A 45,502-nucleotide genomic window follows, 5' to 3' on the forward strand; every position below is an offset into this window, starting at 1 on the left:
GGAACGAAGCTGTGTTTTGGCCAGTGTGCTGGCGGCTGCTTCCTTGGCAATCACAGCCTGGTTGTATGTAGCGCGGCTCAGTTCCTTGTCTTCCGAACGAGCGCCCTGTGTGACCAGCGAGTACGCCTGCTGGGCATTTTGCAAATCTTTTTGCGCGATCGTCAGTCCGTTTTGAGCCGTCTCAAACTCGCTTTGCGAGATTGCTTTTTGCTGATAGAGCTGTTCAATCCGCTTGAAATCATCCTGCATTTTTTGCAAGGCGACCGTTGCTTTTTCCACCAGCAAGCGCGCCTGAGTCACTTCCTGCTCTCTGGCTCCGTTGTTCACTTTGCTCAAAGTGGCCGCGCTCTGTTGTACCGCTGCGTTGGAGGAAGCGACCTGGAGCGAATAATCCTGGGCATTTACGCGGGCCAACACCTCTCCGGCCTTGACCTTGTCGCCTTCGTTTCTGGCCATCTCGACAAGCCGCCCGCCTACCTCAAAAGACACGACCGCTTCTTCCAAAGGCTCCAATGTTCCGGACAGCTCGGTCACGGTTACTGCTTGCTCCTTTTTGACAGCCGCCACTACGACTTGTTTGACTTCCTTTTCCGGTGCTGCCGCAGGCTGCTGCTCACTGCATGCCGTCGTTGCGAGCAATCCAATCATCATTACAGATACAAGCCATTTTCTCATCATGACTTCCCCCGCTCCTATGTACCATCACACGATTTTGTATGTTTAGACCCTTCTGATTCCTTGCAGCAAAATTTCTGACGCATGTTCATACAATTGCTCTTCGTCGTCGATGATGGGCACATCGAGACCGACCCGATATTTAGCCATGAACGCATAAAAGAACGTCGAGATGAACATCAAGGCTGCCGTGCACGGATCAGACTTGGGCAAATGTCCCTGCTCCTGAAACTCGGTGAGCTTGTTGCCAAGCACTTCCACAGCCGTCATCGGCAGGCTGCTGAACAGCTTGACGACCTCCGGGTGATTATCCGCTTCGACGATGCAAATCATCAATATTTCTTTTCGCTCCACCAGCAAATGATAGTACGTCCTGGCATAAGTAATGAGCATCTCCTTGACGTTGGCAAACTCGCCCTGCAAGCCTTGCTCCAGTTGCTCCCGCACTTCGAGAATGTCTTTAAGAAGCTCCTCCAGTATCGCCACCTTTGTTTTGAAATGGCGAAAAATCGTCACTTCGTTGACTCCGGCCAGCTCAGAAATTTTGCGGGTCGTTGCTCCTTTATAACCTTTTTGCGCCATTAACTGGCGGGCGGCAGACAAAATCCGTTCTCGTGTCTCTTGCTCCTCACCCCTCCCTCCAGAAACGTATTCGATATGGGGCTGATCCATAACGCACCTCCAAAGCCATGCAAGCAATTGCTTTCATTTTCCTATTTTTCCACGCACATTATATCCCGATCATGTATGCATGTAAATACTTGCATGCGCTATTTGAAAAACAATTTGCTGCCGCATCATCCAAACAAAAAACAAGCTCTGCGCAAGCTTGTTTTTTTGAGAAAAAACATCCCGACGCATTCCGGGAAAGTGGGAGTGGCCGCTTCCGGCATTACCGTTTTACATGCTGTTTCACCAGAGAGCCTGGATCGAGACGAAAGTCTTCGGAGCTCTCGACCAGATCGATTTCGCAGCCCGGCCCGATCTCCACATTTTTTCCGCGAACGACCTTGGCACGCGTGTATTCCAAATAAATCTCGTCGCCCTCCACGCTATCTACAGACAAGGCCAGCGCACTGTTAAAAATGTGTTTCAACAGCTTGTTGAGCGTACTGCTTCCTGCCTTGCGAACCTCGATGTACTCCCCGCCCATTTCTTTGGCCTCACAACCGCCGTGCAAGTGAACTTCAATTCGTCCGGCATTCAGCAAGCCTCCGACTGTAAAAGCGCCTTTTGCGGAAAATACCTCCGCTTCGCAGTCACCTGTCGTCTTCAGCATCCCGCGCACTTTCACTTCTTCTCCCGTCATGCTGCCGTGGATTTTCGTGTTTCCATCGACCTTGAGTCTGGTAAAAGCCAAGTCTCCATTCACGTCGAGCTGACCGTATACTTCGATCGTGTCCAGCTCAGCTTTGCCGCTGATCGACGCGTTTCCCTCCACCTTTGCCGAAGCTCCCCGGACATTCCCTGTAATGCTGAGATGCCCTGCACAATGCAGTGTCTCGCACTCCACATCCCCTTTGATTTTGCCAAAGCCTTGGACATCCACTTTGTTATATACGCCACCCGATGCATTCACGGAACCGTGAATGACGAGATCCGGTTTGTTTTCGTTCATCGCCTTCATCCCCTATTCTGCTACATTTTTGCTTTCAACTCTTCGATACATGCAGCCAAATTCAGTCGGGACACGATTTTCACGCCGCTGTCAAAGTGTACCTCTGTAGCACCAGGCACCAGCACAAACGTCGAAATCCCCATTTTTCGCACAAAAATCAATTCGCAAGGCTTGCCCTCAAAGCTCGGATAGTGATCGCACAGCACTTGCAAAAGCCCGCCGCTCTCATCCAGACTCATTTCGCCTGTAATCAGCAGCCGATTCAGCACGTAGACGTATAACACTTGTTCAAAAGAGAACACTTCCGGCTTGCCCTGATACTTCGTATACAACTCCAATGTGTTAGCAGAAACAATGTTTCGCTCCACTAGCTCGTCATAAGTGAGCTTCGTCCCCGCCAAATGAGGGGAGAACATGTCTGCCAGCTCATCCAGAGACAGATCGTCTTTCATGTGAATGATTTTGGCGATCCTGGACATGATCTGCTCACGCGGGAAAAAAGTTTCCTGCCCCGTAAAAGTGGCGCGCCGGATGAACCAGTCCTCTGGAATCAGGTTTTTCCGTTTCCAGCGGTACAGTTGCCCGTACGATATTCCTGTCAGCTCCAGCAGCTCCTTTTTCGAGATGAGATTAGGGTCCATGTGAAGCACCTCCAAAATCAATGTAACATAACACTGTTACGTTGTTCAACTGCCTATTCTTCTGTACGACAAAAAAACCGGCAGAGCGAGTCCTGCCAGCTTCGTTTTCACCCATGTTCCAACTTGCTTTTGCGCTTTGCCGTTTGAATGCCATCGACAACTGCCAGGAGATACAGCAGCTCGCTAGACAAATTCCGCCTGAATCAGCCGCTTCATATCTGCTGGCACTGGCGCTTCCACAACCAGCTCTTTTTCGAGCAAGGGATGGAAAAAGCGCAGGCTTGCCGCGTGCAGAGCCTGTCTTCGCAACAGCCCTCTCGCTCCGCCGTACATCGTGTCGCCTGCCAGCGGGTGACCGAGGTGGGCAAAATGAACCCGGATCTGATGCGTTCGCCCTGTCTCCAGCCAGACCCGGACAAGCGTCATCCCCTCAGACGCCTGCTTGACTTCGTAATGGGTAACCGCATGATCTCCGTCATTCGTCACGCGCCGTTTGCTCGGGTGGCGCGGATCGCGGCCAATGGGCGCGTCAATCGTCCCAGTTTTCTGCGGCAGTTGCCCGCTAACCACCGCCAAGTATTCGCGGTGCAAGCCCCCTTCGCGCAGCACCCGATCAGCCAGCTGGTGACCGTAGCTGCTTTTTGCCACCAGAATCGCTCCAGATGTGTCTTTATCCAAACGGTGCACCGGATGAATGCTCGCACTCTCCCCGTTTTTCGCAAACCGCTCAGCCAGCGAATGTAACAATGTTTCGGTATGCTCCGGCTTGGTTGGGTGCACCAGCAAACCCGCGGGTTTGTTGGCAATCAACAAATGATCGTCTTCATACAAAATTTCGACCGGAACTACGTGGCTGGCAGGTGGCAACGGCGGTGCAGAAAGCTGCGAGGACTGCTCTGCCTGCTCCTGCCGATCGACTACGCGAACAGCGACCACATCCCCGACCTTCACCTGACGCTGCAAAAAGGGCTGTTTACGGTTGAGCAAAATCCCCTTGCTTCTCGTCAGCCGTTGCATCATTCGTCCCGATACGCTCAGTTTTTGCCGGACAATTTGTTCGACGTTCATTCCGCTGTCTTCTTCTTTGACGATGTATTCCATCCAGTCTTTGCGACTCACGGCTAATCCCTCTGTTCCATGCTTTTTTTCCTATTGTAACAAAAGGACGCCCGCCGCGCCCCATTCCCCTCCTCCCTGCTGACGGCGACTCCAAATCCGCGCATAAAAAAACCACCATGCGATTGCACGATGGTTTTCCCGCTCGCTGTTAGCCTTTCAAATTTTCCGGGTTGAGCCCTTGCAGCTCTGGCAGGACAAACAGGCCGTCTTTGCGGATCAGAACGTCATCAAACCAGATTTCGCCGCCGCCGTACTCAGGACGCTGGATGTTCACCATATCCCAGTGGATTTGGCTGCGGTTGCCGTTATCCGCATTTTCGTAGGCACGGCCAGGCGTGAAGTGGAAGCTGCCCGCAATCTTCTCGTCGAACAAAATGTCGTTCATCGGATTCAAAATGTACGGATGCACCCCGATCGCGAACTCGCCGATATACCGCGCGCCTTCATCGGTGTCAAAAATTTGGTTGAGCTTCTCCGTGTTGTTGGAGATCGCCTCGACGATTTTCCCGTTCTCGAATGTCAGGCTCACATTTTCAAACTTCGTGCCCATATAGCTTGTGGCAGTGTTGAATGTGATTTTGCCGTTTACAGAATCGCGCACAGGCGCCGTGAAGATTTCACCGTCCGGGATGTTGCGCAGTCCGGAGCAAATGACGTTCGGGATATCCTTGATGGAGAAGCGCAAGTCCGTTCCCGGTCCGACCAGGCGTACCTTGTCCGTGCGATCCATCAATTCCTTCAGTGGGAGAAACGCTTCGTGCATCTTTTTATAGTCAAGGGAGCACACATCGAAATAAAAATCCTCGAAAGCTTCCGTCGACATATTGGCGCTTTGGGCCATCGCTGTCGTCGGGTAGTTGAGCAGCGTCCAGCGAACGTTCGTTACGAGGTAATCGTTCAACTCTTGCATGACGCTTTGGTGGGCACGGCGGCGCTCAACCGGAACATCTGCCATTTCGCTGTCATTGGACGGGCCATTGATCACGATGTACGTATCGAGATCTTTGAACATCGGCTCTTCCCATTTTGCCAAATGAGCGGCACGGTCCGCACTTGCTCCCATCATCAACTCGCGCTGGATTTGCGGGTCCAATACCCGAACAAACGGATAGGCTCCCTTGGCGTACGCTTGCTTGACCAGTTCTTTGGCCAAAGCGTGCCCCTCGCCGCGCACTTCAATCAACAGCGTCTCCTTCTCCTCCAATCGCACGGAATGGCTGAGCAAGTTCTCCGCCAGCTTGACAATTCGAGTATCCAACATGCAATCTCCCCCTTATCGCGATTCCTATAAAAAATATTTTACCGAATGGGCGAAACTTTTTCAATTACGCGCCGACTTCGTTTTCAGCTTCGTGCTTATCATATCATCGGAACAGCTCAAGCGGGTCAAAAAACGACCCGTTTGGTACAATTCCAAAAAAAGCGAAAATTTCTCTTGCCTAAAATCATTTTCGTAGAGTATCCTAGTCAACAAGAGTTTACCTGTTCAAATATTTTGAAAGACGGGAGTTGAGTTCATGGTGTCTTATGTAGTTTTTCTCGCTTAGGTGGGGCCTTTTGATAAGAGGCCGCTGCCTCTTACCGACCCTACCTATCGTTAGAAACTGCAGGATGCCTGAACCGCTTCCGTCTTTTTCCCGATCAGATTGGCGGGTGCCGATATATGGTGCGAGCCTTTGGTTTTTTGTACCCTTCTTTACAGGTGCAAAGCCTATTTGGTTCCCCGGTTTTTCGGCTTACCTACCACCCTTGTATCGTTCGATCAAGCGCAAGCGGAAAAGAGCACTGGCTCTGGCTCCGTTTGCGCTTTTTGTTGTGGAAAACATCCTATCCCTCGCTGTTCGTACGTGTGTGCCAAGTCGTGAAAAAGCCGTGCATCGGGAGGTTTAGCCAAAAAGAGCAGCCGCTTTTCTTTTTCGGAAAAAAGCGCGGTCACGGCACCTGCCTGCAATTTGAACGGAACAATGAATGGAGGAATTTGTGTCATGCAATGGCGTGCGTGGGATTTGAACTTGAAAGTCCGCCTGTTTGGCGAACTGATCACTCATACTTTTTTCTGGATGTACTTTCCGTTTATGGCTTTGTACTTCAGTGACACATTCGGCAAAGACGTCGCCGGGCTGCTGTTGATGGTGCCCCCGCTGCTCGGGATGCTGTCCAATCTGTTCGGCGGCTATTTGGCTGACCGCGTCGGGCGGCGATTTACCATGCTGCTCTCCATCTTTGCCTCGACGTCGATGTTTGCCCTGTTTGCCTTCTCGCCTTCGCCTTGGGTGGACTACATCGCTTTTATCGGCATCGGGATTGCAGGCGCGCTTTACTGGCCCGCCAGCTCTGCCATGGTTGCCGACCTGACGACAGAAGAAAACAGGCGAATTGTCTTCGCCACCTTTTACACAGCCATGAACATCGGGGTAGTAGCCGGCCCTGTCCTCGGCTCCTTCTTTTTCGTGCATTACCGTCATGAGCTGCTGCTCGCCTGTACGGTCATCGAGCTGCTGTTCGGGCTCGCGATCTTTTTCCTGATCAAAGAGACGCTGCCTGATCACATTCGCCAGGAAAAAGCCAAGGAACGCTTCTCGCTGGCCCAGCAATTCAAAAGCTACGCGATCATTTTCCGGGATAAAGTCTTTGCCCTGTACATCGGTGCCGGGATTTTGGTCGCCATCTCCTTTATGCAGCTCGACATGTACATGGCGCTGTACATCAAAGAACACGTCTTTGACCAAACGCTGTTTGCCTGGAAAGACTGGAAGCTGACTGTCGGCGGCACGAGCGCTTTTGGCTGGCTGATGGGGTTAAACGGTCTGCTCGTCGTCCTGTTCACACTGCCAGTCACACGCTGGTTCGCCCACTGGAGCGACCGCAACAGTCTCGTTGTCTCCTCGATCCTGTACGGCTTCGGCATGTTTTTCATGGCGTTTACAACAAACATCTGGCTCTTGTTCGTCTGTATGGGCGTGCTCACCTTGGGAGAGCTGATCCGCACCCCGGTGGCACAAAGCTTCATCAGCAAATATTCGCCGGAGGACGCGCGCGGACAGTACATGGGCGCTTCTTCGCTCCAATTTTCGATCGGGCGCTTTATTGCCCCGATTACAATCGGACTGTCACAATGGCTCTCGCCACTCAGCGTGTTCAGCGTGATCTTGGCGTTTACGTTGGTCAGTGCCTACTTGTACGTCGTCCTGTTCCGCATGATCCCGTCCAAAGAGACGAACTAGCCGTAATAGAAGCCCCTCTCTCGCATATAGTGATTAGTAGAAACGCTTTGCGAGGAGGGAGCAAGCATGAATCAGCCTAAGCCTAAAGCATTCGCCACTTTCCGGGAAGAGCGCGGCCGAAACTACCGCACTTCGACTTATATTCAATGGGGGCCCGCCTCCGTCACCCGCTCGCTGGGCAGTGCTCTGTTGCTCAATCCGGGGTCGGCGGCTCTTTTCCAGGCAAGGCCCGCCGCTGGCCGAAGCATCATGGGCCAGGTCACTCTCGACCCGACCATGCAGCAGTTGGTTCGCTTTACGGAAGCGATTTACCAGAACCGCCCGCTGGAAGGGAGATTTTATATATTCAACTTGTTTTCCTTGCAAAACCCGTCCGCTTCTGACGCTATCGCCTGCTTCGAGCAGCTCGTGGAGAATGGCGAAACTACATTGGAAGCACAGCTCGCTTCCAGAGAAGAACTGCGAAAGCAGCCGTGGATCATGCTCGGATGGGGTTGCTTGCAAAGAAAATCGCGGCCTCATTTTTCCGCACTAAAAGCCATGTGGCAAAAGCAAATCGCCTCGGCCAGCGTGCCTGCTTTTGGAAAACGCTGTTCCAACGGCCAGGACTACTATCATCCGTGTCCGAGGCTGTATGCCATGAGAGAGCCGCTATTGCGCGACCTGGTTGCGCTCTACCAGCAAAATGTACACACTTTGCCTTCCTCTTTCGTGTAGCAAGCTTTGCCTTATGGAAAAAGAGTCTGTCTCCCGTTCTCGCAGGGAAACAGACTCTTTTTTTCTGGACGGCTATGGCAACTCGTTGGCTTCAAAATACTCTTCCCGGTCAAAACGTCCGCGCATCCACTTGTACGTGTCATCATAGATGGCGCGCTTGACTGGGTCTGTGCTTTTTACGGAATCAAGCAATGTTTTGGAGCCGTAGTAATAGGCGTGGATGTTGTTTTTGTCCATCCCCAGCTTGTGGGCAGCGACGAGCTGGTTGTAGTAGGTCTGATAAAATTTCGGATCGTTGTACATTTTCCGATCCCCTTCGATCTCTACGCCCATGCCATACTTGTTGACCACATCCAGCACGCTTTCGATCCGGTCGAGCGGCACTGGTTTGTCACTGTAGAAATTCGGCTGCAAAAATGCGTAGTCGAAAGCCAGCGACTTCCACTCTGCCACGCCTGGCGCCCCGAAGTAAGGAATCCAGTAGAAGCGCAGAGCTTCGTTGTGAACCATGCTCGCCATGTCGCGAATAAGCGCGCGCTCTTTTGGAGCACTATCCTCGATCAATTCGTGGAACCAGTAGATGCCCTCCAGCTTCAAGTAAGCGTAGCCTTCCTTATTCCAGCGCTTTTGCAGCTCCTGGAAGTACCACTCCAACGCCGCTTTGCGGTTCAAATACGCCTGTTCTTCCCCGATGCCCGCAGGATTGAACGAAAGCGACGGCTTGTTGTCGGCGATTTTGCCAAAGTCCTTTTGATTCGCGTTCGGATACGGCAGGGCGAGCACGACGTTTTCCTGGGTCGGCGTCGTGTACAGCGTGCCGCGCAGGCGATTGTACTCCCGCATCGCCTGGTTCAATGCGTCGAGCTGCTTGCCTGTGCCGAACAGGTCGTTCATATAGCCGCGCCATCCGTCTTTCGTGACAGGCATGTCCTGATACGGCAGGAAAAGGATCGTGTCGAACATCTGGTCACGCATGTAGCCGTCAGCCGTACGATAACCTACCATTGGCAGAAAATCTTCCTTCGTCCACGTTCCAAGCTCTCCGTATCCCCCGGAATAAGCGAGCAGCATGTTTTCTACACGGCGTCTTGTGTTTTGTTCGCCTGTTCCTTTTGCCGGGCTTGGCGGTGGCAACAGGACCGCTCCCCCTTGCCAATCGCTTGCGCCACTCGCCCATACTTCCAGTTGGCGGGCAAAAACGAACACGGATACCGGGAACGATACCCGGACATAACGCGCGTTCACATCAGGCAAGCTCACGGACAGCGTGCGCAAGACAAGCTGAGTTTCCGCAGCAGGCACATCGTGGACAGCCCTTCCGGCGTACGACCACGCTTTGCCGTCACGGGATACTTCTACTTCCATGTATTCCGGCATCAAGATGCCAGATGTTTTTTGCTGTTTGAATGTCAAAGATACGCGTTCCAACGGCGTTGCTTCCTTGAGCGCGACCGTCACCTTGCGGCCGAACTGGCGATTGTACCCTGTCCACTCTTCGGAAGGGGCGACCAATCCGCCTACAGGCCCCGGATATTGCTTTTCCACCTGCTGAAAATACGAGTCTGGCGTTCCGAAAGTAGCCACAGATGTGAAGCTGCCCGGAGCGACATTGACGAGGTCGTCCTGCTCAGCCGGCTTGTCGGCTGCCTCCTCTTCTCCCGTTGACTGTGCTGCATCGGCACCAGTCGCTGGCGAAGTCGTCTCTGTAGATGCAGATGTTTTCGGATCGGTTGTTGCATCCTTGCCCTCTTCTGTTTTCGCGCTGTTGCTGTCTGCCGCAGAAGTCGCAGGCTCCGTTCCTTTTGGCTGCTCTTCTGTTGTGACAGGCGGCTTGCCTGCGTCCTTGATCTCTATCGGAACGGTTACGGTCTTATAGCCGACTGTTACCGTCAGATTCCCTTTTCCGGGAGTCGGCCCGGCAACGAATGTTCCATCTGCCAGTACCGTGCCCAGCTCAGGGCGGTCAAAAGCAAAGATCGGGGTAAAAGGCAGCTTGTCTCCTTTTGCCTGCTTGACCTCCAACTGCTCGCTCGTCCCCGCCAGCAAGCTCAGTTGGCTCTTGCCCAGCGTGAAATCAACCTGCTCAGCCTGCTGATAGCGCGCATCGAGCACGCGCTCCGCAATGACTGCCGCCTCCGCACGCGTAACAGTGCCAGCAGGATTGAACTTGCCTTGTGCCCCTTGCATCCAGCGTTGATTGCTTACTTCCTCGACTGCCGCCTTGGCGTAGTCGGCGATCTGGGCGGCGTCGCTGTACACGATATTTTGCGACGCGGCTTTGGGGAGACCGCTGACCTTCATCAGTCTCGCCAAAATTACGGCCAGGTCTTGCCGGGTCAGCGGGTCAGCTCCGCCAAGCGTCTGATCGCTTCTGCCGTTGATCACGCCGAGGTCAGCGAGCCCGTAAACAAATGAGGCATACGGACTTTCTTTTGGCACATCGGCAAAAACAGCCTGCTCAATATCCGCTGGCTGAAGGCCCACCACTTTTGTCAGCAATACGGCGATATCTTGGCGCGACATCGTATTTTGCGGATAAAAGCGCCCGTCTCCCTGCCCGTTGATCAGCTGCAGCCCTGCCAGTCGCGTGACGGCTTTTTTCGCATAGCTGTTGCCCAAATCGGTAAATTCCACAGTTTCTTGCGCTGTTTTCCCGGGCTGTGCCGCCTGCTCCGGCTCGCTTTTCGCATACAGCGGCGGAACAGCCTGCACGAGCAAGGTCGACAGCAACAAACAGGCGGAGAGCACTTTGCTCCCGAATTTTCTCTTTCTCATTACAACGTTCTCCTCCAATATGCCCCTTTTACACGGCTTGCTCTGTCTACTCTGTCGGGGAAATCATCGGCTGGCGCGGCGGCTTGGGGCCAAAGAACTGATAGTAGTCCACCTTGATGTTTCCGTTGTAGAGCTTGCGCTTTTTGCTCGCCTTGCGCCCGAAGTGCTCCTCAAACAGCTCATCGGAAGTGATGACGTAAAAAGACCATGTATCCATGGCGGCAAAAGTTTTCCCCATTTCCCCGTACATCTTGCTGACCTGTTTCCACTCTCCCAAGCGCTCCCCGTACGGCGGATTGCAAATCAGATAGCCGTATTTCCGCTTCGTCCGTACATCGCGAACATCCATGCGCTGAAAATGGATCGATTCATCCACGCCCGCCTCTGCTGCATTGCGGCGTGCCACCTTCAAGATCTCATCGTCCATGTCGGTGCCGATAATCTCCAGCTTCTGATCGTATCTGGCCAAATCATGCGTCTCAGCGCGCGCCTCTCTCCAGGCTGTTTTCGGAATGATCGGCCACGCTTCCGAGACAAATTCCCGGTTCATTCCCGGCGCGATGTTTTGTCCGATGAGCGCTGCTTCGATCGGAATCGTCCCTGAGCCGCAAAACGGGTCCATGAAGACGCGATCCGGCTTCCAGCGAGACAGCATGATCATCGCCGCCGCCATCGTTTCCTTCAACGGGGCTGTACCGATCAATTCGCGATAGCCACGCTTGTGCAAACCCGGGCCTGATGTGTCGATAGTCAGCGTCGCCACGTCTTTGAGCAGAGCCACTTCGATTTTGTACAGCGGCCCTTTTTCCTCAAACCACTCGCACTTGTACGTCTTTTTCAGACTTTCCACGACCGCTTTTTTCACGATAGCCTGGCAGTCGGGAACACTGAACAAAGTCGATTTGACTGACTTTCCTTCTACGGGAAACGTTGCATCCTCCGTGATCCAATCCGCCCATGGCAAAGCTTTTGTTTGTTCAAACAGCTCGTCAAATGTAGTCGCCTTGAACTCCCCGATTTTTAGACGCACCCGGTCGGCAGTTCGTAACCACAAATTTGTGCGGGGAATCGCAGAAATGTCTGCGGAAAACGTCACCTTCCCGTTTTCTACCTGAACCGGGCCATAGCCGAGCGCTTTTACTTCCTCTGCTACTACCGATTCCAATCCAAAAGTCGCCGTAGCGATCAATTCTACTTTTTGCATATGTAATCTCCTGTCCGTCCATATTGCTTTGGGGCTTACCCTTATACTATATTACCCGATTTGGCAATATCGTTGGTAATCTTGTGCAAAAACAATACGAAAAGACCCGTCGCCATAAAAACAACGGGCTGGGCATGCCAGCTATCCGATCTGGAAATCATAATAGAATGCAGCTTTATAGAGAAAGGAGAAATCGTCATGCCGGAATTGCCTGAAATGGAAACGTACCGCAGGCTGCTCCATGAGCAAATCTGCGGTGCGGTCATCACCTCAACAGCCGTCCAGCGGGAAAAAACCATCAATCTGCCCCCGGCACAGTTCGGACAGCTTTTGCAAAACAATCGCCTGACGCTTATCGAGCGGCGCGGCAAGCACCTCTTGTTTCACTTGCAAAGCGGCCACGTCCTGCTGCTTCACCTGATGCTGGGCGGTTTTCTCTACTTGGGTACAGCCGAGGACAAGCTCGCTCGGACTGCCCAGGTAACTGTCTTTTTGGGAGAACGAGTGCTGTATTTTCACGGATTGCGGCTCGGTTACTTGCACCTGCTCACTCCCGATCAGATCGACGAAAAGCTGGCCCCGCTCGGCCCAGAACCGCTCAACCCGGAGTTCACGCTGACCCACTTTGAAAAGCTGCTGGAAGAAAAGCGCGGAGTTTTAAAAACAGCCATGGTCGACCAACACTGGATCGCAGGCATCGGCAACTGCTATTCCGACGAAATTTGCTTTCACGCGCGCATACTGCCTACGCGCCGCATCCCCGAACTGACTGCGCCAGAGCGAGCCACTCTCTATCATTCCATGCAGGAAGTGCTTGCAGAAGCGATTCGTTTTGGCGGTTACATGAAACAGCCGTTGTATCGCACCGACGAGTTGACAGGCGGGTTCGACGAGCGTTGCCAAGTGTACGATCGCGGCGGAGAGCCATGCCTGCGTTGCGGACAGCCTATCGTAAAAGACGAGCTATCCTCGCGAAAAGTTTTTTTCTGCACTCATTGCCAGCAATAAGCCAATCAGCGATTGCGGAATCCGATCAAGCTGTTATTCTTGCGCCGTCTCCATCTGCTTGACCATGTACACCTGCTCGGTTTCCGATGGCCCGAAGCCTGCTGACTCCAAAATTTCCAGCAGCAAGCCTTCAGAGGCGCGCAAGTTGAAGGTCGACCACTTGCAGTCCGATGCGTATGGCGCGTACACGCGGGCGAGAGCGGCGCTCAAAATGTTGCGGGCATCGCTGTGGCCCGGCTGAGCCACACATTGGCGCAAAACGACGTTGCTCACTTGTCCCGCTTCATTTACCATGCTTTTGTACAAGGCGTACCCGACCGCCTGCCCCGCTCCGTCTTCGACCATTACTGCCTGTGCGTCCCGCAAGCTTTGCCATTGATTTTGCCAGGCGACATCTCCGTCGTAGAACGGCAGCGCAGTCACTTCCTGAGTGACAATCGGCCTGATCCGATACTCTGGCTTGGTCGACCCACCAAATGCATGCTCAGGCAGCGGGCCGATTCGTTGCCAGAACAAGAGGCGGTCAACCACCTCGTACCCTTTTTGCTCATACAGGGCTATCGCCTTGCTGTTTTGGCTCATCGCCTCCAAGGTAGCCACCTGCACGCCAGCTTCCTTGTACAGCTCAAGCGTCGCATCAATCAACTGCCGCCCCACTCCTTGACGGCGATATTCGGTAGCGACGCCTGTCCCGCCGTTCCAGGCGACTTTTTTCCCGCCGATCGTTCTCAGTCCGCTTGCCACCAGGCCAATCGGCTCTTCTCCATCAAACGCGACGACAGACAAGCCCATGACATACCCTTCGTTCCCCAAACGCTGCACCAGCATCTCTTCCGTCATCACAATCGAAACGAAATAACCTTCAAAACCTCTGTTCCAAGCTTTTGTCACCTCGGCAAACGTACAGTCGCTCATTCGCTTGATGGTAATCATGCCATCACCTTCCATGATTTTTTCGATAAAATTATTTTAATCGAAAATGCCTAAAAATTCAATCTTTTACACGCGACACAACATCTCTTTTTGTCACTCCCGCTTCGCACATGGTAAGATGGAAAAAATCACTTACCGGGGAGGTTCCTATGCGCAAACAGCTTACTGTCGGTTCTTTGATCGCCGGACGCTCTCCCGTACAGCAACCTGTCTACACTCCTGTTCACACCAACTTGCCTGAGTTGGGCAAACAAGCAGACAGCCGGGTTTTTGCCAAGCCAAACAAGCAAAACAGACCAATCCCGACGGCAAAAGCACGACACAAGCAGGTGCAGATCAAGCAAAACTCTCGAACATTCACAATCGGGCAAGCTCCCTGTCAGACGCTGCTGCAAGCCGCACAGACGCAGGGACAATCGCTCTCTTACAAATGCCAGCAAGGGTATTGCGGAAAATGCAGCGTCCTGGTCGTATCAGGCAACGACTTGCTCACCGCTCCGACCCGGCAGGAACACGAGAAGCTGGACAAAAAGCTCGCGGCAGGCTATCGGCTCGCTTGTCAAAGTGCATTTCGCTCTCCTATTTCAGAGTAAAAGGTGGCCACTGACTGCATGAACACTACACGCATCCTACTTTTCGCAGGCGGAAATCTGGGTGACTGGGCCATCCGTTACATACGCGAAGGCGACTGGCTCGTAGGCGTGGATCGCGGCGCGCTGTTTCTCGTTCGCAACGGCCTGTCGCCACGCTTGTCAATCGGCGACTTCGATTCGGTCACCGCAGAAGAGATGGCGGAAATCGAACGCCACAGTCTGGATGTCTCCGCTTGCGATCCCGTCATGAAAGATTTGACGGACACCGAAATGGCGCTGACCTGGGCCATCGGGCAAAAGCCCCGGGAAATTGTCTTGCTCGGAGTGCTCGGCTCCCGCTTCGACCACACTCTCGCCAATGTCCATCTGCTTGGCAAAAGCTTGCAGGCAGGGGTTTCCTGCCGCATTGTCGATGAACGCAATGAAATCCGCCTGGTCAACAGCCACTGCCAGCTTTCGCAGGACCAATTTACCCACGTTTCCCTGCTGCCTTTGACGATGGAAGTCACCGGAATTACGCTGCGCGGATTCATGTACCCGCTGGAAGATGCCACGCTGCGAATCGGCGACACGCTCGGCATCAGCAACATACTGGTAGAACAAACCGGGACGATTGATGTACGCACAGGCCAACTGCTCGTGATCAAAAGCAAAGACTGAGCCATAGCAAAAAGGATCTGCGCCGTTCGTTGCAAGCGAGCGGCACAGATCCTTTTCCCATTTATTCTTCTTCCTCTACATGCATCGGCAATTGCCAATCGATCTCTTCCATTCCCTGCGAACGCAGAAACGCATTGGCCCGGGAAAACGGTCGGCTTCCGAAAAATCCGCGATTGGCCGAAAACGGACTTGGATGCGGCGAAGCGATGATGCAATGTTTCTTTTTGTCGATGAAGGCCGCCTTCTCTTGCGCGTGTTTTCCCCACAGGATGAACACAAGCGGCTTTTCGCGCTCATTCAGCAAATGAATGATTTGATCGGTAAACGTCTCCCAGCCGATGCCTTTGTGCGAATTTGGATTGCTCGCCCGCACCGTCAGCACCGTGTTCAACATCATGACTCCCTGCTTGGCCCAATGGCTCAAGTAGCCATGCTCAGGAATGGCGCAATTCAAATCGCTTTGCAACTCTTTGTAAATATTCACGAGAGATGGCGGCGGTTTGATTCCCGGCTTGACCGAGAAGCTCAAGCCATGGGCTTGTCCCGGCCCGTGATAAGGGTCTTGTCCCAAAATTACTACTTTTGCCTGTTCGTAGCTGGTCAGATGAAGCGCTGTAAAAATGTGATACATATCCGGGTAAATGGTCTGTGTCTGATATTCTTCCTTCAAAGTCTGACGGAGCTTCAAGTAATACGGTTTCTCGAACTCCCCAGCCAATACGGGAGCCCAGTCATTTTGCAAAATAGCCATTTTCCTCACCTTATCCGCTAATCTTTCTATTACCTTACCACAAAGTGACCTTTCACTGAATCATCGTTTCAACCTGTTTGTCCGTCTGGGACCAGGCGCGGCTAGTCCTACCTTTTCTCCCATTCGTAGTCTATGTTTCCTATTACCCTCGTTTGATAGCTTTTCTCCCATGATCTTTGACATAATGTTTTCTGGGAAGATTTAGACAAAGGGAGAGGTTTTTCGACATGAAATGGGACTTGAAATCATTTTTTGGGGGAATTATCGTCGGCTCGGCACTCTTTTCCGGAATCGCAATCGCGGCTCCAGCTTATCCGGATGTGGCTGAAGGCACAAATACGCCTTTTACTTACTACTTCGAAGGCGTGCCAAAGTCTCCGAGCAGCGACGTCCAAGGTATCATGTACAAAAACTCTGTGTACGTACCGATTCGTTTCGTGGCAGAAAACTTGAACAAGCCAGTCATTTACGATGCCAAAACGAAATCGATTTTTATCGGTAAACTGCCAGTTGCCAAAATGTACTCGAAAATGGAAGCGGTTGAACTGGTCAAAAAGAAATATGCAGGCAGCCTTACACCTACACACGTAGTCGAATATGACCACGATGACGAAAAAGGGCACTATGTCATTCAAGTGTACCAAACTGTAGTAAACAATTTCCAGTCCGGAGACAGCTACACCAGCACGTACGGATGGTTCGTCGTGAACCCGAATACCGGAGAAGTGAAGTCGTTGCTGTAAGCATGCACTTATTCTTTTATATAAACAACGAAGGACAGCGGCCTGTAGGGGAGCCGCTGTCTTTTTGCTTTCCAGTAACTGGACAACTTTCGATTGACTTTGAAAATCACTCTCCATACGATGAGTAAAGACAGCAATCAATCAGTGGAAGGGTGTTTGGCTCATGATGGTCGAAATCAAAACATACGTGGTACAGGAAGGCTTCTCCGATGAAATCGTCAAAAGCTTCAGCGAACCAGGCGTGGTAGAAAAAGCTCCGGGCTTTGTGGACTTGAGCATTTTCGTGCAAAAGCCGCGCAAAGACGAAGAAGAAGTCGTAGTCATGATTCGCTGGGAGTCGAAAGAAGCTTGGAAACAGTGGGAATTGAGCGAGCCGCATCTCGAAGGACACCGCAAAGCGCGCGAGCAAAAGCGTCCCGAGTTCATCATCAGCTCCAAAAGCGGCCATTACGAACTGAAAGCGATCAAACACCCGGAGCAGCAGCAAGTCTAACTGCCTGCCCGACATAAACAAGCCTCGTTTCGCAGAAAACATCTCGAAACAGAGGCTTGTTTTATATATCAAGGTTGTACTTTTCCATCTTCCGGTACAAGGTAGAAAGACTGATTTGCAGCTCGCTGGCAATCGCCGCTTTGTCCTGACGGTACGCGCTGCTCGCCAAATATTTTTTCAGAACAGAGCGCTCATAATCAGCCAAAAGCTGTTCCAGCCCCGCCCCCGCCTCATCTGCTCGCCCCGGCTCTTCCTCCGCAAGCAAATATTCCGGCAAACTCTCATGGTCAATCAGCGATCCATCCGCCATGTTGACCATATATTCCACGGCGTTTTCCAATTGCCGGATGTTTCCCGGCCAATCGTATGCGGCAAGCCTGTGAACGAGCGAAGCGTCAAGCTCCAGCCTGCCCTTTTGCAAAAGTGTCCCGTACCGATGCAAAAAATGCTGCAAGTACAGCGGGATATCTTCCCGGCGCTCGCGCAACGGCTTCAGGCGAAGCGGGATAACATTCAGCCGATAGTATAAATCTTCGCGGAACGTCCCTTCCTTGACCATGCTCTCCAAATCTTTGTGAGTCGCCGCGATGACCCTGACGTCGATCTCCAGCGTCTTTACGCCTCCGACTCGCTCTACCGTTTTTTCCTGGAGAACACGCAAAAGCTTGGGCTGCAAAGACAGCGGGATATCCCCGACCTCGTCGAGGAAGATCGTGCCTTTGTGCGCCAGCTCGAATTTTCCCGGCTTTCCTTCGCGGCGAGAGCCTGTAAACGCTCCGCCCTCATAGCCGAACAGCTCGCTCTCCAGCAGCGTTTCGGGAATCGCCGCGCAATTGATTGCGACGAACGGCTGTCTGCTGCGCGGCCCCTCGCTGTGAATCGCTTTTGCCAGCAATTCTTTGCCCGTACCGCTCTCTCCGCGCAACAAAACAGTAGAGATGCTGCCCGCCACCTTCTTCGCCTTGGCGATCACGTCCCGCAAGCCTGTATCTGCCCCGATCAGTTGGGCGAAGTACACAGGCTTGACGACTGCCTGCGGCATTTCCTCCTGGATGTTGCAGCCTTTTTCCCGTTCGGCATCCAGTTCCAGCAGCTTGTGTTCGATCAGCGAACTCGTGTGCTGCAAAAACGGCATCCACTTTTCCGAGTGGTGCAGCATCTTTTCCTTTTGCTCAGGCGAAAAGCCGATGATGCCGATGACCCCGACCGTCTTTTCCCGCTTGTGTACCGGGAAGCCGATTGTTGCAAGCTCCCTGCATTGCTGCAAAAATTTGCAGTTCATGCACTGGGAGTCGTTCTTTTTCATGTCAAAAATCATGCCTGGCTGTCCAGTCTGCAAAATCATCCGGAAAAACGATCCTTCCGGCGCAGGCAGCCCGATCAAATCCGAATAGTAGCCTGTGCCGCTCACCCGAATCCCTTGTTCATCCAGAATGGTGACATCCAGCCCCAGTACCTTGGAAATATTGTCTGCGTATGATTGGATGAATTTCTCTATCCGGGAAAATTCGGTCATGGTCGATCCTCCTGCCTGTCACGTTCCTTACCCTCTCGCAGCAGCCTCCGCCACAGGGACGCAGCGTAGCGCCTGCTCCAGATCAGCAATGATGTCCGTCGCATCCTCCAGCCCGGTTGAAAGGCGAATCAAACCGTCTGTAATGTTGAACTTCAGACGATCCTCCACCGGAATGGAAGCATGAGTCATCGACGCGGGATGCTGCACGAGTGTTTCCGGGTCTCCTAAGCTAAACGATATCATAGCGAGACGCAGCGCGTTAATGAAAGATTTGGCGGCGTCATACCCTCCCTTGACCTCGAAGGAAACGATTCCGCCCATCCCCGCCATTTGCCGCTTCGCCAGCTCATGCTGCGGATGGGATTCCAGTCCAGGGTAGTAGACGTGCGCGATCGCCGGGTGCTTTTCCAAGTATTCCGCTACAGCTTGCGCATTTTGACAATGTTGGCGGACGCGCAAACCGAGCGTCTTCAATCCGCGCAAAATCAGGAAGGCGTCCCATGCGTTCAAGTTTTGCCCCAGATCGCCCATGATGTTTTTGCGCATGAACTGTATTTGCTCTTTTTTCGCGACAATAAACCCGGCGATAACATCCCCATGCCCGTTCAAATATTTGGTGGCGCTATGGACAACCACATCGGCTCCCAGCTCCAACGGCCGCTGGAGATAAGGCGTCATGAACGTATTGTCGACAATCACGACGATACCCCGTGCGTGCGCCAAACGGGACAATGCCGCGATATCGAGGACTGTCAGGCACGGGTTGGAAGGCGTCTCGATGTAAAGCACGCGTGTGTTGGCCCGGAAAGCCCGCTCCACTGCCTGCAAATCGGTACAATCGACGAAATCGGTCGCAATGCCGTAACGCGGCGCCATTGTAGTAAGAAACTTGTAGCTGCCTCCGTATACATCCCGCGTACACACCACATGGTCGCCTTGCTGCAAAAAGGCAAGCAGCGCCCCGGAGATCGCTGCCATTCCGCTGGATACGCCCAAAGCGGCCTCCCCGTTTTCCAACGCTGCAATTTTTTGCTCCAACGTCTCGATCGTCGGATTGCCGTACCTGCCGTAATACGTTCCGCCCCGCTCCCCGGCCACGCAGGCAGCAGCGGAATCCGCATCGGGAAACGCATATGCGACCGCAGGCACGACAGCTGCCGTGACCGCCCCTGTATTCGGGCAAGGCTCTTGAGCCGTATGAATAATAGCAGTGTCCAGCTTCCAGTTGTTCGTTTTCATCATTGTCTCTCCTTTTGGCGATCCTCTCGCTCATCACTGGCAAATCGTAATAGCAAGGAGCGTGCCAACGAAAAAACCGCATGAAACCGCGATATTCTCGCTTTTACGGCTCACGCATTTTCTCATTTTCGCGAAAAGCTTTTGCTTCTATACGAAAAAAAGCCGTCATATAAACCGACGGCTTTTCGCAAATTCGCTAAATCCATTTTGCAATCGTAACAAAATACAGCTACACCAGCATGCCGCCACCGCTCTGCCGATACTTCAAAATGCCCTCGGCCGCCCGGTACGACAGCGCCCCCATCGTGCCCGTCGGATTGTAGCCGCTGTTGTGAGCAAAAGACGATGCGCCGACGACAAACACATTTTCCGCGTCCCACATTTGCAAGTAGTTGTTGACCGCCGAAGTTTCCGGCGATGCCCCCATGATCACTCCGCCTGTATTATGCGTGGATTGGTACGGGGTAATGTCGTAAGGGCCAAGCTTGCCGCGCACCTCGATTTTGTTGGCGCCCATTTCCTTGAGAATGTCCCCGCATTTGTCGGACAAAAAGGCAGCCAACTGCCTGTCCTGCTCCTCGAAGTCGAACGTAATGCGGATCAGCGGATCTCCGAACGCGTCTTTGTACGTCGGATCGAGATCGAGAAAATGGTAACGGAACGGCATGGAGGCCCCTTGCGCCCCGACATTGATCGTGCGGTTGGCGTATTTGAGCGAGGCTGCCTTAAATTCCTTGCCCCAGCTTGGCGTGCCTTCCGGAACCGTATTGTTGGCGATCGGACGTTGCCCGTACTGGGAGACGCTGATGTTGGCGCCATGAATGAAATTCAGGCTGGAGTGGTCAAAGTTGTCGCCGTTGTAGTCATCGAGCACCATGCCGAGCGAGCCGGCACCAGCGTAATTGTTGAACTCCTTTTCCTCGAAAAAGCCCGTGGCTCCGCCTTTCATAACCTGGTAGCAGTAGTTTTTTCCAATCACACCTTTGCCCGTAGTCGGATCGTACGGTCGCCCCAGCTTGGACATCAGCAGCAACCGCGAATTGTTGAACACGTAGCTCGTCAACACGACGATGTCAGCAGGCTGTTCAATTTCTTCTCCAGTCGTCACGTCCGTGTACAGCACACCTGTAGCTTTGTTGCCCGTATGTAAAATGCGGCGCACGTGGGAATGGGTGCGGATTTCGAACTTCCCTGTCTTCTTCGCCACAGGGATAACCGTGACAACCGGATCTGCTTTTGCCCCGTACTCACACCCAAAACGCTCGCAGTAGCCGCAATATTGACAGGCAGCCCGGGAAATTCCGTCCGGATTCGTGTACGCCTCCGACAAATTCGCAGATGGGAGCGGATAAGGATGCAGGTTCAGCTTTTTCGCCGCTTCCTCGAACATCTTCATGCTGGGCGTGCTTTTCATCGGCGGCGTCGGATAAGGCTGGGAACGTTTGCCGCCAAGCGGATTTTCCGAACCCGATATGCCCGCCATCCGCTCGAACTTGTCAAAGTAAGGCTCCAGCTGGTCGTAAGTGATTCCCCAATCCTGAATCGTCATGCCCTCGGGAATTTTCTTTTGCCCGTAGCGCTCGACTGTCTTGCTGTGAATCTCGAAATCATACGGCAAAAACCGGAACGTGTGGCCATTCCAGTGAACGCCCGAGCCGCCAAGCCCCGTTCCCAGCAAAAAAGAACCGTATGAGCGCATCGGCAGCGCCCGCACGTTCGGATTGCTGCGGAAGGTGATCGTTTCCTTGGACAAATCCTGCATCATTTCATAGCGAAGCGCGTAGCGCAGTTCATCGTGCACCATGAAATAGTCTTCTGTTTTCCGCTCTTTGCCGCGCTCCAGTCCGACGACCGTCAGCCCTTGCCTCGTCAGCTCCGAAGCGATCACGCCCCCGCCCCAGCCCACACCGACGATTACCACATCCACTTTGGGCAGTTTTCTGGCCATATGCTTCACCCCGTCTGTCAGTGTTGATGATCCCGCAAGCTGAGCGGCTCCATCTTCACGAATTTGTCTTGTTCGATGATTTGTGTGTAGGCCATTTGATTGCCTGGGTAATTTTTCAATCGCCAGCCATCCATATTTTTATTGCCGCCGTACAGCGGGTCTGAGTAAATTCCTTCGATGGTGCTGGCTCGCAGCATTTTGAAGAAGGCGCTGGCCGAAATCGTCGTCAGTTTGACATCGTCCTTTTCAAAAGCCTTCAACACGGCATCCTGCTGCTCAGCCGTAATCTCGTAAAAGCGCTTGCCATGCGCAGCTTGGCTGTAGTTGTTCAGCTCCTGAATGCCGATGTCGAAAATCTCCCGCCGCTTCAACCTTCCCTGGTAGCCTTGGGTCACCTCTCCCGAATAAAACGGACCTTGCATGTACTCACGAGAGTTGAAGCCCCAATCGCCCGCAAGCTGGTGATCGATGAAGTAGGCTGCACCAAGCGCCTTTGCGCCCGGTCCAAGCTCGTCTTCCGGGAAAATCCGCTCACAGGCGGCATCCACCACTTTGAACTGTTCCGGGCTGAAATACATCAACGCCTGATTGTAATCGGCAGCAGGAGCCGGTGTCGCTCCCGGTTGTGGCGGTGCTTCCGGCTTGCGTAGCAGACTGCCTGCCACTCCGCCCACGACCAGACCACCGAGCACAAGCCCTGTGTTTTTCAGAAAATGTCTCCGTGACACTGGCTGCTCATGTTTGTTGTTGGATTCTGCCAAATCTACCACCTCCAGTTGTCTCTATCCCATGGTTTGCGCATTTTCGCGACAGGCTAAACGCATTTCGCGGAAATTTTCCCAGCATGCTCCACACATAATTTCCAAAACACATTCAAAGGATATGGTTACCAATACAGCAAGCATAATTTGGAGGGATACTGATGAAGCGCTTTGGAACATGGGCATGCAGAGCCGGAGTAGGCATTGCCCTGCTGCTCACCGCCTGTAACAACCAGGCCGCCCCGCAAGAGCCAGCCAGAACCCAAACTGTACACCCTGCTGGAATGGGCGAGACGGTCATTCCCAGCGTAGACCGGGACAAAAAGCTGACAACCAACTCTCATGGCACGACATTTAGCGGCATGGGCCACGATCTGTACAGTTCGATCGGAAGCTCGCATTTGCACAGCGGCGGCCCTTCGACCAAGCTGGAGGCGCAACTCGGCGCGGCAGGCGTCCACGGTGTACAAGCGCTAATCGTCGGCGATTGGGTTTTCCTCGCCCCAACCACTGCCAACCAAGCCTCCATCAACTCCATCGACCCGATGCAAGCCCACTTGCTCGGCAGCTATGCGGGCAGCAGCAGCCGAGGAAACGACACGCCGAGCGGGCTGGCTGGACAGCAGGCAAGAAACAACACGACAGGCGTGCTTGGCACCAGCGATCGCTCTGCCTTGTTTGCCCAGGCGCGCACCGTAGTAGAACGTTCGTATGGAACGGACGCGCAAGTCTGGACAGTCAGCTCGAAAAAAGGCATAGACGCATTGGAAAAAGTCAAAAAGCATTTGCGGGACAAAAAAGGGGACAACAAAATGGCGGACGAGCTGGACAAGCTGTTCCGCGAGGCAAAACGATAGACAAAAGTACAAAAAGAAAAGGGGCAAGCAGATGCTTGTCCCTTTTAGCGATGCAAAAACAGGTTGATTTCATTCACGGTTTCATCCGGATGCGTCACCATCAACAAATGCAAGGAATTGGCGATCGTCCTCACCTGCGCTTGCGGCACAGCGCTCCGGTATTTGGCGACCGCTTCCCGGAAGAAAGACCGCTGCGCTTCATCCGGCAAGTGATTTTCATCTGCCAGAAGCAACAGCACCGGACACGTCAGCTGCCGAAACAGCTCATCCAGATCATATGTCGCGTACTGATGAAAGTAGCTGTCAAACGCCTCCCGCGGCAAACGGTAGCCAAAGCCGCCGTCCTCCTTGCGCACAAGCTCTGTGCTCATCCAGCCTGCCGGAAGCTTCCTCCCACCATACCTTTTGGCAAATTGCCTTTCCGCTTCCTCTACCGTTTGAAACCGGGTTGATGACAAGCGCTCAACTGTAGGATCATGCTCAAAGCCCGGCATCGCTCCCAGGGAGTAGTAACCGCCATCGAGCAACACCAGCGAGGCAATCCGCTGCGGTTCGCGGACCGCGAGCATTTGCGCAGGCACGGCCGAAAACGAAGCCGCCACAATCGCCACTTGGCTCAGCCCTTCCTGCTCCAGCAGACAGGCCAAGTCATCGACGATCCGCTCAAAAGTAAACGGGCCGCGATCCGTAGAGTTGCCATGACCGCGCAAATCGACCGCCACCACCCGGTAATGCTTTGCCAGCTCGGGTAACAGCCAAGCAAACAGGTGCCGCGTATTGCGAATCGCATGCAGCAGCAAAAGCGCCGGAGCATCTGCATGGCCTGACACACTGTACTCTAGTCGCCCGGCTTCGACCTCTACATGTTTGACCTGCTCAACTTTCATGGCTTCCTCCCCTGTCAAATTCGTCCCGGAATGAGGACGCCAATATGCTCGGGATGCACCCGGGCGATGTAAAACAGCGAGGCAACCGCACAGACACCTGCCAACAGCATGACGACCTCCGCCTTTTTCCAGCGCTTGCTGCGGTAAAACCGATGCTGGCTGTTCCTGATCTGAAAGCCTTTGGCATCGAGCGCATTGGCGATCAGCTGCACGCGCTTCAGCGAACTGAAAATGAGCGGAACTAGCAAAAACCCGTATTTTTTGATGCGCTCAAAAACATTGCCTTCCACCGTCGACATCCCTCGCACCATTTGTGCTTCGCGGATTGTCGCCAGATCATTTTTCACCAGCGGAATAAAGCGGAAAATAAGCGACAGCAAGTAACTGACGGAAAACGGGACGCCAAGCCCGCGCAGGCCCATCGCAATCTCTCTCGGCGAAGTGGAGAGCAAATAGTACATCGACAAAAGCGCCACATTCGCCAGGCGCAGCCCCATTCCCAACGCCCAGAGCACGCCGATATCGGTTACTTGCAGCGGGTAATTGATCAATGGAACGCTGCCGCTCCAGTACGCTACGCCTACGTTCGTGAACGGCAGCCATGTAATCGCCGCGAAAACCGCGCCTACTCCGCCCACCAGCGCGTACGCTTTGACCATCGAGCGTTTCCACCCCAGCCTGGCGATCAGCACCAGATTGCACAGCCAGACCACAGCCAGCGCTCTCGGGTCTTGAAACAGAAACGGCAGCAGGCCAAGCAGAAGAAACATCAGCAAAACGAAGCTCGGATGGGCATGCTTCATCGCCATTGCCCACCTCCCGCGATTTTTTGAGTCATTTGCTGCAAAGTGAGCGGAAGCGGTCCTTTCATCCCCGCCGCTTCGCCAAACCGATAAACAGCGGGTGCCTCCACCTGCGCGGATGCCAAAATGTCAGGCGCAGCAAACACGCTTTGCGGATCGCCGTCACACACCAGACTTCCCCGATGCATGACCAGCACACGCTCGGCGTATTCCGCCACCAGACGCATGTCGTGTGTAATGACGATGATCGTGTGACCAGCTGCATGCAAGCGGCGGACAAGCTCCATCATTTCCAGCAGCCCCCGATAATCGAGTCCCGTAGTAGGCTCGTCCAGCACGATGACCTGGGGCTTCATCGCCAAAATCGAAGCAACGGCAATCTTTTGCCGCGTGCCTTTGCTGGAAAAGTAAGGCTCTGCCTCGCCCATTCCGCCTAATCCGACGGCTTCAAGCGCCTCGTTCACCGCTTGCTCGATCTTTTCCGCAGGCCAGCCCATATTTTTCGGACCAAAAGACACCTCTGCCGCTATCGTAGAGTGGAAAATTTGATGGTCAGGGTTTTGATAGCAATAGGCTACCGTGCGGGCCAGTTCGGCGGTCGACATCGTTTTCGTGTCGCAGCCGTTCACTTTTACGCTGCCTTTGCTCGGTTTGTACAAACCGTTGCAATGCTTGGCGAGCGTAGTTTTTCCCGAGCCGTTTCCCCCGATGATCGCGACGAACTCTCCTTGCCGAATCTGCAAGGATACTCCGTTCAATACCGGCTTTTCCCGGTCGTATCCGTACCAGACATCATCCAGTTCAATTACGCTGCTCACACGCTTCCCTCCCGAACAAGCTGTGCCTCTCTGTATCGCGCAGCCAGTTCCTCAACCGTAAGCGGCAACGGGCCAGCCGTTTCGACAAGCACGCCTTCGCGGCAAAGCAGATGGTAGAGGCGGATGACATCAGGGACAAAAATGCCGTGCTGATCGAGCACATCTGTCCGGGCAAAAAAGTCTCTTACAGGCAAGTTGAGCACAATCTGCCCTTTTGCCAGCAGCACCAGACGGTCGCAAAAAGTAGCCAGCTCCTCTGTCGCATGAGAGGATACGACGATGGTCATCTGACTTTCCTGCTTCAACCGTTGCAAGAGCGCGAATACTTCTCGCGCTCCCAATGGATCAAGCTCGGATGTCGGTTCGTCCAGAAGCAATACTTGCGGGCCATTCGTCAGGGCAGACGCGATTGCTACACGTTGCTTTTCTCCCCCTGACAATTCAAAAGGAGAGCGATCGGCAAACCCGGGAAGACCGACCAGTTGCAGCACTTCTGTAATTCTTTGCTCGATTTGCTCATCGGAGCAGCCGACATTTTCCAGCGAAAACGCAAGCTCTTCTTCAATCGTCAGCCCGATAAACTGTGTCTCCGGGTCTTGGAAGACAACGCCCTGCTGCCCTTGCGCCTGGCGTTTTCCCGCAAACTGGCCTGCGTAATTGGCCGGGATCAACCCCGCAAGCGCCAGCAAAAGCGTCGTCTTTCCCGCTGCCGCCGGGCCAACCACCCCGACTACTTCGCCCGGATACAAGCAAAGACTCACATCCGTAAGCGCCGGGGTCGGAGAATCTTCGTAGTGCCAATGTACCTCTTGCAGTTGCAACAGCGGTTCCTGAATCACTGGGCGATCCTGCTTTCAGGCCCGAGATAGCTGTATTCCTGCAACGGTCGTCCGCGATACAGACCGGAGCGCTTCACAAACGGGTACAGCAGCTTCAACAGGATCGGGCCGAGAATCGCCGTCGAGATCGCCTGGTTCAAAAACACAGTAGGAATAAACAGAGAGGCAATCGCCATCGGCGTCAGACCGAGCGCCACATTGACCAAAATCGCGCACGCCACAACAGCAGAGCTGATCAGAACGACGAACACAAAATATTGCAGGAAGCTGCGTTTGGTTTTAAGCGCCGGGTGACTCACCGTGAGAAAACCGATGAAGCCTCCCAAAAAGTTGGAGAAAAACCCGACCGCAACCGCATGTGGCGGTGCTCCCCCGGTCAACAGGTCGCTGACCATATTGCCAAAAGCAAGGCCAATGCAACCTGGCAAGCCGAACAGCATGCCGAAAACAGGCTGCAAGGCATTCGCCGGACGGATCGGTACGGAAGGAATGAGCTTGATATTAGCCAGCATGATAATGGCAACTGCATATAATGCCGCTGTAACGACAATCAGCACGTAATCGACTGTCGTCCATTGGCGGCGAAACAATGAAGTCTGCATCAAAGTGTACCTCCTTTATGTCAATTGCTAACGTTTGGAATATTGCCTGATGCCAGTTTACTCCACACCTTTTTTGGCGTCTACCAAAAAACCCGCTCCCGCACTTGTTATAGAAAAGTTGAATAAACAAAAGCCTCCCCATGCGCACTCGCAGCACAGGGAGGCTTTCTTCAAGCAAGTATCGTCCTATTCCTCAAACTTCATCAGTTCCAGTTTGGCCCCTTTGATTTTGACCAAATAAAGCAAATACACAAGCCCGACAAACGTCCACAAAAGTCCCAATATCATCGATTTCGCATGAAGACTGCCCCACAAAAATGCGAGAAAGGCTGTCCCGATCAGCGGAGCCAGAAAATACCCCCACCAATCCGTCGCACGCTTTTCTTGTTTTTGTCTCAGAAAGTAGGCAATGACGCTCAGATTGACGAAGCTGAACGCGATCAACGCTCCAAAATTAATAAAGGACGTAGCCGTCAGCAAATCGAGATACAAGGCAGCCAGCATCAGCGTTCCGACCAGCAGCACGTTAAGCAGCGGCGTCTTCAGTCTCGGGTGTATGTAGCCAAACCACTTTTTCGGCAAATAACCATCCCGGCCCATCGCGTACAACAGCCGCGTTACACTCGTCACCGATACCAGACCGGAGGCGAGCGTCGAAGACAAAGCCGCCGCCAAAAAAATCAACTGAAAGACGGAGCCTCCGATAAACAGGGCGATTTCTGCGGAAGCTGCTTCCGGGTCAGACAATACGGAAACATCGGGAAACAGCGATTGCATGAAATACGAAGCGGTAATGAACAACGCTCCCCCGGCCAGTGCAACCAGCAAAATTCCCCGGGGAATCGTCTTTTTCGCATCTACCGTCTCCTCTGTCAGCGTAGTGACGGCATCAAAGCCTAAAAAGGAAAAGCAGAGGATCGATGCGCCCGACAGCAGAGCGACTACCGACAAATCAGCAGAAAGGAACGGACGGACGTTCAGCACCTGGCCCAGCCCATCTCCATTGATCAAGCCACGGATAGCCAGTCCGGCGAACAAAATAACGACGGCGATCTGAAAAAGCACCAGAAACGAGTTGACGGATGCCGTTACTGTCACGCGAAATACGTTTAATAAAGTAATCAGGACAATAAACCCGATAATCCACCACGTGGTCGGCACATCGGGAAATACGGACGAAAGATACACACCCGTCAGCAAAGCGTTGATCATCGGCAAGAACAAATAATCGAGCAGCGAGGCCCACCCTACCAAAAACCCGGCATACGGATGAATCGTTTGCTGCGTGTAGGTATACGCTGTCCCGGCCGACGGGAAGACGCGGACCATTTTCCCGTAGCTCGCCGCGGTAAACAGGATCGCCAGCAAGGTCACTGCGTAAGCGGCAGGAACATGCCCCCCTGTTTCTTCGGCAACGATGCCAAACGTATCAAAAACGGCCATTGGAGCCATATAGCCAAGGCCAATGACGACGATATGCCACAACTTCAAGCTGCGTGTAAGCTCTGCACTCCCATTCACTGTCTGTCCTCCTTCTGTTACACGACACGAATAATTATACACGCGAATGGGAAAAGTTCCACCGTTTGCGCACCAAAAAACGCTGTTGCACACGGTTCCCCATGCCGCAACAGCGTTTGGTTTTCAGGCTTGATATGCTTACGCTTTTGGCAGTTCAAACGAGCTTTTCAGCGAAACGATCCGGTTGAAGACCAGTTTGTCCGCCGCTGTATGCTTCGGATCGACATTGAAGTATCCGTGACGGAAAAATTGGTATTTGTCCTGCGGCTGCGTTTCTTTCATGTTCGGCTCGACGAATCCGTTCAGCACTTCCAGCGAATTTGGATTGATGTTGTCCAGGAAGCTTCCTTCCGAATCTTCGTCATCCATAATCAGTGGCTCGTACAGGCGAAATTCAGCCGGAACTGCCTGAGAAGCTTCTACCCAGTGGATTGTTCCTTTTACCTTGCGGCCAGTAAAGCCGCTGCCGCTCTTGGTTTCAGGATCGTAGGTGCAATGCAGCTCGATGACGTTTCCGTCGGCGTCCTTCACCACATCGTTGCACTTGATGAAGTACGCGTGCTTCAGGCGAACCTCATTTCCCGGGAACAGGCGGAAATACTTGCTCGGCGGGTTTTCCATGAAATCGTCCTGCTCGATGTAGATTTCGCGGGAGAACGGAATTTGGCGATTGCCCATCTCCGGGTTCTCCGGGTTGATCTCGGCTTCGAGCATTTCTACCTGGCCTTCCGGGTAGTTCGTAATGACGACTTTGAGCGGATTCAAGACAGCCATGGTGCGCGGCGCCTTGAGCTTCAAGTCTTCGCGAATGAAATGCTCCAGCATTTTCGCGTCTACCGTGCTGTTGCTGCGCGCTACCCCGATCTCGCGGGCAAACGTGCGAATCGCTTCAGGGGTAAAACCGCGGCGACGGAAGCCGGCAATGGTCGGCATGCGCGGATCGTCCCAGCCATCTACCACTTTCTCGTCCACGAGCTGTTTCAGCTTGCGTTTGCTCATGACGGTGTTGGTCAGGTTCAAACGGGCAAACTCGTACTGGCGCGGAGTATTTTCCATCTCGCACTCGCTGATGACCCAATCGTACAGTGGACGATGGTCTTCAAATTCAAGTGAACAGAGCGAGTGGGTAACGCCTTCAATCGCATCTTCCAGCGGATGGGCGTAGTCGTACATCGGGTAGATGCACCATTTGTCGCCTGTGTTGTGATGGGTCGCATGAGAAATACGATAAATCACCGGATCGCGCATGTTGATGTTCGGAGAGCTCATATCGATTTTCGCACGCAACACTTTTTCCCCGTCCTTGAACTCGCCATTGCGCATGCGAGCAAACAGGTCGAGGTTTTCCTCCACAGAGCGGTTGCGGAACGGGCTGTCTACCCCTGGTTCTGTCAAAGTTCCGCGCAGCTTGCGCATTTCTTCGGCAGGCAAATCATCCACGTAGGCTTTGCCCTTTTGGATCAGCAACACCGCACGCTTGTACATTTCTTCAAAGTAATCCGATGCAAAAAACAGCCCGTCCCATTCAAAGCCGAGCCACTGTACATCTGTTTTGATTGCTTCCACGTACTCTGTGTCTTCTTTCACCGGATTGGTATCGTCAAAACGGAGGTGGGCCTTTCCTTTGAACTCGCTTGCCAGCTCAAAGTTGAGGCAGATGGCTTTTGCATGTCCAATATGAAGATACCCGTTCGGTTCCGGCGGAAAGCGGGTAATGACTTCCTTGACCTTGCCTTCTTGCAAGTCGTCAATCACGATATTGCGGATAAAATTGGATGACGCTACCTTGTTTTCCAATGAAATCAACCTTTCACTTCACCTTTACATTCCATAATACTGATTCTCTTCCCAGAGTTCAACAAAATCGGGCCGTTGTCCGGCCCGCTGTCTCTACCATTCCTGCTCTTTTTGCCATTGGGATTGCGGCTGGCAGTACAACGAAATGATAGAGTCGAGGGAACGACGCTGCTCGGTTATGCCGCGAATAATTTTCAAATGCTTGGGTCGAACCAGGTGGAGCAGCGGCTGTTCAACATGATTGAACCGGGCGAAAGCTTCAGCTGCAACCTCATCCCACTGCCGATAATAGCGCAGCAAGTCATCAGGCATCACCCGCGATCGATTCGTGCCCGGCTCCGGCAAGCAATCAAACGGTTCATCCAGATTCAGCGTACCGTAATCATCGGTCAGCTCTTCCCCCGGCAAAATGTCTCTGGCAGCCAGCTCCAAGTCGTACATCGTCGCCACGCAGGTCGCATGGAAGCTGTGGTTCACAAATCGGGCCTTATCCCAGCACAAGATGTATTTTCCAAACTGATTTTTGAAGGAATACTTCTGCACATCCTGCTTTCTCAATGGGTCCAGTTTTTCCACATATGCCGGGTCCAATACCTGATCCAGGTCATCCTGTGCCCAGACAATCGTGCCTTTCGGGATCAATTTTGTCGCAAAAACACCGTACCCGATTTCATCGTTGATATAGCGAAGCTCCGTATCGGGATGCATCATGGCCTTGATTCACTCCTTGGCAAATGTGCGTTTTTACCATCATAAGCAGTTCGGCCAATAGTGGTGTGTGAATGTCGGGAAAAACGCACAACTCCCTGTTCCTCCCTTTTTTTCTAGATTAAAAAAATTTTTCTTATTTACCCCAATCGACAAATAGTCTATATTATTGACAAACGGATGATTAGGAAAATTTTCCTGTAACAATTGAATCAGTTTTCTATTATCAACTGGATGCGTTACCCATTGATATCGAAACGGCAAACCCGGGGAAATCCGGCGACGCAAAGCTAGAGGGGCTACCTCCGCACAAGCGGGCATGCCAGCCAGCTACCGAAGTATTGGTGTAGGACAAGACCAATGATCCTATATCATTGGTCTTTTTTTGCGCAACAATTGTCTATTTTTGTCCATTTATGTATTTATGTGTAAAAATATTCATTTTCAGTTAAGGAGGTGAGGCTGCGAAAAGCTGTCGGATTGTTGGAATCGTTCATCAAACATACAAGGAGGCTTCATACGATGTCATTCTGGAAGAAACTTTCTACTGTCGCATTGACTACTGCAATCGGCCTGGCAACCCTGTCTCCGGTTCAAGCAGCTAATCGGCCAACATCAATGTCGCCAAACGCAATGGTAACAACACCACACTATCTGGCTACAGCAGCAGCCCTGAAAACATTGGAAGACGGCGGCAACGCTGTAGATGCCGCCATCACCGCCGCTTCTACTCTCGCCGTCGTCTACCCGCATTACACAACGATCGGCGGAGATAACTTCTGGCTCATCTACAACGCCAAGACCAAGGAACTGAAAGCGCTGAACGGCAGCGGACGAGCTGGCGAAAAAGCAACGATCGACTACTACAAAGGCAAAGGCTACGAAAAAATCCCTTCCCGCGGCTACGAGTCTGCCAATACGGTGCCAGGCGTTGTTTCCGGCTGGTGGGAAGCGTACAACTACGCGCACAAAAGCATGGGCAACAACAAGCTTCCGTGGCACAGGCTGCTCGAACCGGCGATCGGATACGCTGAAAATGGATATCCCGTCTCACCGAACCAGGTTTATTGGACAAAATACGCCATCGATCCGAACGATAACGATTTGAAAAACCTCCAGCGCTTTGAAGGGTTCCGCAAAACCTTCCTGAAGCCGAACGGAGAGCCGTATGCGCCTGGCGAAATCCTCAAGCAAAAGGACCTGGCCAAAACTTTGCAAATCATTGCGAAAAAAGGAGCAGACGGATTTTACAAAGGCGAAGTCGCCAAAAAAATCGTAGCGGATATGCAGAAAAACGGCGGGCTGCTCACCTTGAAAGACTTTGAAAAACACACCTCCACATGGGCAGAACCGATTACAGTCGACTACCGCGGCTACAAGGCTTACAACGTACCGCCCAACTCCCAGGGCATGGCTTCGCTCTCGATCTTGAACGTGTTGAACAACTTCGACCTCAAGAGCATGGGCGAAGGGACGCCGGACTACTACCACACGATTGTAGAAGCCACCAAGCAAGCTTTTGCCGACCGTGACAAATGGCTGACAGACCCTGCTTTCGTCGACATTCCGGTGGACGAGCTGTTGTCCAAGCAACACGGCAAAGATTTGGCAGCACGCATCGATATGAAGCAAGCGGCAAAAGCAGTAGAGCCGCTCGATCCAAAAGGGGACACTACTTGGTTTGGCGTCGTGGACAAGGACGGCAACGCCGTTTCGATCATCCAGAGCCACTATTTTGACTGGGGTTCCGGTATCGTAGCGAAAGACACTGGCGTCCTGTTGCAAAACCGTGGAAGCTACTTCTCTCTCGATCCGAAACACATTAACCACCTGGAGCCTGGAAAGCGCACCTTCCATACGATTAACCCTGCCATGCTCTTCAAAGGGGACAAGCCTTACCTGCTTTACGGAACACAAGGCGGCGAAGGACAGCCACAAACGCAAGCGGCTCTCGTAACGCGTATTGTCGACTTCGGTTTCAGCGTACAGGATGCGATCGAAGCTCCAAGATGGCTGCACGGACGCAACTGGGGCTCCGCCTCCAACAATTTGAAAGTCGAAAGCCGGATTCCACAGGAAGTGTTGGACGAACTCGTGAAGCGCGGACATCCGGTTGAAAAGCTGGAAGCAGCCTATACAGATGCGATGGGACAATCCGGCGCCATTTTGATCGATCCGCAAACGAACGTGAAGTTCGGCGGCGCAGACCCTCGCGGGGAAGGCGCGGCAATGGGATATTAACTGATGGTCAGGCTGCTGAATCTTCTCAGCAGTCTGGCTGTGTCTACTCTGTGCGGGCAGCGTTCCTTGCCTCGCGCAGTTGAATCAACCACCAATTAGGAGTGGAGAGCCTATGTCTTTTTTCAACAAACTCAGAAATAAAATGATCCTGTGGTTTCTTGCCGTAGCGGTCATCCCGCTTGCTGCCGTTTCCTTTTTTATTACAAACAGCTTTTCAACCATTTTGATCGATAAGCAAAAATCGTCTTATGTAGACCTGACTTCAAGTACAGCTATGGCTATGGACCAGTATCTCGATCGGCGCATGACGGAAATTCAGGTGCTGGCCCGCACCTCTGATATTCAATCTGCCGACGCGGCAGCCAAAAATGAGTTTATCCGCAAGTTTACCGAAGAAATGAAGCTGTACGATGGCAATACGTTTATTTCAAGCGACGGAAAAGTAACCGCTGACACCTTCCCGAAAAGCGTCGGGATCGACCTCGGCGAGCGGCAATTTTTCAAAGACGGCATGCAGGGCAAGCCCAGCTACTCCGATGTCCTCGTCGCCAAAACTACGGGCAATCGCTCGATCATTGTCGCTTCCCCTGTCAAAGGAAAAAACAATGAAGCGCTCGGCGTATTGACCGGACTTGTCAACGTGGATCATTTCGCAGCCACGTTTCTCGCAAATTTGAATGTAGGCAATGACGGCTATCCGATTCTGGTGGACAACAAGCATCAGGTGCAGTACCACCCCAACCAGGAGCTGATCGGAAAGCCGCTTGAGGAATCGGCCCTGCCCCAGCCTTTGCAGGACATCCTGAAAACAGGCGCTGCGGAAAAAGGCTCATACAGCTACACGGATCAAGGCAAGGAGTATGTCGTCACTTACTCTCCGATCCCCAAAACCAACTTTGGCCTGTACTTGCATATTCCTGTTGAATCGATCACCGCTGGCGTCTCTGCTGTCAGCAACAACGTCATGCTGATCGTCTTTGCCGTAGTCGCAGCGGTCATCGCCATCGCCTATGCGATCTCCCGGCAAATCACCCGCCCGATCGTCGAGGTTGCCGCTGTAGCAAACCGGATTTCCGAGGGGGAGCTTACCGTATCCGCCTTGCAAATTCGCTCGCAGGATGAAGTCGGTCAACTTTCTCAATCGGTCAATGCCATGGTCCACAACCTGCGCACGATCATTCAGCAGGTCAATGATACGGCTACTGATCTGGCCTCTTCCGCAGAGGAGTTGTCGGTCAACGCCGAGCATACCAGCAAGGCAACGGAGCAGATCGCCATTACGATCCAGGAAGTCGCGTACGGCGCCGAGAAGCAGGTAAGAAGCGTGGAAGACAGCGTGAACGCCATGCAGGTAGTATCACAGGGCGCGGAAAAAGTCGCCACCAACGCACAGCACGCGGACGAATCCGCATTGAGCGCCTCCCGCATCGCCGTGGAAGGCAATCAAGCTTTGCAAGTCGTGATCAGCCAGATGCAATCGATCGAAAATACGGTCAGCAACATCGCAGACATCGTGAAGCGCTTGGGGAACAGCTCGCAGGAAATCGGACAAATCGTCCAGGTCATTACCGCTATTGCCGAGCAAACCAATCTGCTTGCCTTGAACGCTGCAATCGAAGCCGCCAGAGCAGGCGAGCAAGGACGCGGGTTTGCTGTTGTGGCAGACGAAGTACGCAAATTGGCCGAGCAGTCTGCCCAATCTGCCCAGCAAATCAAAGAACTGATTACGGCGATTCAGGTTGAATCGAATCAAGCCGTCTTGTCGATGGAACAAGGAACAAACGAAGTTGCGATCGGACTGACAGTAGTGAACAATGCTGGCAAGTCTTTCGAGCAAATCCAGGATGCTGTCGCACAAGTCGCCAGCCAAATCCAGGAAGTGAAGACGTATTCCGAGCAAATGTCGGCTGGAACCCAGAAGGTAGTAGAGTTGGTCAGCGGCATTGAGGAAGTCGCCGAAAATTCGGCAGACGGAACGCAAAGCGTTTCTGCCGCCACAGAAGAACAGCTGGCTGCCATGGAAGAAGTGAACTCCTCCGCTGCTTCCCTGGCCCGTATCGCCGAAGAGCTGCAGTCTCACGTAAGCCGCTTCAAAATATAGCGAGGCAATCAAAAAACCGCCGGGCAGCAGCATCCGGCGGTTTTTCTTGCTTCAAAGCGATCAACAAAATCTATGAGCTGCCACTGGTAGCGATAGCGGAGCAAGCTAATAAAAGCACACTCGCGCTTGCGCTTCCACTTTATTCCTGCAATGATGATAGCAGAAAGCTATTCTTATCGCGAAAGGCGGGGAAACGATGAGTTCTTCCGGTCCTATCTCTACTCCTTACTTTTCTTTGCAGCCTGTTGCAGAAGGCGTGTACGCCGCTATTGCTGTCCGTGGCACCGGAGCAATGGCTAATGCCGGAATCATTGATTTAGGCGATCAGGTAGTCGTCTTTGACTCCATGTACACGCCACAGGCAGGCCAAGCATTGCACGATGCGGCTGTCCAGCTATTCGGAAAACCCGTCACGCTTCTGATCAACTCTCATTTTCATCTGGACCACACTGGCGGCAATCAGGCATTTCCAGGTGTTCCGATTCTCTCCACCGCCAAAACGCGTTCGCTCACCTATGAGCGCACGACCCAATTTTTGACCTTTGCCAAAGCGCACCCTGATTATCCGCTGACGGTCAAACAAGCTTTGGAACAAGAAACGGACGCTAAAAAGCGGCAAGAAAAAGAATATGAGTTGGGCGAGCTGCTCGCGATGGATGCTGCCCTTCCGATACTGGTTCCCACTCTCGCTACCTTGACCTTTCACGATTCGATTACATTGCACGGCAGCAAGCGCTCTGCTGTCCTGCGTTCGCTGGGAAACGGGCACAGTCCCTGTGATTCCGCCCTTTTCCTTCCCGATGACGACATCCTGTTTGCCGGAGATTTGCTGTTCGCAGGCGCACATCCAAGCATCATGACCGGGAATGTTCCGGAGTGGATCAGCATTTTGGATGCTCTCCTGCAAGACTGCCCAGCGCTGATTGTACCCGGACATGGCCCGGTAGCAGACAAGCAGGCTGTACCCCCTTTTCTCATGCCAAAAGCCGCCGGATATGTCTCCGACGGCTTTTCCTTTTGCCTAGCTTACACAAATTCCAGCATCCGGTCAGGATGGTTGGTGCAAATTTGTACATCAGGATGCCAGGACATGACCTCACGAATGTGCGCAGGCTCATCCAGCGTCCAGGCAATCACCTTGAAGCCTTTTTCGATGGCGGCTACGGCAAGCTCTTTGTTCAGGAAAGGGTAACCCATGGACAAAATGCTGGCACCTGCCTCCTCCAGTTGCTCCAGCATGAGCACAGGACGGCCGTAGACGATCAGTCCCGTCTCGATTTGCTGATCGAGAGTGCGAACATGACGAATCAGCTCATGGTCAAACGACGTCAAGCAAACTTCCTGCTTCATCCCGTACTGTTCGAGCAGCGCGAGCACTTTTTCGGCAATGCCGGGGTACATGTCGCTCGTCGCCTTCAACTCGATGTTCAGCCTGCAGCGGCCCTTGACCGCAATCAGCGCTTCCTCCAGCGTCGGGATTTTTTCGCCTGCAAACTTTTCGTCGAGCCATTTGCCCGCATCGAGCTGGCGAAGCTCCTCCAATGTGTGGTCCTTGACCAGACCGCTTCCGTTCGTCGTGCGCTCCAGCGTAAAGTCGTGGATCAGCACGGGAACGCCATCGGAAGACAGCTGTACGTCAATCTCCATTGCCTGTATAGCCGGCTCTGCCAACGCCAGTCGAATTGCCGTCATCGTATTTTCCGGGGCTTTGCCTGACCATCCTCGATGCGCCATACATATATTCATGTCGCAAACTCCTCTCTTGTTTGTGCCGCCTTTATTTTTTCAGCAGCTTGCTGCCTTTGTCCGTCGCATTTTGCAGCGCTTCATCAATGGTCGCCTGTCCAAGCATCGCACGTTGCAGCTCTTTTTGAATGACATCCTGCAATTCTTTGTAACCAGGTGCCATTGGGCGCGGGTAACCGTATTGCAGCTGGTCTACTGCTACTTTGAAGTTCGGATCTTTTTCATAAAATGCCTTCATCTCAGGTGAATCTACGGCAGCGGTCGTCACAGGCATGTAGCCGGATGCGATGGACCATGGTACGGTTTGCTCTGTATCGGTCATCCACTTCATAAATTCCCATGCCGCTTTCTTTTCGGCATCAGAAGACTTCGCCAGCATGACCAGGTTTGCTCCGCCCGTTGGCGTACCGAAGTTTTTGTTTGCTGGCAGGAAGGCTGCTCCCATGTCAAATTTGGCATTTTTCTTCAATTCCGTCAAGGAACCTGTCGTCGTGAAAATCATGCCCACTTTTTGATTGAGGAAATCTTGCTCGGCGACATCCCACGCATTGTAGTTTTCGCCTGGAGGGTTTTTCATCAAGCCTTCCTTGACCATTTTCGTCCAAAGTTCAAGCGGCGCTTTGCCTGACTCGTTGTTCAAGGTCAGCTCCTTGCCGTCTTCGCTCAAAATGTTGCCTCCGCTCTGGAAGACGAGCGCTTCGTAGAACCAAATATCAACAGGAGTCGAGAAGCCGTAGCGCGTGACTTTGTCGCCTTCTTTTTTCACCAGCTTTTGCGAGTAGCTGATCAGCTCATCCCAGGATTTCGGCCCGTTCGGATCGAGACCCGCTGCTTTCAGCATGTCGCGGTTGATGTACAGAAGCGGCGTGGAGCGGTTGAACGGCACGGCGTACAGTTTGTCTTTCCAGTAAGAGTTTTTCATCAGGCCGGGAATGTACTTTTTCTCATCGCCTTGCGAGTACGGAGTCAAATCTTCCAGCACTTTCGCATCAGCAAAGGCAGCGATCGAAGCGATCTCTACCATCGTTACATCAGGGTTGTTTCCGGCGGCAACCGAAGCCAGAACTTTGGAGTGGTTATCCTGATACGCGCCCTGGTACGCCGCTTTTACCTTAATATCTTTATGTGACTCGTTGAACTTTTTGACCATATCCTCAATCGTCTTGCCGCGAACACCGCCGAGCGCATACCAGAAATCGATCTCGACAGGCCCGTTGCTTGCTGCTGTTTCCGTTGCCGGCTTCGTTGTGTTTCCTGTGCTTGCAGCCTGTTCCTTGCCTGTAGAACCGCACCCGGCAAGCACTCCTGACAAACCTAGAGCTAGTGCACATAGAATCGTTCCTGTCTTTTTCATCGCCTTCATGATTTGGTTTCCTCCCACATGGTTATCTATTATTTGGATTGATAGACAAACGCTTTGATAATGTGGCGCTGGGCCACGAAGAAAATAACGAGAATCGGCAGGATGAGGATCATGTTCCCCGCCATCATGACGTTCCAGAGAGTGCCTCCGTCCGACATGCGCAAGCTGGAAATCCCGACAGGCAATGTGCGTACTTCGTCGCTGTTGGTCATGATCAGCGGCCAAAAGTAGTCATTCCAGTGATAAATAAAGCTGAAAAGTCCAAATGTGACCAGCACTGGCTTCGCCATCGGCACCATGATCGTCCACATGATTTTCCACTCTGACGCATTATCCAGTCGCGCTGCTTCAATGACTTCGTCCGGCACCTGCATGAACGCCTGGCGAAGCAGGAATATCCCGAATGCGCTGGCCGCGTACGGCAGAATCAGCGACCAGAGCGTATTGACCAGCCCCCAGCCGCTCAGCTGCACGTAGATCGGCAAAAAGATAATGTATCCCGGAATCATCAAGGCAACCAGCACAAGCCCAAACAGCAGGTTGCGGCCGGGAAACTGGTAGCGGGCAAAAGCGTACGCCGCAGGTACGGCGGTCAAAAACTGCAAGATCAAGATCGCCACGGCAACTACAATGCTGTTCACCGTAAACATCAAGAACGGCCCTGACTCCCAGGCCTGGACAAAATTGCCCCACTCCCACGTCTCAGGCAACAAGGTCGGCGGAAACTGTCTGACTTCCGACATGTCCTTGAACGCTGTGGAAGCCATCCACAAAAAAGGAAAGACGAACAGCAGCGCCACAACCAACAGCCCGGCCCATTCCACTGTTTTCAAAGAAATTGCACCCACTCGTTTCATGTTGCTCCTCCTTTCTTTCGGGAATCGTCATCGGTAGTGGACGCGTTTGGACATGAACAGGAAGTACAACGCAGTCAAAACTCCTACGATGAGCAAAAGAATGACAGAAGCGGCAGCAGCAAATCCCCCGTTGTAGTAGTCCATTCCTTGCTCATAAATGTAGTAGACCAGCATGTTGCTGCTGTTGATCGGCCCGCCTTGGGTCATGATGGCAATCGTATCGAAAGCATGGGACGACGAAATCATGTTGATGATGAACAAAAAGAACATGGTGGGCGACAGCATCGGTATGGTAATGCGGGTCAAAGTCCGCCACCACGGCGAACGATCGAGGGCGGCCGCTTCGTAAATATCCCCTGGAATGCTTTGCAGCCCGGCAATGAAAATCAGCGTGTTGTAGCCCACGCCTTTCCAGACGTTCACGAGGATCAGCGACAACAGCGCACTGCTCGGGTCTGTCAGCCACGTGTAGCCTGGCAGCCCGACCGCTTCGAGTACAGCGTTCAATAGCCCGAATTGCGGGTCCATCAGCCACATCCACAACATGGAGACAGAAACAAACGAAATAATGTGCGGACTGAATACGGTAGCTTGGATGATCCCGTACATTTTCGCCTTTTTGTTGAGCCAGAGAGCGAGCAAAAAGGAGATTCCCAAACTGATGCCCACGGTTGCAAAAGTGAAAACGAGCGTATTTGTCAGCACCTGCTGAAATTCCTGGTCAGCAACCAGCTCTGTGTAATTTTGCAGCCCGACCCATTCCATTGCTTCCAGATTAATCAGCGACCAGTCTTGAAAGCTCAAATAAATGATCGAACCAATCGGGTAAAAAAAGAACAAAATGAAGCAGATCATGGCAGGTGTCAAATACAAGTACGGGCGAAGACGCGTCATCATATCCGGGCGAGATGTTGGCCTGGAAGCTGCTTGTGCCCGCACCTGGCCGGTATCCGGCAGCTCGTGGGCAGTTGCCGCCTTTCGCATCAGTTCACCCCTCCTGCAAGTGCGGATACTTGACCTCGTTCAGCCAGTCGACCCACTTTTTTTCCGCTCACGCGATCAAAGATGTACACATGCGGCTTTGCAACCGTTACGGTAACGTTTGAACCATACTGTCCAATTTCCTCGGTTTCCGTTTTGACGATGACTCTGCCTTTTTCCGTCTCCACGTAGAACAGCGTGTCCGAGCCGAGTATTTCCCGTGAGACGATTTGCCCTTTTGCCGTCCACATCTCTTCCGCAGAAACCGGAGAGACGGAGGCTGGCAACAACACGGCCTTTTCCGGGCGGAATCCCCACAACTGGTCACTTCTGCCCTCTGCCGGCACAATGTTCATCGGGGGAGAACCGATAAACTGGGCGACGAACAGATTTTCCGGCTCCTGGTACAAGTCCATCGGTGCCGCGACCTGCATGATGTTGCCGTCGCTCATCACGACGATCTGATCGCCCATCGTCATCGCTTCCACCTGGTCGTGCGTCACGTAAATAAACGTGCTGCCCAGTTGCTTGTGCAAACTCGTCAGCTCCACGCGCATCTGGTTCCGCAGCTTCGCGTCCAGGTTGGAGAGCGGCTCGTCCATGAGGAACACCTTTGGCTTTTTCACCATGGCCCGCGCCAGGGCGACACGCTGGCGCTGACCGCCGGAGAGCTGGGAAGGCTTTCTTTTAAGAAAGTCCGCCAAGCCGACAATCTCGGCAATTTCCTTCACCAGCACGTCGCAGTCTTTTTTCGACGTTCCCCGGTTTCTCAAGCCGTAGGCGATGTTGTCGTAGACGTTCATCGTCGGATAGAGCGCGTAGTTTTGGAACACCATGGCAACATCGCGCTTTCCCGGAGGCAGAGCGTTCACAGACTGGCTCCCGATGAAAATTTCCCCGTCTGTAGCCGTTTCCAGACCGGCAATCATCCGCAAGGTCGTCGATTTTCCGCACCCGGACGGGCCAACCAGCACCGTAAAGGAGCCGTCGGGAATCACGAGATTAAGCCCCTTGACCACTTTCTGGTTCTGAAACGTTTTTGTTATCTGTTGCAGCACCACTCTTGCCATCTTTTTCATCTTCCTCCTTGCGCCTTGGCAGCCATCATGTCGGTGACAAACGATTCGAAATCGGCGTAGCGGTAATCAGGCGTGGCATAGAGCCACTCTTCCTGCCCGTACCACTCCAGCACCACGGACGAGACGCCACCCGCGACTGCCGCGAGCACATCGTAGCGGCTATCGCCGACCATCATCGCCTGCTCGGGACGACTGCCCATACTGGCGAGCGCTTTGCATACAGGCTCGGCTGACGGTTTTCCTTTGGCGACATCGTCCACGGCCACTACGACTTCGAACAGCTTGTCGATCCCCGCCTGCTTCAGTCCGGCCAGCGCAAATTCCCGCTGCTTGTTGGTGACCACCGCCAGCTGATAGCCTGCCTGCTTTAATTTTTCCAGCCCTTCTTTCACATAAGGAAACAGCCGAACATGTCGGGCGTGGTTCTCACGCACGTAGGCAAAATACTTTTCCAGCACTTCTTGCTTGTCGGGCACGCCTGCCGCTTGTGCGACAGCTGCCAAAAAATCGTCGAACGACTCGCCAAAACGCGCGAGCAGCTCTTCCCGGCTGAAGTGACCCGGTGCGTACTCTTCTGCTGTATAGGCGACTGCATCGATGACTGCATCCCGGCTGTCCAGCAGGGTCCCATCCAGATCAAACAGCAACGCTTGAATCATGCAAAAAACTCTCCTTCCACAAAAGGGGGTTACCGACTGACACAGCAGTCGCTCCATGCTGCAATACTTCCTCCATCTGCTCCCGCTTGCGGATCAAACCACCAGCGATGATTGGAATATCAATCACGCGCTTGTACTCTTCGATATACTCTGGCAGCAGTGCCGGCATCAGCTCGACGGCGTCAGGCTGGGTTTCAGCGAGAGACGACAGCCCGGATTTGAGCGAGTCGCTGTCTACGAGGAACAGGCGCTGGATTGTCAGCAAGCCTTGCTTTTTCGCCAGCTTGACCAGCGTGTTGCGCGTGGTCACAATCCCGTCCGGCTTCACGTAATGCGCCAAAAAGGCGATGCCTTCCCGGTCGTAGCTGATTCCCCCGATTCTTTCGAGGTGAAGGAACACCGGAATCTTTCTGTTTTTGAAAAAGTCTACATAGCCTTTGATGACCCCGATGTTGCCGATGGAGAGCACGGCGGCGCTCACATTGGCCTCTGCCGCTTTTTCCAGGTACTTCGCCTCTTTTACAGAAGCAATCAGCTTGTACTCTTCCAACCTGCCGTGAAACTGCTCCTGATTCATTCGTAAGCCTCCTTTGCGAACGACAAAAAAACCCAACGACATGACAATTGCACAAGCATACTTGAGGAAAGTGCTTGGAAAGGCTGTCGGGGGTTTCTCCATGACTCCAACCGAAGGGGAATGTTCACTTGTCATTTTGAATGGTACTCCTTCAGCGTTAAGACAACTTGAAGCAATTGTTAAAAAAGGGCAAAGATCGTGTAAGGATGCAATTGACGAGAATCATGCAACGGGAGTATGATCCATCTATATTCAAATAATCAAATATTCGAATATACGAAAAGAAGGGTTGCTACCATGAAGTGGGCCGCTAGATTTGAGGGCTACAATACGCAAGCATTCAGAAAAGACTGCGTGTCAGGATTAATCGTAGGCATTATCGCTATTCCGCTCGGCATGGCGTTCGCCATCGCTTCCGGTGTCAAACCGGAGTACGGGATTTACACCACCATCATCGCAGGGACGCTCATCTCGCTGTTCGGCGGTTCCCGCTATCAGATTGGCGGGCCGACTGGCGCCTTTATCCCGATCCTGTTCGCCATCGTCATGCAGTACGGCTACGCGGATTTGCTGCTCGCGGGCTTGATGGCGGGGATTATGCTCGTCCTGATGGGCGTTTTGCGGCTGGGCGGACTGATCAAATTCATTCCTCGCCCGGTCACGATCGGGTTTACAGCAGGGATTGCCGTCATTATTTTTACCGGGCAGATCGCCAATTTCCTCGGTCTATCGGACATACAACGGCACGAGGATTTTTTGTCCAACATGAAAGAAGTCGTCGTCCACCTGCATACAACCAGCTTCTACAGCCTGGCAACCGCCTGCCTCAGTCTGGCGATTATATTGATTACACCGCGTTTTGTGCGCAATGTGCCTGGCTCGCTCGTCGGTCTGGTCATCTCCAGCGTCATTGCCTTTTTCTTTTTCGAAGGAAAGGTCGCGACGATCGGCTCGACCTTCGGCGAAATTCCGAGCACACTACCTGGCTTCCATTTTCCCGAAATCACGCTGGAGCGCGTCCAAAAATTACTGAGTCCTGCCCTAATCATTGCTATACTAGGAGCAATAGAGTCTTTACTGTCTGCTGTCGTAGCTGATGGCATGACCCGCAGTCGCCACAACAGCAACAAGGAATTGATCGGGCAAGGCATTGCCAACATCGTGACGCCGCTTTTCGGCGGGATTCCCGCTACGGGCGCGATTGCCCGGACCGCGACCAATATTCGCAGCGGCGCTGCCTCGCCCATGTCCGGCATCATCCACGGGATGGTCGTACTGCTCATCCTCGTGCTGCTGGCGCCTTACGCCTCGCACATTCCACTGGCGAGCATGGCTCCGATCTTGATGCTGGTCGCCTGGAACATGAGTGAGCGCAAGGAATTTGCCCACATCCTCAAAGCAAAAACAAGCGATTCGCTCGTGCTTGTGATTACGTTTGTTTTGACCGTCTTCACCAATCTGACTACCGCTGTCGAGGTAGGACTGGTGCTTGCTGTGCTGCTGTTTATCAAAAGGATGCGCGACAGCCTGCAAGTCGCCAAAGTGCTGCCCGACCCTTCTTTGAAGCACGAAAAAGTCATGCCGCATATGGTGTCGTCCCAGCACGATTGCCCGCAAATCAACATCTACACGATTGAAGGGCCGCTGTTTTTCGGGGACGCCGACTTGTTTGAAAGCTCGCTTGCCAACACGTTGCAGCACCGCCCCAAGGTCTTGTTGCTGCGCATGGGCAAAGTGCCATTTTTGGACATGACAGGCGAAGCCAATTTGTCCCGGACGGTAAAGCAAGCCATGAGTCAGGGAACGACCGTGCTGATCTCGGGCATTCAACCTGCTCCCAAACAAATTTTGCAGCGCACGGGTCTGTATGCAAGCATCGGGGAAACGCACTTTTTCGACCACACCGGAGAGGCAATCGAATATGCGCTTCATCGGTTGGATACGAGCAAATGCCTGGGCTGCAAGCACTTTGCGTTCCGGGAATGCACGAGCCTGTCCGACACCCGCATACAACAGAGCTGCGCCCAACAACAAACATCCACTACGTCCACATGACGAAAAGATCGGAGGAACCTGCTATTGAATTTGGAGCTACAGCAATTTAAAGCGAACTTCTTCAAAGCGCTGGGCCATCCCCTGCGGATTCGGATTCTGGAGCTTTTGGCGGAGGGAGACAAAAACGTGAACGAGCTGCAAACGCTGATCGGCAGTGAAGGCTCGGCCGTTTCCCAGCAGCTGGCCATTTTGCGCAACAACAATATCGTGTACGGAACAAAAGACGGCAACAAAGTCACTTATTCTTTGCGCGACCCGATGATTATCGAGCTTTTGGGCGTCGCCCGGCAAATTTTCAACAACCACCTGATCGATACGATCTCGATGCTGGATCGCTTCAACGAAGAATAGCTTTTCACTCCGGAAAAGCTCCAATCGAGTAGGAGGGGGCGA

At 53.0% G+C, this 45,502-nt stretch carries 41 protein-coding genes, 1 pseudogene and 1 riboswitch (1 of these 43 running past the window's edge); of the genes and pseudogenes, 13 read left to right on the forward strand and 29 right to left on the reverse strand.

Annotated elements, in window-relative coordinates; genetic code table 11:
* The 6 genes from DEP07_RS16310 to DEP07_RS16335 form a co-directional block, all read right to left on the reverse strand.
* On the reverse strand, window positions 1-678 hold the 5' portion of the coding sequence (locus DEP07_RS16310) for an efflux RND transporter periplasmic adaptor subunit (RefSeq protein ID WP_173596346.1). It extends 555 nt beyond the left edge of the window; the window shows 678 of its 1,233 coding nt (coding positions 1-678); it begins with the start codon at window positions 676-678; its stop codon lies beyond the left edge, outside the window.
* 42 nt (window positions 679-720) lie between these two features.
* On the reverse strand, window positions 721-1,347 hold the full coding sequence (locus DEP07_RS16315) for a TetR/AcrR family transcriptional regulator (protein WP_063228934.1): 627 nt from the start codon (window positions 1,345-1,347) through the stop codon (window positions 721-723).
* A gap of 220 nt (window positions 1,348-1,567) precedes the next feature.
* The gene (locus tag DEP07_RS16320; RefSeq protein ID WP_229049764.1) at window positions 1,568-2,293 is read right to left on the reverse strand and encodes a polymer-forming cytoskeletal protein; all 726 of its coding nucleotides are present in this window, start codon (window positions 2,291-2,293) and stop codon (window positions 1,568-1,570) included.
* A 20-nt stretch (window positions 2,294-2,313) separates the two neighbouring features.
* Entirely contained in the window at window positions 2,314-2,934 is a 621-nt protein-coding gene (locus DEP07_RS16325; RefSeq protein ID WP_173599046.1) for a YhbD family protein, read from the reverse strand.
* 183 nt (window positions 2,935-3,117) lie between these two features.
* A complete protein-coding gene (locus DEP07_RS16330; protein ID WP_274874490.1) occupies window positions 3,118-4,053 on the reverse strand; it encodes an RluA family pseudouridine synthase in 936 nt (311 codons plus the stop codon).
* Between the two features lie 148 nt (window positions 4,054-4,201).
* Window positions 4,202-5,314 carry an aminopeptidase gene (locus DEP07_RS16335; RefSeq protein WP_173599048.1) on the reverse strand — a complete coding sequence of 371 codons (1,113 nt, stop codon included), beginning with the start codon at window positions 5,312-5,314 and terminating at the stop codon, window positions 4,202-4,204.
* Between the two features lie 724 nt (window positions 5,315-6,038).
* Between DEP07_RS16335 and DEP07_RS16340 the strand changes: the two genes are divergently transcribed.
* Complete coding sequence (locus DEP07_RS16340) at window positions 6,039-7,277, forward strand: MDR family MFS transporter (RefSeq protein WP_287102729.1); 1,239 nt, start codon at window positions 6,039-6,041, stop codon at window positions 7,275-7,277.
* Window positions 7,278-7,343: 66 nt separating this feature from the next.
* Complete coding sequence (locus tag DEP07_RS16345) at window positions 7,344-7,994, forward strand: DUF1643 domain-containing protein (RefSeq protein WP_217022099.1); 651 nt, start codon at window positions 7,344-7,346, stop codon at window positions 7,992-7,994.
* 72 nt (window positions 7,995-8,066) lie between these two features.
* Here the strand turns inward: DEP07_RS16345 and DEP07_RS16350 are convergent, their stop codons facing one another.
* Together DEP07_RS16350 and DEP07_RS16355 are read right to left on the reverse strand one after the other, a co-directional pair.
* Window positions 8,067-10,769 (reverse strand): DUF4855 domain-containing protein, encoded by a 2,703-nt coding sequence (locus tag DEP07_RS16350; protein ID WP_287102731.1) that lies wholly within the window; start codon window positions 10,767-10,769, stop codon window positions 8,067-8,069.
* Window positions 10,770-10,815: 46 nt separating this feature from the next.
* The gene (locus DEP07_RS16355; RefSeq protein ID WP_122962541.1) at window positions 10,816-11,973 is read right to left on the reverse strand and encodes a THUMP domain-containing class I SAM-dependent RNA methyltransferase; all 1,158 of its coding nucleotides are present in this window, start codon (window positions 11,971-11,973) and stop codon (window positions 10,816-10,818) included.
* Between the two features lie 198 nt (window positions 11,974-12,171).
* Here DEP07_RS16355 and DEP07_RS16360 point away from each other — a divergent pair, with 198 nt between their 5' ends.
* Window positions 12,172-12,981, forward strand: coding sequence for an Fpg/Nei family DNA glycosylase (locus DEP07_RS16360; protein ID WP_173599052.1), 810 nt, complete (start codon window positions 12,172-12,174; stop codon window positions 12,979-12,981).
* A 33-nt stretch (window positions 12,982-13,014) separates the two neighbouring features.
* Here DEP07_RS16360 and DEP07_RS16365 read toward each other — a convergent pair whose 3' ends face one another.
* The gene (locus tag DEP07_RS16365; protein ID WP_287102734.1) at window positions 13,015-13,914 is read right to left on the reverse strand and encodes a GNAT family N-acetyltransferase; all 900 of its coding nucleotides are present in this window, start codon (window positions 13,912-13,914) and stop codon (window positions 13,015-13,017) included.
* Between the two features lie 149 nt (window positions 13,915-14,063).
* Between DEP07_RS16365 and DEP07_RS16370 the strand changes: the two genes are divergently transcribed.
* Both DEP07_RS16370 and DEP07_RS16375 read left to right on the forward strand, forming a co-directional pair.
* The gene (locus DEP07_RS16370) at window positions 14,064-14,507 is read left to right on the forward strand and encodes a 2Fe-2S iron-sulfur cluster-binding protein (protein ID WP_173596339.1); all 444 of its coding nucleotides are present in this window, start codon (window positions 14,064-14,066) and stop codon (window positions 14,505-14,507) included.
* Window positions 14,508-14,525: 18 nt separating this feature from the next.
* A complete protein-coding gene (locus tag DEP07_RS16375) occupies window positions 14,526-15,167 on the forward strand; it encodes a thiamine diphosphokinase (RefSeq protein ID WP_217022095.1) in 642 nt (213 codons plus the stop codon).
* A 61-nt stretch (window positions 15,168-15,228) separates the two neighbouring features.
* Here the strand turns inward: DEP07_RS16375 and DEP07_RS16380 are convergent, their stop codons facing one another.
* Complete coding sequence (locus tag DEP07_RS16380; protein WP_122962536.1) at window positions 15,229-15,918, reverse strand: uracil-DNA glycosylase; 690 nt, start codon at window positions 15,916-15,918, stop codon at window positions 15,229-15,231.
* Window positions 15,919-16,145: 227 nt separating this feature from the next.
* Here DEP07_RS16380 and DEP07_RS16385 point away from each other — a divergent pair, with 227 nt between their 5' ends.
* Together DEP07_RS16385 and DEP07_RS16390 are read left to right on the forward strand one after the other, a co-directional pair.
* Entirely contained in the window at window positions 16,146-16,661 is a 516-nt protein-coding gene (locus DEP07_RS16385) for a stalk domain-containing protein (RefSeq protein WP_122962535.1), read from the forward strand.
* 163 nt (window positions 16,662-16,824) lie between these two features.
* On the forward strand, window positions 16,825-17,154 hold the full coding sequence (locus tag DEP07_RS16390; RefSeq protein ID WP_173599056.1) for an antibiotic biosynthesis monooxygenase family protein: 330 nt from the start codon (window positions 16,825-16,827) through the stop codon (window positions 17,152-17,154).
* Window positions 17,155-17,215: 61 nt separating this feature from the next.
* Here DEP07_RS16390 and DEP07_RS16395 read toward each other — a convergent pair whose 3' ends face one another.
* The 4 genes from DEP07_RS16395 to DEP07_RS16410 all read right to left on the reverse strand — a co-directional run bounded on the left by DEP07_RS16395 (window position 17,216) and on the right by DEP07_RS16410 (window position 22,618).
* Window positions 17,216-18,670 carry a sigma-54 interaction domain-containing protein gene (locus tag DEP07_RS16395; RefSeq protein ID WP_242773813.1) on the reverse strand — a complete coding sequence of 485 codons (1,455 nt, stop codon included), beginning with the start codon at window positions 18,668-18,670 and terminating at the stop codon, window positions 17,216-17,218.
* Between the two features lie 27 nt (window positions 18,671-18,697).
* Window positions 18,698-19,909 carry a trans-sulfuration enzyme family protein gene (locus DEP07_RS16400; protein WP_122962532.1) on the reverse strand — a complete coding sequence of 404 codons (1,212 nt, stop codon included), beginning with the start codon at window positions 19,907-19,909 and terminating at the stop codon, window positions 18,698-18,700.
* 229 nt (window positions 19,910-20,138) lie between these two features.
* Entirely contained in the window at window positions 20,139-21,857 is a 1,719-nt protein-coding gene (locus DEP07_RS16405) for a GMC family oxidoreductase (protein WP_122962531.1), read from the reverse strand.
* Window positions 21,858-21,874: 17 nt separating this feature from the next.
* On the reverse strand, window positions 21,875-22,618 hold the full coding sequence (locus tag DEP07_RS16410) for a gluconate 2-dehydrogenase subunit 3 family protein (protein ID WP_122962530.1): 744 nt from the start codon (window positions 22,616-22,618) through the stop codon (window positions 21,875-21,877).
* A 161-nt stretch (window positions 22,619-22,779) separates the two neighbouring features.
* On the opposite strand from DEP07_RS16410, the gene DEP07_RS16415 reads away from it, so the two are divergent.
* The gene (locus DEP07_RS16415) at window positions 22,780-23,475 is read left to right on the forward strand and encodes a hypothetical protein (RefSeq protein ID WP_122962529.1); all 696 of its coding nucleotides are present in this window, start codon (window positions 22,780-22,782) and stop codon (window positions 23,473-23,475) included.
* Window positions 23,476-23,519: 44 nt separating this feature from the next.
* Here the strand turns inward: DEP07_RS16415 and DEP07_RS16420 are convergent, their stop codons facing one another.
* The 8 genes from DEP07_RS16420 to DEP07_RS16455 form a co-directional block, all read right to left on the reverse strand.
* Window positions 23,520-24,362, reverse strand: a complete 843-nt coding sequence (locus tag DEP07_RS16420) for an alpha/beta fold hydrolase (protein ID WP_287102741.1) — start codon at window positions 24,360-24,362, stop codon at window positions 23,520-23,522.
* A 14-nt stretch (window positions 24,363-24,376) separates the two neighbouring features.
* Window positions 24,377-25,171 carry an energy-coupling factor transporter transmembrane component T gene (locus DEP07_RS16425; protein WP_242773793.1) on the reverse strand — a complete coding sequence of 265 codons (795 nt, stop codon included), beginning with the start codon at window positions 25,169-25,171 and terminating at the stop codon, window positions 24,377-24,379.
* On the reverse strand, window positions 25,162-25,983 hold the full coding sequence (locus DEP07_RS16430) for an energy-coupling factor ABC transporter ATP-binding protein (protein WP_287102742.1): 822 nt from the start codon (window positions 25,981-25,983) through the stop codon (window positions 25,162-25,164). Before DEP07_RS16430 ends, DEP07_RS16425 begins: the two co-directional genes overlap by 10 nt.
* The gene (locus DEP07_RS16435) at window positions 25,980-26,822 is read right to left on the reverse strand and encodes an energy-coupling factor ABC transporter ATP-binding protein (RefSeq protein ID WP_287102743.1); all 843 of its coding nucleotides are present in this window, start codon (window positions 26,820-26,822) and stop codon (window positions 25,980-25,982) included. The genes DEP07_RS16430 and DEP07_RS16435 overlap by 4 nt, the downstream gene beginning before the upstream one ends.
* Window positions 26,819-27,424 carry a QueT transporter family protein gene (locus DEP07_RS16440; protein ID WP_122962525.1) on the reverse strand — a complete coding sequence of 202 codons (606 nt, stop codon included), beginning with the start codon at window positions 27,422-27,424 and terminating at the stop codon, window positions 26,819-26,821. The genes DEP07_RS16435 and DEP07_RS16440 overlap by 4 nt, the downstream gene beginning before the upstream one ends.
* Window positions 27,425-27,610: 186 nt before the next feature.
* Complete coding sequence (locus tag DEP07_RS16445; RefSeq protein WP_122962524.1) at window positions 27,611-28,945, reverse strand: APC family permease; 1,335 nt, start codon at window positions 28,943-28,945, stop codon at window positions 27,611-27,613.
* Window positions 28,946-29,083: 138 nt separating this feature from the next.
* Window positions 29,084-30,751, reverse strand: a complete 1,668-nt coding sequence (locus DEP07_RS16450) for a glutamine--tRNA ligase/YqeY domain fusion protein (protein WP_371736927.1) — start codon at window positions 30,749-30,751, stop codon at window positions 29,084-29,086.
* 84 nt (window positions 30,752-30,835) lie between these two features.
* Window positions 30,836-31,453 carry an SET domain-containing protein gene (locus DEP07_RS16455; RefSeq protein ID WP_122962522.1) on the reverse strand — a complete coding sequence of 206 codons (618 nt, stop codon included), beginning with the start codon at window positions 31,451-31,453 and terminating at the stop codon, window positions 30,836-30,838.
* Window positions 31,454-31,699: 246 nt separating this feature from the next.
* Window positions 31,700-31,788: riboswitch (cyclic di-GMP riboswitch) on the forward strand.
* 184 nt (window positions 31,789-31,972) lie between these two features.
* On the opposite strand from DEP07_RS16455, the gene ggt reads away from it, so the two are divergent.
* The 3 genes and pseudogenes from ggt to DEP07_RS16470 all read left to right on the forward strand — a co-directional run.
* Window positions 31,973-33,691 (forward strand): gamma-glutamyltransferase, encoded by a 1,719-nt coding sequence (gene ggt, locus DEP07_RS16460; RefSeq protein ID WP_217022091.1) that lies wholly within the window; start codon window positions 31,973-31,975, stop codon window positions 33,689-33,691.
* Window positions 33,692-33,803: 112 nt separating this feature from the next.
* The gene (locus DEP07_RS16465; RefSeq protein WP_063228908.1) at window positions 33,804-35,792 is read left to right on the forward strand and encodes a methyl-accepting chemotaxis protein; all 1,989 of its coding nucleotides are present in this window, start codon (window positions 33,804-33,806) and stop codon (window positions 35,790-35,792) included.
* Between the two features lie 292 nt (window positions 35,793-36,084).
* Window positions 36,085-36,717: pseudogene (locus DEP07_RS16470) on the forward strand (MBL fold metallo-hydrolase); the annotation flags it as partial.
* Window positions 36,718-36,818: 101 nt separating this feature from the next.
* Here DEP07_RS16470 and DEP07_RS16475 read toward each other — a convergent pair.
* The 7 genes from DEP07_RS16475 to DEP07_RS16505 are packed head-to-tail and all read right to left on the reverse strand — an operon-like array spanning window position 36,819 to window position 43,054.
* Window positions 36,819-37,538 carry a glycerophosphodiester phosphodiesterase gene (locus DEP07_RS16475; RefSeq protein ID WP_173596334.1) on the reverse strand — a complete coding sequence of 240 codons (720 nt, stop codon included), beginning with the start codon at window positions 37,536-37,538 and terminating at the stop codon, window positions 36,819-36,821.
* 31 nt (window positions 37,539-37,569) lie between these two features.
* Window positions 37,570-38,901: an ABC transporter substrate-binding protein gene (locus DEP07_RS16480; protein WP_122962518.1), complete on the reverse strand. Its 1,332-nt coding sequence runs from the start codon at window positions 38,899-38,901 to the stop codon at window positions 37,570-37,572.
* 29 nt (window positions 38,902-38,930) lie between these two features.
* The gene (locus tag DEP07_RS16485) at window positions 38,931-39,758 is read right to left on the reverse strand and encodes a carbohydrate ABC transporter permease (protein WP_122962517.1); all 828 of its coding nucleotides are present in this window, start codon (window positions 39,756-39,758) and stop codon (window positions 38,931-38,933) included.
* A 27-nt stretch (window positions 39,759-39,785) separates the two neighbouring features.
* Window positions 39,786-40,742 (reverse strand): carbohydrate ABC transporter permease, encoded by a 957-nt coding sequence (locus DEP07_RS16490; protein WP_173596333.1) that lies wholly within the window; start codon window positions 40,740-40,742, stop codon window positions 39,786-39,788.
* On the reverse strand, window positions 40,742-41,809 hold the full coding sequence (locus DEP07_RS16495; RefSeq protein WP_173596332.1) for an ABC transporter ATP-binding protein: 1,068 nt from the start codon (window positions 41,807-41,809) through the stop codon (window positions 40,742-40,744). The genes DEP07_RS16490 and DEP07_RS16495 overlap by 1 nt, the downstream gene beginning before the upstream one ends.
* Before the next feature lie 5 nt (window positions 41,810-41,814).
* Window positions 41,815-42,477: an HAD family hydrolase gene (locus DEP07_RS16500; protein WP_173596331.1), complete on the reverse strand. Its 663-nt coding sequence runs from the start codon at window positions 42,475-42,477 to the stop codon at window positions 41,815-41,817.
* Window positions 42,455-43,054: a glycerol-3-phosphate responsive antiterminator gene (locus tag DEP07_RS16505; RefSeq protein ID WP_122962514.1), complete on the reverse strand. Its 600-nt coding sequence runs from the start codon at window positions 43,052-43,054 to the stop codon at window positions 42,455-42,457. Before DEP07_RS16505 ends, DEP07_RS16500 begins: the two co-directional genes overlap by 23 nt.
* A 297-nt stretch (window positions 43,055-43,351) precedes the next feature.
* On the opposite strand from DEP07_RS16505, the gene DEP07_RS16510 reads away from it, so the two are divergent.
* Together DEP07_RS16510 and DEP07_RS16515 are read left to right on the forward strand one after the other, a co-directional pair.
* Entirely contained in the window at window positions 43,352-45,109 is a 1,758-nt protein-coding gene (locus tag DEP07_RS16510; RefSeq protein ID WP_173596330.1) for a SulP family inorganic anion transporter, read from the forward strand.
* Window positions 45,110-45,133: 24 nt separating this feature from the next.
* Window positions 45,134-45,460, forward strand: coding sequence for an ArsR/SmtB family transcription factor (locus tag DEP07_RS16515; protein WP_122962512.1), 327 nt, complete (start codon window positions 45,134-45,136; stop codon window positions 45,458-45,460).
* The last annotated feature ends 42 nt before the right edge of the window (window positions 45,461-45,502 follow it).

Source organism: Brevibacillus sp., from assembly GCF_003521185.1.
GTDB classification, from domain to species: domain Bacteria; phylum Bacillota; class Bacilli; order Brevibacillales; family Brevibacillaceae; genus Brevibacillus; species Brevibacillus parabrevis.

Excerpts from the sequence above, each read along its gene's own strand:
- DEP07_RS16315 (WP_063228934.1), bottom strand. The coding sequence starts at position 1,347 with ATGGATCAGCCCCATATCGAATACGTTTCTGGAGGGAGGGGTGAGGAG.
- DEP07_RS16320 (WP_229049764.1), bottom strand. The coding sequence starts at position 2,293 with ATGAACGAAAACAAACCGGATCTCGTCATTCACGGTTCCGTGAATGCA.
- DEP07_RS16325 (WP_173599046.1), bottom strand. The coding sequence starts at position 2,934 with ATGGACCCTAATCTCATCTCGAAAAAGGAGCTGCTGGAGCTGACAGGA.
- DEP07_RS16335 (WP_173599048.1), bottom strand. The coding sequence starts at position 5,314 with ATGTTGGATACTCGAATTGTCAAGCTGGCGGAGAACTTGCTCAGCCAT.
- DEP07_RS16340 (WP_287102729.1), top strand. The coding sequence starts at position 6,039 with ATGCAATGGCGTGCGTGGGATTTGAACTTGAAAGTCCGCCTGTTTGGC.
- DEP07_RS16345 (WP_217022099.1), top strand. The coding sequence starts at position 7,344 with ATGAATCAGCCTAAGCCTAAAGCATTCGCCACTTTCCGGGAAGAGCGC.
- DEP07_RS16350 (WP_287102731.1), bottom strand. The coding sequence starts at position 10,769 with ATGAGAAAGAGAAAATTCGGGAGCAAAGTGCTCTCCGCCTGTTTGTTG.
- DEP07_RS16355 (WP_122962541.1), bottom strand. The coding sequence starts at position 11,973 with ATGCAAAAAGTAGAATTGATCGCTACGGCGACTTTTGGATTGGAATCG.
- DEP07_RS16360 (WP_173599052.1), top strand. The coding sequence starts at position 12,172 with ATGCCGGAATTGCCTGAAATGGAAACGTACCGCAGGCTGCTCCATGAG.
- DEP07_RS16365 (WP_287102734.1), bottom strand. The coding sequence starts at position 13,914 with ATGATTACCATCAAGCGAATGAGCGACTGTACGTTTGCCGAGGTGACA.
- DEP07_RS16370 (WP_173596339.1), top strand. The coding sequence starts at position 14,064 with ATGCGCAAACAGCTTACTGTCGGTTCTTTGATCGCCGGACGCTCTCCC.
- DEP07_RS16375 (WP_217022095.1), top strand. The coding sequence starts at position 14,526 with ATGAACACTACACGCATCCTACTTTTCGCAGGCGGAAATCTGGGTGAC.
- DEP07_RS16380 (WP_122962536.1), bottom strand. The coding sequence starts at position 15,918 with ATGGCTATTTTGCAAAATGACTGGGCTCCCGTATTGGCTGGGGAGTTC.
- DEP07_RS16385 (WP_122962535.1), top strand. The coding sequence starts at position 16,146 with ATGAAATGGGACTTGAAATCATTTTTTGGGGGAATTATCGTCGGCTCG.
- DEP07_RS16390 (WP_173599056.1), top strand. The coding sequence starts at position 16,825 with ATGATGGTCGAAATCAAAACATACGTGGTACAGGAAGGCTTCTCCGAT.
- DEP07_RS16395 (WP_242773813.1), bottom strand. The coding sequence starts at position 18,670 with ATGACCGAATTTTCCCGGATAGAGAAATTCATCCAATCATACGCAGAC.
- DEP07_RS16400 (WP_122962532.1), bottom strand. The coding sequence starts at position 19,909 with ATGAAAACGAACAACTGGAAGCTGGACACTGCTATTATTCATACGGCT.
- DEP07_RS16405 (WP_122962531.1), bottom strand. The coding sequence starts at position 21,857 with ATGGCCAGAAAACTGCCCAAAGTGGATGTGGTAATCGTCGGTGTGGGC.
- DEP07_RS16415 (WP_122962529.1), top strand. The coding sequence starts at position 22,780 with ATGAAGCGCTTTGGAACATGGGCATGCAGAGCCGGAGTAGGCATTGCC.
- DEP07_RS16420 (WP_287102741.1), bottom strand. The coding sequence starts at position 24,362 with ATGAAAGTTGAGCAGGTCAAACATGTAGAGGTCGAAGCCGGGCGACTA.
- DEP07_RS16425 (WP_242773793.1), bottom strand. The coding sequence starts at position 25,171 with ATGGCGATGAAGCATGCCCATCCGAGCTTCGTTTTGCTGATGTTTCTT.
- DEP07_RS16440 (WP_122962525.1), bottom strand. The coding sequence starts at position 27,424 with ATGCAGACTTCATTGTTTCGCCGCCAATGGACGACAGTCGATTACGTG.
- DEP07_RS16455 (WP_122962522.1), bottom strand. The coding sequence starts at position 31,453 with ATGATGCATCCCGATACGGAGCTTCGCTATATCAACGATGAAATCGGG.
- ggt (WP_217022091.1), top strand. The coding sequence starts at position 31,973 with ATGTCATTCTGGAAGAAACTTTCTACTGTCGCATTGACTACTGCAATC.
- DEP07_RS16465 (WP_063228908.1), top strand. The coding sequence starts at position 33,804 with ATGTCTTTTTTCAACAAACTCAGAAATAAAATGATCCTGTGGTTTCTT.
- DEP07_RS16475 (WP_173596334.1), bottom strand. The coding sequence starts at position 37,538 with ATGAATATATGTATGGCGCATCGAGGATGGTCAGGCAAAGCCCCGGAA.
- DEP07_RS16480 (WP_122962518.1), bottom strand. The coding sequence starts at position 38,901 with ATGAAGGCGATGAAAAAGACAGGAACGATTCTATGTGCACTAGCTCTA.
- DEP07_RS16485 (WP_122962517.1), bottom strand. The coding sequence starts at position 39,758 with ATGAAACGAGTGGGTGCAATTTCTTTGAAAACAGTGGAATGGGCCGGG.
- DEP07_RS16490 (WP_173596333.1), bottom strand. The coding sequence starts at position 40,742 with ATGCGAAAGGCGGCAACTGCCCACGAGCTGCCGGATACCGGCCAGGTG.
- DEP07_RS16495 (WP_173596332.1), bottom strand. The coding sequence starts at position 41,809 with ATGGCAAGAGTGGTGCTGCAACAGATAACAAAAACGTTTCAGAACCAG.
- DEP07_RS16500 (WP_173596331.1), bottom strand. The coding sequence starts at position 42,477 with ATGATTCAAGCGTTGCTGTTTGATCTGGATGGGACCCTGCTGGACAGC.
- DEP07_RS16505 (WP_122962514.1), bottom strand. The coding sequence starts at position 43,054 with ATGAATCAGGAGCAGTTTCACGGCAGGTTGGAAGAGTACAAGCTGATT.
- DEP07_RS16510 (WP_173596330.1), top strand. The coding sequence starts at position 43,352 with ATGAAGTGGGCCGCTAGATTTGAGGGCTACAATACGCAAGCATTCAGA.